Genomic DNA, 56155 nt, shown 5'->3' with positions numbered 1-56155 from the left:
GGTGAATGGCGGTGGCGAAACGGGGCTGGTCACTGAAGACGCAAACCGTTTCCCGAGCGCGGTCTTATACCGCCTGAAGGTGCTTGCCCGCAACCGTTGGGGCCGCTGGCCGGGTGCCCTTGAGGTGCGTGTCCCCTGTATAATGCCCGGCTAGCCAAACCAACTTTTGGGAAGCAAGCATGGACATGAACCAGATCGAAGCCGGCAAGGATCTCCCCAATGACGTCAACGTCGTGATCGAGATCCCCGCCCACGGGCAGCCCGTCAAATACGAGATCGACAAGGACAGCGGGGCCCTGATGGTTGATCGCTTCATGACGGTCGCGATGTTCTATCCGTGCAACTACGGGTTTGTTCCGCACACCCTGTCGGAAGACGGCGATCCGGTGGATGTGCTGGTGGTCACCCCGGTGCCGCTGATGCCGGGTTCGGTGGTGCGTTCGCGTCCGATCGGCGTGTTGCAGATGACCGACGAGGCGGGTGTGGACGCCAAGATCCTGGCCGTGCCGGTGACCAAACTGCATCCGCAGTACGAAAAGTATCAGGGACCGGAGGACGTGGGTCAGGAACTGCTGGACTCGATCAAGCATTTCTTCGAGCACTACAAGGAGCTGGAGAAGGGCAAGTGGGTCAAGGTCGAGGGCTGGGCGGACGCCGAGGCGGCCAAGGCGGAGATTGTTGCCAGCTACAAGCGTTTCCAGAAGAGCAAGATCTGACGTCGCCACCCGCAGCATGCAGCGCGAGGCCAGCGCCGGGCCGCCCCCCTGGGGCGGTCCGGTCTTTGCGTGGGCGGTGGTCAGCGGCGGTCACGGCCCCGTGACCCCCTGAAATGGCCGAACGCGACGCCTACGGCGAGGAACAGCAGGACCGCGAACGCTTTGCCGTGCGCATCCTGCTGGCGCTGGTGATCCTGGCGGTCATTCTGCTGGCACTGGGCTGGCGGCTTTCGGGCCTGCAGGTCGGTGCGCACACGCACTTCACCACACTCTCGGAGAACAACCGCCTGCGGGTGGAACCGATTGCCCCCACTCGAGGGGTGATCCGCGACCGCAATGGCGTGCTTCTGGCGGGCAATCGCGCCTCCTATCAGCTGGAGGTCACGGTCGAGCAGGCCGGCGATCTCGATTCCCTGCTCGCTCGCCTGCGCGGTTACGTGGAGCTAAGCGAGGCGGACGTCGAGCGGTTCCAGCGCGGGGTGCGTCAGCGGCGGCCGTTCCAGCCGGTGTTGCTGAAGGCCGGCCTGGACGACGAGACGGTGGCGCGGATCGCGGTTTCGCGCCACGAGCTGCCCGGGGTGGAGATCGAGGCGCGGCCGCTGCGGTTCTATCCGCTGGGGTCCAAGTTCTCGCATGCGGTCGGCTATGTCGGGCGCATCAACCAGCAGGATCTGCAGCGGGTCGATGGGCGTGCCTATGCCGGCACTTCGCATATCGGAAAGAGCGGCGTCGAGCGCTACTACGAGGATCTGCTGCACGGGCGGCCGGGCTATCGCCAGGTGGAGGTGAACGCCCAGGGGCGCGTGATCCGTGAACTCTCGGTGACCCCGCCGCAACCGGGCACGGACCTGACCCTGACCCTGGACGTCAACCTGCAGCAGGCGGCCTATCGGGCGTTGGCCGGGCGGGACGGGGCCATCGTGGCCGTGGATCCGAATAATGGCGAGGTGCTTGCGCTGGTCAGCGCCCCCGGTTTTGATCCCGAGTCGTTTGTCCACGGGATCTCGCAGGCCGACTTTGCCGCGGTGCGTGACGACTATCGCCGGCCCCTGTTCAACCGCGCCCTGAGTGGCCAGTACCCGCCGGGTTCGACGATCAAGCCGCTGGTGGGTCTGGCGGCCCTGGACGAAGAGGTGACCACCGCCGAGCGCGAGATGTTCGCCCGCGGGTATTTCCAGCTCCCGGGGCATGAGCGGCGCTATCGCGACTGGCGTCGCGAGGGGCATGGTCGCGTGGACATGTCGCGCGCCATCGCGGTGTCGTCGGACGTCTATTTCTACGACCTGGCCCACACCATGGGGATCGACCGCATGGTCCCGATTCTGGGGGCCTTCGGGATCGGGCAGCGGACCGGGATCGATTCCACCGGGGAGCGCCCGGGCATCCTGCCCAGCCGCAACTGGAAACGGGCCACGCATGACCAGGTGTGGTTTCCCGGCGAGACCCTGATCACCGCAATCGGCCAGGGCTACATGCTGTCGACCCCCCTGCAGATGGCCGACTTCACTGCGGCCCTTGCGGCCCGTGGCGAGCGTTATCAGCCGCACCTGCTGCGCGCCATGGACAACGGAGTGGGCGAACCCGAATATCGCTTGCCCATGCTGCGGGATCCGGTAACGGTCGACGAGAAACACTGGGACGCCATCCATGGCTCGCTGGTGGAGGCCGTGAACGCGCGTCATGGCACCGCCTGGGGTAGCGTCGGCAGTACCCGGCCGGAGTACACCATCGCCGGCAAGACCGGTACCTCGCAGGTGTTCAGCCTGGGCGAGGACGAGGAATACGACGAGGAGGAACTGGCACGGCGCCTGTGGGACCATGCCCTGTTCGTCGGATATGCCCCGGCCGAGGATCCGCGCATCGCGGTGGCGGTGCTGGTGGAGCACGGCGGTTCCGGTGGCCGGGTGGCGGCGCCGGTGGCCCGCGAGGTGATGGATGCCTATCTGCTGGAGGGGGCGGGCATGACGATCGATGTCCCGGAGGACGAATGATCAGCGTGACCGGCCGCGAGATGTCCGTTAGTCAGTGGGCGCTGCGCAGCCTGCGCCTGGACAGCGTGCTGCTGGTGCTGCTGTCCATCCTGCTGTTGCTGGGGCTGGCGGTACTGTTCAGCGCCACCGGCGAGAGCGTGGTCGCCCTGGAGCGACAGGTCATGCGGATCGGCCTGGGAGTGGCCGCCATGCTGCTGGTCGCCCAGGTGTCCATGCATGCCCTGCGAGCGATCTCGCCATGGCTCTTTGTAGCAGGGGTCCTGCTGTTGCTGGCGGTGATGTGGGTCGGGGATGTTGGCAAGGGCGCGCAGCGCTGGCTGGATCTCGGCTTCATGCGCTTCCAGCCTTCGGAGATCATGAAGCTCGCGGTGCCGATGATGGTGGCCTGGTACCTGTCCCAGCGGGATGGTCGTCCGCGCTTCCGAGACCTGGTGGTGACTGCGGCGCTGATCCTGGCGCCGGTCTATCTGATCATGCAGCAACCGGATCTGGGCACCTCGATGCTGGTCGGGGCCGCCGGGTTCCTGGTGATCTTTCTTGCGGGGCTGGGCTGGCGCTGGTTCGTTGGGCTAGGGTTCACGGCGGCCGCCGCCATCCCGATCCTGTGGTCGCAGATGCTGGATTATCAGCGCCAGCGGGTGCTGACGCTGTTCAACCCGGAGTCCGATCCGCTGGGCGCCGGCTATCACATCATCCAGTCGAAGATCGCCATCGGGTCCGGCGGGCTGTATGGCAAGGGCTGGCTGAACGGGACCCAGTCGCAACTGGAGTTTCTGCCCGAGCGTTCCACCGACTTCATTTTTGCGGTCTACGCCGAGGAATTCGGCTTTATAGGTGTCGCGCTGTTGCTGCTGCTGTATTTTGCGATTGTTGCGCGCGGGCTCTGGATCGCCGCGCTGGCACAGGATCGCTACGCCCGGTTGCTGGGCGGGAGTATCAGCCTGACCTTTGCGGTCTACATGGTGGTCAATATCGGCATGGTGACCGGCCTGTTGCCGGTGGTCGGCGTGCCGCTGCCCCTCGTCAGTTACGGGGGTACTTCGCTGGTGACCCTTATGGTCGCCTTCGGTATTCTCATGAGCATAGCCTCCCAGAAACGCCTGGTGAATCGATGAGCCTGAACTTGCGCCCCGTGTGGGCCCGCATTGTCCGCCCGACCCTGTTACGGACGGGGCTGGTCCTGTCCCTGGCGGCCGTGTCCCTCCCGGTCGCGGCCGAAAGCGAATTCCGTGCCGGCGATCCGCCGTATCTCGAGCGCGACGAGGTGCAGGCGTTCATCGACGAACAGGTGGAGGCCGGCCGCGACCGCGAGGCGCTGGAGGCGATGTTTGCCGCCGCCGACCCCCAGCAGCGCATCCTCGACCTGATCTCCAGCCCGGCCGAGGCGCGGCCGTGGAAGGACTATCGTCCGATCTTCATCACCGACCAGCGCATCGAGCGCGGTCACGACTTCATGGAAGAACACGGCCGCTGGCTCAAGCGCGCCGAGGATCGCTTTGGTGTGGAGCCGAAGATCATCGCCTCCATTATCGGGGTCGAGACCTACTACGGCCGCAACACCGGTGGCTTCCGCGTGTTCGATGCCCTGGTGACCCTGGGCTTCGACTACCCGCCGCGATCGGATTTCTTCCGCCGCGAGCTGGGTGAATTCCTGACCCTGGTGGACGAGGAAGGCCTGGATCCGCGCGAGACGCGCGGATCCTACGCCGGGGCCATGGGGCGCGGTCAGTTCATCTCGTCCAGCTATCGCCACTACGCAGTGGACTTCGACGGCTCCGGTCAGCGTGACCTGTTGAACTCCTGGCCGGACGCGATCGGCTCGGTGGCCAACTACTTTCGCGAGCACCACTGGAACCATGGCGAGCCGGTGGTGGCGAAGGCGCGGGTCGAGGGGGATGCCCACGAGGCCCTGATCAGCCGTAACTATCAGGCCCGCTTCGGTCTCGACGAACTGGCCGAGCACGGCATTTATCCCGACGAGGCCGTGGACGAGGATGGCGAGTATTCCTTCATTCGTCTCGAGGGCGATGACGGTTACGAGTACTACCTGGGATACCCGAACTTCTACGTGATTACCCGCTACAACCGGAGCCCGCTGTATGCGATGGCCGTGCACCAACTTGCCGAGGCACTGGCCGACTAGGCCGGCCTCCGGGCCTGCGCCCGGGGCGCTCCTGCTGGGGTTTGTCCTGCTGGCGCTGGCTGGCTGTTCCGGTACCCCGGAGCGCGACCCGCGCCCGCTGGGTGACGCCGCCTATGACAGCTATCCCGATGCGGCCGACGTGCCGCAGGATCTCGCCCTGATCCCGGAACCGGAGCCGCGCAACGAGCCGCCCAGTCGCTATGGCAACCCGTCGGAATACGAGGTGTTCGGGCAGCGTTATCGCACCCTGCGGACCAGTGACGGCTTCGAGGAAGAGGGCATTGCCTCCTGGTACGGCGCGAAATTCCACGGCCGGCGTACGTCCAGCGGCGAGCCCTATGACATGTATGCGATGACGGCGGCACACAAGTCTCTGCCGCTGCCAAGCTATGTCGAAGTCACCAACCTGGAGAACAACAAGCAGGTGGTGGTGCGGGTGAATGATCGCGGGCCATTTGTGGATGGGCGCATCATCGACCTTTCCTACGCTGCGGCCCATCGCATCGACATGACCGATGCCGGTGTGGCTCGGGTGCGTGTGCGCTCGGTGGGGCCGGGTGATACCGAGTCCGACGACCGAGTTGCGGCTGCGCCGGCCGCGGGGCCCGTCGTCGACGTGGCTGCCGTGACCTCGCCGGAACGGGTGGGCGAGCGAGCCCCCGAACCGCTACCGGAGACAGCAGACTCCGGGATGCCCGCCGCCGGGTCCAACGGCGAGGGCGCCGGGGGCGGGCGTTTTGTCCAGGTCGGGGCGTTTTCCGAGCGCCAGTCCGCGGAACAGGTGCGCGAAGATCTGCGCGCCCTGGGTTTCGACCCGGTTCGTATCTCCACCCTGGGGCGGGACGACGGTGCGGACCTCCATCGCGTGCGGATTGGCCCGTTGGCGGATGGCGATGCGGTCCGCGCGATCACGGATCGCCTGCAGGGTGCGGCGCACGTTGATTACCGCGTGGTCGAGAACGCCCAGTAAAGGCTCTGCCGCTGTTGTTTTTCCGGCCCGTCCCGGGCCCCACTCTGCTATCGTAGACCGGTCCTTAAGGAGGTCCTTCCCTGTCATGACTCTGTCCGTCCGCATTCCCTTTTTGCCGTTTCTGGTGGCCTGCCTGCTCGCGATGCTGGTGCTTGCTCCGGTGCACGCGCAGGAACAGCAACTGCCCGTGGCCGGGGATGGGGCGATCACCCCCAGCGGGATCCCGCGCCCGCCATCGGATGTGACGGCGGTGAGTTATGCGCTGATGGACTTCGACTCCGGTCTGATGCTGGCCAGTCGCGAGCCGCAAGTGGAGCGCGAACCGGCCAGCCTGACCAAGGTGATGACTGCCTACGTGGTGTTCGGCGAGATCACCGAGGGCCGCATGGCGCTGGACGATACGGTCACGGTGAGCGAGCGTGCCTGGCGCACCGGGATGACCGGGGCATCGCGGATGTTCATCGAGGTCGGCGAGGAGGTCGCGGTCGAGGACTTGTTGCGGGGCATGATCGTCCAGTCCGGGAACGATGCCTCTACCGCTCTGGCTGAGCATGTGGCCGGCTCCGAAGGGGCCTTTGTCGACATGATGAACTCCCAGGCTCGTGAACTGGGGATGCGCCAGTCCTATTTTGCCAATCCGCATGGCCTGCCTTCCGAGGAGTCGCAGTACACCACTGCGCAGGACATGGTGCTGCTGGCGCGGGCGCTCATTCGCGATTTCCCGGATCTCTATGGCTACTACAGCGAGCGGTCCTTCGAGTACAACGACATCTCCCAGAGCAACCGCAATATGCTCCTGTGGCGCGATTCCGGCTTTGATGGGCTGAAGACCGGCTGGACCTCGAGCGCCGGGTACAACCTGGTGTCGTCGGCCAAGCGCAATGATCGTCGCCTGGTGGCCGCGGTGATGGGTATCGAGGCGGCCGACCATCAGCAGGGCGGGACCCGCCGTGCGAACGAATCCCAGGCGCTGGTGAACTGGGGTATGCGTTTCACCGCGACCCGCAAGCTGTTCGAAGGGGCGCACGAACTGGGAACGCCACGGGTCTACCGCGGGGCGGATACCGAGGTCGCCGTGGGGCTGGCCGAGGACTTCTGGGTGATGGTTCCGCCGGGGCGTGAGGACGACCTGGACGCCTCGATGGAGGTGCACCAGCCGTTGGAGGCACCGCTGGCGGCGGGCGACCCGGTCGGTGAGGTGGTCGTGCGCCTGGATGGCGAAGTGATCCGTACCCAGCCACTGGTTGCGTTGCACACGGTGGAGCAAGGTGGCCTCGTGCGCCGCCTTTGGGATGGGGCAGCGCTGGGTATCCAGGCGGCCTGGCCGTTCTGACACGCAGGTTGCGCGTGAGTATTGCCTACTTCAACGGGGACTACCTGCCGCTGGACCAGGTGCGGATCTCGCCGCTGGACCGCGGTTTCCTGTTCGGGGATTCGGTCTACGAAGTGATTCCCAGCTACGCGGGCGAATTCTTCATGCTCCCCGCGCATCTCGAGCGCCTGGATCGGTCCCTCGCCGCCATCCGCATTCTCAGCCCCTTTGATGCGGGGCAGTGGACTGCGCTTCTGGAAGATCTGCTGGCGCGCAATGCCGATCCCGCTACCCCGGATTTGGGGGTGTACCTGCAAGTGACCCGCGGCGTGGCCCCGCGCGATCATGCCTTCCCGCCGGATGCCCGGCCGACGGTCCTCGCGATGGTGAGCCCGATCCGTCCTCTACCGGAGGCCGTGCGCACGGAGGGTGTGGCCGCCGTGACCGCCGAAGATCGCCGCTGGGGCCACTGCGACATCAAGGCGACCACGTTGCTGGCCAATGTCCTGAACCGCCAGGCCGCGGTCGAGCAGGGTGCGGTCGAGGCGATCCTGCTGCGTGATGGACAGCTCACCGAGGGTGCGGCCAGCAACGTCCTCGTGGTCCTCGACGGCCGTCTGGTGACGCCGCCACTTGCGCCTTCGGTGCTACCCGGGGTGACGCGGTCGCGGGTTCTCGATCTGGCGCGCGAGTTGGGCTACCCGGTGGAGGAGTGCGCGGTAAGCGAGTCGGAGCTGGCACGGGCCGAGGAGATCTGGCTGACCAGTTCGACCCGCGAGATCCTCCCGGTCACCCGCCTTAATGACCGGGTCGTGGGCGCGGGACATCCTGGTCCGGTCTGGCAGGCCCTCCATGCGGCCTATCAGGCTGCTAAGCCGGGTGCGCCCGTGAGTGAGCCAATGCAGTCCGGAGGTGCCGCATGAGTGACCGCGAGACCCTGATCGAATTTCCCTGCCGGTTCCCGGTGAAGGTGATGGGGGATGCCCATCCAGAGTTGATGGAGGCCGTAGAGGGTTGCGTGGCCGAACACCTGGATGCCGATGACGCGGTGATCGAGCAACGGGCCTCGCGCGCCGGCCGTTACGTCGGCATCACCATCACCTTTACCGCGACGAGCCAGGCACAACTGGACGCCTTCTACCGCTCCCTTGGCCGCTGCGACCGGGTGCGCATGATCCTGTGACACCGGCCCCGGTCGAGGTGCGCGAGCTGGGGCTGCACCCTTACGTCCCGGTCTGGCAGGCGATGCAGCTGCATGGGCGCGAACGCGCGGCCGAAGCCCCCGATGCCCTGTGGTGCGTGCAGCATCCCCCGGTCTTCACCCAGGGACGCAATGGCCGTCCGGAGCACCTGCTCGATCCTGGGGCCGTGCCGGTGGTGGCGATCGACCGCGGCGGGCAGGTCACCTATCACGGGCCCGGCCAACTCGTCGTTTACACCCTGCTGGATCTCAGGCGCCTCGGGATCGGCGTGCGCCGTCTGGTCGAGTGCCTGGAACAGGCCATCATCGATACGCTTGCCCAATGGGGTATCGAGGCCGAACGTCGGGCCAACGCGCCCGGGGTTTATGTCGGGCAGGCGAAGATAGCGGCCCTCGGCTTGCGCGTGCGCCACGCCCGCAGCATCCATGGCCTCGCCCTGAACGTGGCGCCGGTGCTGGCGCCGTTTGCGCGCATCAACCCCTGTGGCTATGCGGGCCTGCCGACGACCTCCATGCAGGTCCAGCTTGGTGGTCCGGTCGCAATCGACCGCGTTCGCGACGCGCTCCTGGCGAATCTCGCCATCCAGCTGTACGAGGGGGCGGATGTCGCGCTTCGGCATGAGGCGGCGTTGCCCGCCGAACTGGTGCGCGTGCAGGCGCTGGGGCGTTGCCCGGCGCCGTAACACGTCGCCTGGTCTTCCCAAGGCTGGGTTGTGGCTGGTCCCGGTTCGCCATCCGGTGTTTACGGTGGCTCCGGTCCGCCGCCTGCCACGCGCTCTCTCGCGAGCGCACCGCGAGGTACTTCTTTGCTCGTGCAAAGAAGTACCCAAGAAACACGCCCGACTGCCGCGACCCCGGCCCGCTACGCGGGCCGGGGTTTTCCTCGCTCCGAGGCTTTTCGCGGGCGGCGCTGAACTCGCTACGCTGCGCTCCGCTCAGACATCCAGCGCCCCGTGTCTAATTAGAATCGTCCCGCGAAAAGCCTCTCCACTCGGCGCGACGACAACGGGGAGGCAGGTCAAAACAACGGCTATCCCAACGTTCTTGCCAGTGGATGATGGCTAGGCTTTCGGACATCTTCGGCACGCTCGGCCTTTGGCCGTTGCGTGCCGCGCCCGCGCGGCGGGCGCCGGGGCCTTCGGACGGCATTGCCTATTGTTATGTCCGGGGGACGGAACACCTTCTGTCTTGACCTTCGCCTCCCGTATGGAGCCCCTTGCGGAAGGGTGCTCGGGCCGGGAGAAGGCGCTGGATGTCTGAGCGAAGCCGCAGGCGCAGCGAGTTCAGCGCCGCCGGCCCGAGGGCCCTGGAGCAAGGTTCCCGGGCGGAATCCGGGTGCCCTTCTTTGGGCACTTTCTTGGGCAAGCAAGAAAGTGCCTCGGGGCGCGCTGGCGAGTCAGCGCCGGGCAGTATGCGGACCGGAGCCACCGTAAACACCAGAGGATGAACCGGGGCCAGCCACGACCAGGCAGGCGGTGGCGCGAGGCCCTGTAAACAATCGGTTTTCAAGCCGCTCTAGCTACGGGCTGCGCTGGTACGACACGTGAACGTTCGGAGCAGCCAGGCCGCACCGGACGCGTTGCCGCGGCAAGGCACCCGGGACGGGTCAGGCGGTTTCGAGGCCCTGGGCCTGGAGGTCGGCGTGGTAGGACGAGCGGACCATCGGGCCGCTGGCCACCTGCTTGAAGCCCATCTCGCGGGCACGGTCGCCGAGCTCGTCGAACTCCTCGGGGGAGAGGAAGCGCGTCACCGGCAGGTGATGGCGCGACGGCTGCAGGTACTGGCCCAGGGTCAGCATGTCGCAGCCGTGGTCGCGCAGGTCCTGCAGGACCTCCAGCAGTTCTTCACGGGTCTCGCCGAGCCCCAGCATCAGGCCCGACTTTGTCGGCACGCCAGGGTGCTGTTCCCGGAACTGCCGGAGCAGCTCCAGCGACCAGGCGTAGTCGGCGCCCGGGCGGGCCTCGCGGTACAGGCGCGGGACCGTCTCCAGGTTGTGGTTGAAGACGTCTGGCGGGGCCTGCTGCATGATTTCGAGCGCGCGATCCATGCGACCGCGAAAATCCGGTACGAGGATTTCGATTTTCATGCCCGGATTCAGGGAGCGCACCTCGCGGATGCAGTCGACAAAGTGCCCGGCACCCCCGTCGCGCAGGTCGTCGCGGTCCACCGAGGTGATCACGACGTACTTGAGGCCAAGCGCCTGGATGGTCTCGGCCAGGTGACGGGGCTCGTCCGCATCCAGGGCCTCGGGGCGGCCGTGGGCGACGTCGCAGAACGGGCAGCGGCGGGTGCAGATGTCGCCCATGATCATGAAGGTGGCGGTGCCGTGGGCGAAGCATTCGCCGAGGTTCGGGCAGCTCGCCTCCTCGCAGACGGTGTGCAGTTTCTGCTCGCGCAGGATGCCCTTGATGCGCTGTACCTCGGGCCGTGCCTGGCTTTGCGCGCGGATCCACTTGGGCTTGCGCTGGGGCTTCTCGGTGGGATGGATCTTGACCGGGATGCGCGCGACCTTGTCGGCGGCGCGCTGTTTTTCACCGGGCTGGGGGCGGATTCGAGTGTCCATGGACCTTCCCTGAATTTCGTGGCGGCCGGGTTGTGCGGCCGGTGTGGGGCGATCGGGCGTGCTCAGGCAACCTCGCGGATCAGCGCCTCGACTTCCTGCCTAGCCGTCTCGCTGGCGGGCAGGTTGCCGTCCTCGTCCAGGATAAAGCCGAGGCGTTCCACTGCCCGCAGGTCGGTGAGCGGGATGCGGTCGGAGAGCAGGTCGTCTTCGGCATCCCGCGGGCATGCGGCGCGGGCGATTCGCACGATGTCGGTCAGGGCGTGAGCCTCCGGATTCTCCGGGCCGCCGGAATCGCGAATGGCCTCTATGATATCGGATGCCAGGTCCCATTGCTGGGCAACCAGTTCGCCGATCAGGCCTTCCAGCCGGAACAGTACGCGTTCCACTTCCCCGGGTGTTCGGTCCGGATGGGTGCGGGCGACCTCGGCGATGACCGGCAAGGCCCCGACTCGGTGCAGGAGGCCGGCGAGCAACGCACTCTGCGGATCGGCGGCCTCGCACTGGTCGGCCAGCACGCAACTGACCGCGGCAATGCGTGCGGAGCGCCGCCACAGGCGTTCCAGCAGTTCATGGTAGGGGTTGTCGCGATGGATGAAGACCTGGTGCATCGCCAGGGCCATCACCAACTGGCGGGTGCGTTCCAGTCCAAGCCGGGCGACGGCATCCTGAAGGCGCGAGACGACACGGCGGCTGCCCATGGCCGGGCTGTTCGCCACACTCAGCAGGCGGCCGGCCACGCTCGGATCTTCCTCGATGATGCGGGTGGCCTCGGCGATGGAGACATCCGGGTCCTTGAGGGCCCGCTGCAGGTGCAGGGCAACCTCGGGGAGCTGGGGCAGGGCCAGTTCCCCGGAGTAGGCATGGGTGTAGATGCTGCTGAACAGTTCGCCCTCGAGATCGGATAGCTCGATCTCGCTGACCTCGACGCTGTCCTGGCCGCCGCCGTCGATCAGGGTTTCATAGACCTTGCGATCAAGCATGGCGAGGGTCGAGCGAGTCGCGGCGATGGCATGGCTGTGGTAGTCGTGCGCATCGAACAGGGGGTTCAGCGCTTCGCTGCTGTCGCCTTTCAACATGACCGAATTGCGCCCGCTGGCCAGGATCATGCGGCCTTCCAGCAGGAAGATCATGCTGCGGAATTCGTCGCGTGCATGCAGCTTGAAGCCCGGATCCACCGTCATGGTCCGGGCGTGCTGCAGTAGCTTGTCGCGGGCCCGGTCGCTCAGCTCGGCAAACGGGTGCAGTTGGGGGAGGCGTTGCTCGATCACCGCGGTTCAGACGTTGAACATGGCGCGGAGTTCTGCCAGATCCTCGGCGCGCTCTTCCAGGAACGTGATCGGCTCGCCGGGTGGGGGCGGGGTGATCCCGAGGACCTCGAAGGCCGCGACATCGGTGGCCTCGGGGACGGCCTCGCCTTCGGCGCGGCGGGTGGCCCATTCCGCGACCAGGGCGATGCTGGCGTAGTCCGGTTCGCTGGCGCGATAGCCCCAGTCTCCGGCGTGTTCAGCGACCGTTACCAGGTCGCCGCCCAGATCCCAGTAGTTGATTACCAGGACGCCGGCGAGATTGCTCAGGCGCCGCACCAGCGATTGCACGCGCTCGCGGTCGGGGTGGTCCTCGCGCAGTTCCACGAACTGGATGATCGGGACCGCGCCGATCCCGGCGACCAGCCCGGCCAGCAGTGCCCGCTCGCGGTCCAGCTGCTTCAGCGAGTCCGCGATCAGGTAGCTGTAGGCCGATTGCAGGGCGCCGTGTTTCCAGCTGGACTCCATCGCGTCGCGGGTCGAGGCGTGCTTGGCCTTGAAGGCCTGACGCAGGGCCATGTTCATCGCCAGCATGCGGGTGTTGCGAAAGCCCAGGCGGTTGACCGCGTCGCGCACGGACTGGATCTGCTTGGCGGCGCGAAACAGCGGGCTGTTGGTGGCGTGCAGCAGCGCACCGGCGATCGTCCCGTCGCGCTGGATGACCTCGGTGAGCTTGTCCAGGTCGGCATCCGGATCGTTGGTCAGTTCCTGAATGCGCAGCGCGATCTCCGGCATGGTCGGCAATTCCAGCCGATTGCTGGTGATCAGGTCGTAGAGCTCGCCGAAGAAGGCACCCTCGGTGTCGTCCAGGTCGGTGTCGTGCACTACGAGCGAGGCACTGTGGGCCTTCTTCAGCGCCGCTGTGGGGATCTCCAGCAACTGACAGGTCTTCTCGGTAATGAGGAAGTCCTGCTGCCCGATGTTCTGGTCGAACATCTGCAGGGGGCTGTCGGGATCGGTCGACTCCAGGGTGATGCGGGCCGGATTGCCGCCGCTGACGCGGACCAGCTGGCCGCGTACCAGGAACAGGTAGCGATCCTCGACCTCCTGCGGGCGCAGGCGCCGCCCGGCGTCCAGTTCCCGGGCCAGGCAGGCCGAGGCCAGTTCGCTGCGGGCTTGCTCCGACAGGCTTGAGGTCAGGTCCAGGTCCTGAAGCAGGGCATCAATGCTGGTGCTATCCATGGGGCGGTTCCCGATCCGTGCTGTGCCAATCCGTTCCCGCGCTGCAGCGCCGCGTGGCGGGCCGCGGGGCGTACCCGCTGCGCGGGTTACTCGACTGGTGCCAGTGTAGCATCCGATCCGGAGGCGGGAAGCGCTGACGCCGCCCCACGGCAGGCGAAGCGCGGTCGGTCGGCGGCGTCGATCAGGTCATGGGCTTGCAGAAAGCCCCGCGCATCGGCGGCGTCCTCGCGGAACCAGGCGGCGGTATTTCCCAGGCGGAAGCTGTAGCCCCAGGCGTCCATGTCCCGCATCAGCCGGTCGCGGCCGACGCCGGGGATCTCGTCGGCCAGCAGGATCTGCAGATAACATACGCCGCACTCCTCCAGGTCGTCGCCGCCCGCATTGGTATGCAGGGCGGCGCGCCGTCCTGCGTCCATGCAGATGACATGTCCGGCCTCATGCAGGGCCGAGTGGATGGGGGTGTCGGGACGCACATGCACGTCATGGCCGACGATCCCGGCCTCGGGTTCGCCCCACCAGCTGCCGGGCAGCGGCGCCTGGGCCGGGTGCGCGACCAGGCGCAGGCCGTAGCGGGCGAACAGGGTCACGAGCGCGTCCTGCAGGGCCGGGTCGCCACAGGTCTGGATCGCGGGGTTGTTCATGTGTAGGAGTCGTCGGGCAGGGCCGTGGTGCGCTTGCGGCTGCGCCGTGGGCATTCCTCGGGGTGCTCGCGGCACCAGGCGTCGACCCGCTCGGTGAGGTCGTCCTGAAAGCACAGCAAATAGAACCGCGCCTGCTCGCGGTTGGCGATGGCGGGCCGCCCCAGGGTGTCCACCACGCCGGTGCGCAACGCCGCGATGATCGCGTTGGCGGCCTTCTTCTGCGGCCAGGCGGTAATCTGCTCCCAGGCCTCGGGAGTGAAATACAGGCGCAGGAGGTCGGGGCGGGTGGTCAGCAGCATGCGCGTGACGTTGCGCAGGGTGGTCTCGGCCTCGCCCCAGTCGTGTACCAGGCCGCCCTCCAGCAGGCGTTCGATCTCCTCGCGACCCTTGGGCGACAGCATCGGCACGCGCGCTGAACGCCTCAGGCGCTCGGGGCATCCTCGGGGGTGAAGGCGCGGATGGACAGGGCGTGGAGTTCGCCGGAGTCGATCTGCTCGCGTACGGTGGCGTAGACGGTCTGATGTTTCTTGACCGCGTTCATGCCAGCAAACTGTGGGCTGACGACCAGGGCCTCGAACTTGCCCTCGCCTCCGGTAACCTCGACCTTCTCGGCCGACGGCAGGCCGGCGCGAATGAGTTCGGCCACTTGATTGGCATCCATGATGAGTCCCCTGATTGGTGCGTATTGGTCAGCCGCGGATGATAGCCGGGCGATGGGCCCGACAGAAGTTCCCCCACGCGGGGAACTCGTTCCCGCGGCACGGGTTCGTAGGAAAACACCTGCATGGATTGTCGGGCTGGTTTGGGTTGTTCCGGGTTGGCTGCGCTAGCATCAGGTCACTAACGTTCGGCCCGCCGGGCCATGGAGGCAATCGCAATGATCTTCAAGCAACTGTTCGAGGACGAGTCGTCCACCTATACCTATCTTCTGAGCTGCCCGGATACCGGTAAGACCGCATTGATCGACCCGGTCATCGAAACCGTCGACCGCGACATGCGCGTGTTGCAGGAGATGGGCCTGAGCCTCGATTACGTCATCGAGACCCATATCCACGCCGACCACATCACCGGCGCCCGGATGCTGCGCGAAAAGACCGGCTGCAAGCTGGGCGGGCCGGCGATGGACGAACTGCCGTGTCGCGATTTCGGCCTGCGCGAGGGCGAGCCCTTCCAGGTGGGCAACCTGGTGGTCAACCCGCTCTATACCCCGGGACACACGGATGCGCACCACGCCTACCTGATGGATCACGTGGGCCTGAAAATGCTGTTCTCCGGCGACGCCCTGCTGATCGAGGCCTGTGGCCGCACCGACTTCCAGTCGGGGGATGCCAAGACGCTCTATCACTCGATTCACGAAAAGTTCTTCACCCTGCCGGACGAGACCCTGGTGTATCCCGCGCACGATTACGAAGAGCGCCAGATCACCACCATCGGCCAGGAGAAGATGCGCAACCCGCGCCTGGGCAAAGGCAAGCCGGAGGCGGAGTTCGTGAAGATCATGGACGAGATGGACCTGCCGTACCCGAAGAAGATCGACTGGGCCCTGCCGGGCAACGAGGGTTGCGGGATCTGCCCCGACAACCTGCCGGACGAGAAGAGGCGCCTCTGCGAGACCGATCAGCAGGGCTAGTTCGACCCCTTCCGGTGGCCCCGCCAGGAGCTACCGGTTCCGAATGTTCATCCGGTGGGCGGTTTTTACCGCCTGCCGGACCCCGTACACTCCCGCGATGACCGAACACACACCCGTTGACGTGCCGGGTCCGCTGGACCGCCTGCGGGCGATCATGGCGCGGCTGCGTGATCCCGAATCCGGCTGTGCCTGGGACCGGGCGCAGACGGCCGGGACTATCGTCCCGTTCACCCTGGAAGAGGCCTATGAACTGGCCGACGTGATCGCGCGCGATCAGGGCGAGGCCGCGGATACCCGCGAGTTGCGCGACGAGCTGGGGGACCTGCTGTTCCAGGTCGTGTTCCAGGCGCGCATCGCCGAGGAGGCCGGGCGCTTCGATCTGGATGATGTAGCGCGCGCGATCGGCGACAAGCTGGTGCGCCGGCATCCGCACGTGTTTGCCGATGTCGAGCATGCCTCGGATGCGGAGCGCGAGGCGGCCTGGGAGGAGGACAAGGCCCGGGAGCGTGCCGATCGTGCCCAGACCAGCGCCATGGACGACATCCCGCTGGCTCTGCCGGCCCTGTCGCGGGCGGTGAAGAGCCAGCGCCGCGCCGCCCGGCTCGGTTTTGACTGGGACGATCCGGCGCCGGTGGTCGCCAAGATCCACGAGGAGCTGGCCGAGGTGCAGGAGGCCGTGGATCAGGGCGAGGCCGAGGCGCGCATCGCCGAGGAGGTCGGCGACGTGCTGTTTGCCGTCAGTAACTGGGCGCGCCACCTGGGTGTGGATCCGGAGGGGGCGCTGCGCGGAAGTACGCGCAAGTTCGAGGCCCGCTTCCGGCATATGGAGGCCCTGGCCGCCGCGTGCGGCGAGACCCTGGGGGCGCTGGACTTCGCGGCCCAGGAGACCCTTTATCAGGAGGCGCGGCGCCGCGAGCGCCAGCCTTACGACGAATCCGAGACCAAGGACCCGAGATGAGCGACGCCGTCGAACTGCCCGACCATTTCCTGCCGGCCCGGATCGAGTCGATCGAGCAGGTTACCCCGTTGATCAAGGTGTTCACCCTGGCCGCGGACCCGCAGCGCTTTACCAGCAAGGCCGGCCAGTGGCTGGATCTGGTGATCCCGCAACCCGAGGGCAAGCCCTTCGTCGGTGGTTATTCGGTCGTGTCCGCGCCGCGCGCGGATGGCCGCTTGCAACTGGCCATCAAGTACGCTGACCACCACCACGCGACGCATCACCTGCACGCGGTCGCGCAGGAAGGCGACACCGTGTACATCACGCCGGGACAGGGCAGTTTCTTCTTCGAGCCCGGCATGGCAAGGAATGTCGTGCTGCTGGGGGCCGGCATCGGCGTGACGCCGCTGTTCGGCATCCTGCGCGCGATTCATGCCGACATGCCCGAGGTCTATGCGCATCTGGTGTACAGCGTGGCGCACCAGGACGAGGTGCTGTTCCCGCAGGAGCTGGAGGCGATGGCCAAGGCGCCGAATATCGACGTCAGCCTGACCGTGACCCGCGAGGCCGAGGACTGGCTGGGCCACACCGGACGTATCAGCCATCGGCTGCTGGAGTCGCTCGATCTGCCGCGCGATGCGCTGTTTTACTTCTGTGGCTCGCGCGAGTTCATCGAGGACATGGCCACCCTGCTGGCGGAATGGGGCATCCCCGAGGCGCAGCTGAAATACGAGAAGTGGTGGTAATGGCGGTCGCTCGGTGCTTTTCGCAGCCCGCGTCATTGCGAGGAGCCGCAGGCGACGAAGCAACCTCCTGAAGCTTGCAGAGTGGTGGTCAGCCTGTCGCGATCCAGTGGTTCCGCACGGAGGTTGCTTCGTCGCCTGCCGCTCCTTGCAATGAGGGGGGAAAGGCAGACGCGGTGCTCGAACCCAGAAGGATTACGGCCGGCGGGTGTCGCCCGGGCGCAGGGCGTTTTCGGGGGCGAGGATGGTCGGCTGGCCGTCCAGGGCCGGGTCGGTGTCCGGGTAGTCGCGGATGAAGTGCAGCCCGCGGCTTTCCTTGCGCGACAGGGCACTCTTCACGATGATCTCGGCGACCATGGCCAGGTTGCGCAGTTCCAGCAGGTCCGGGGAGATGCGGAAGTGGCTGTAATACTCGTGAATCTCTTCCTGCAGGATGCGGATGCGCCGCTCGGCGCGGTGCAGGCGTTCGCGTGCGCGCACGATCCCGACGTAGTCCCACATCAGCCGGCGCAGCTCGTCCCAGTCGTGGGCGACCACCACCTCCTCCTGTGACTCGGTCACTCGGGACTCGTCCCAGGCCGGCGGCACGGGGAGATTCTCGGGGGCGGGCAAATCGGTCTGCGACAGGATGTGGTCGGCCGCGGCACGGGCATACACCAGGCACTCCAGGAGCGAGTTGCTGGCCATACGGTTCGCGCCGTGAAGACCTGTGTAGGAGGCCTCGCCGGCGGCGTACAGCCCCGGCAGGTCGGTCTGGCCGAAGTGGTTCACCATCACGCCGCCGCAGGTGTAGTGCGCGGCCGGCACCACCGGCAGCGGCTCGCGGGTCATGTCGAAGCCGAATTCCAGGCAGCGCTCGTGAATGGTGGGGAAGTGCTCGCGGATGAACTCGGCCGGCTTGTGGCTGATGTCGAGGTTCACGTGGTCGATGCCGAGGCGCTTCATCTCGTGGTCGACGGCGCGGGCGACGATGTCGCGCGGGGCCAGTTCGGCGCGCTCGTCGAAGCGCGGCATGAAGCGTTCGCCGTTTGGCAGGAGCAGGACACCACCCTCGCCGCGGACCGCCTCGGAGATCAGGAACGACTTGGCCCGCGGATGGAACAGGCAGGTCGGGTGGAACTGCATGAACTCCATGTTGGCGATGCGGCACCCGGCGCGCCAGGCCATCGCGATGCCGTCGCCGGTGGAGCCGTCCGGATTGGAGCTATAGAGGTAGACCTTGCTGGCGCCGCCGGTTGCAAGGATCACGGTCGGGGCGAGGATGGTCTCCACCTCACGGGTCTTGGCGTCCTGCACGTAGGCGCCAACCACGCGGCGGGTGCCGTCCACTGGTTGGGTGATCAGGTCCACGGCCACGTGGCGTTCGAACACCTCGATGCTGCCCTGGCCCGAGGCGCTGCGCACCAGGGCCTCTTCGATGGCTCGCCCGGTGGCATCGGCGGCGTGCGCGACGCGCCGGGCGCTGTGCCCGCCCTCGCGGGTCAGGTGCAGCCGGCTGCGGCCCTCGAGCGGCTCGCGGGTGAACGGCACGCCGAGGTTGAGTAGCCAGTGGATCGCCTCGGGGCCCGCCGCCACGGTGCGGCGCACGGCGTCCGGGTCACACAGGCCCGCGCCCGCGTCCAGGGTGTCCTGAATGTGGGCATCGAAGGAGTCGGTGCGGTCGAGGACTGCCGAGATTCCGCCTTGGGCATAGCGGGTAGAACCCTCGTCCACCGGGCCCTTGCTGATCACGGTGACGCGACGGTGCGGGGCCAGATGCAGGGCTGCGGAGAGCCCCGCCGCGCCGCTTCCAATCACGAGGACGTCCGCCAGGCGCGGTTGTTGTACTGTCCCCATGGGTCAGGTAACGTGCTGCGCTTGTTGCCAGAGCGAATTGTGGCCCTTGCGCAACAGTGTTGTGCGCAAAGCGAACTTAATGCGAGTCAGGCGGTCCATGCAACATAGAATACCGGAGACTGGCGTGTTGGCGGGAGTCCCCGCATGAGCGAGAAGGCTTCCGACGAGGCCCTGGTCAAGCGAGTTCAGAAGGGCGACAAGGCGGCCTTCGACGTCCTGGTGCTGAAGTACCAGCACAAGATCGTCAACCTGGTTGGGCGTTATGTCCATGACCATGCAGCGGCCCTGGACGTGTCTCAGGAGGCCTTTATTAAGGCCTACAAGGGGCTGGCGAACTTTCGCGGCGAGAGTGCGTTCTATACGTGGCTCTACCGCATCGCCATCAATACGGCCAAGAATCACCTTGTCTCCCAGGGACGGCGGCGGCCCGAGGCCGAAATCGATGCGCAGGACGCGGAACAGATGGGCGGTGACTCCGCCCTGAAGGACAGTGCAACCCCGGAGGGGGAGCTGTTGTCCGAAGAGATTGAAGGGGCGGTGCGTCGCACCATCGAGGAACTGCCCGACGACCTTCGGATGGCCATCACACTGCGCGAGATCGAGGGACTGAGTTACGAGGAAATCGCGCAGACGATGGGATGCCCGATCGGCACGGTCCGGTCGCGTATCTTTCGGGCCCGCGAGGCCATCGACCGGACCTTGCGTCCTTTGTTAGACAACAACTGAACGAGTAGCGACATGACAGAGCAAGTCTCAAAGAATGAACGTCTTTCGGCCCTGGTGGACGGAGAAACGGATGACTTCGAGACGCGTCGCCTGATGGATGAACTGGTCAAGTCCGAAGAGGACCGCGGTCAGTGGGAACGCTATCACCTGATCGGCGATAGTCTGCGCGGCGGGATGCGCCGCACGGCCCCCGCGAACTTCATGGACGGTGTCCATGCGGCCCTGGCCGACGAGGCGCCGCTGTCGGCTGCCCACAAGCCGGCGCAGCCGCGCTGGCTGAAGCCGGTTGCGGGCACTGGTGTGGCCGCCGCGGTCGCGATGGTGACCCTTGTCGGGATGCAGATGCTGGGGCCCGACACGGGCACGCAGGAGGCCGCTCCGGTCGCCAGCGAGACCCGTACCCCGGCACAGGTCGCCGATGGCGTGCAGCGGGCCAGTACCTCCGACGTCGAGGCCCCGGCCGCCGGACGCGAGTCGCTGGACCCACGCTTTGCCCGCTACCTCGAAAATCACGCGGAACTGACCGGGCCGGGTTCTACCGCCCTGGGCCGGGTTCGTTACTCGGTGAGTGACGAGTAACGCGTGATGCGCCGCGGCCTACCGTTCGTCCTGGTTGCCGCCACTGCACTTTGCTGTGTTCCGTTGCCGGTTCTGGCCGGGGATCAATCCCCGGCAGACTGGCTGCAGCGGATGACCAGTAGCCTGCATTCGGAGAGTTACCAGGGAACTTTCGTGCTCCAGCGGGATGACCGACTGGACGCCATTCGTGTGGTGCACGCCGCCGAGAACGGTGGCTACCGCGAGCGCCTGGAAACCCTGACCGGAAGCCACCGCGAGATCCTGCGGTCGGTCGACCGTCTGAGCGCGTTGAAGGGAGCCCGGGCCGCAGCCGGCGAAGGTGGTGGAGGGGCCCCGCACTGGCCGGCCGGAGCGCCAGTCTTCCTGCTCGAACATCACGATCACTACGCCCTGGAAGACATGGGCGTGGACCGTGTCGCCGGACTCGAGTGCCGCATGATCCTAGCGCGTGCCCGCGATATGCTGCGTTACAGCCATCGCTACTGCCTGCACACCGCGACCGCGCTCCCCTTGCTCAGCGAACTGTACGACGGTCACGGGGCGCTGCTTGAGCGCCTGGCCTTTACCGATCTTGAGCATCTTGACGAGGTCGCGGAAACCGCCCTCGAGGCGACCCGCGAGGACGCCGAGCATGTCGAGGTGCGAGCCGACCATGGGCACAAGAAGCCCGACTGGGACGAGCAGACCGGCATGGACGGCTGGAGCTTTGCCAAACTGCCGGATGGCTTTTCCGCGATTGCCGCGTCCGAACGCCGTGTCGGAGACGACCAGGCCAGCCTGCGTCATTTCGTGTTGAGCGACGGTCTGGCCTCGGTCTCGGTCTATATCGAGAAGGCCAGCGGCGAGCAGATGTTCGAGGGCACGACACGTGCCGGGGCCACGCACGGGGCCGCGCGTTCGATCGCGGGGCACCAGGTCACTGCGGTGGGCGATGTCCCGCAGGCGACGGTGCGGGGCGTGCTGGACGCCGTGGTGCATCACCCCGGCAATTGAATCGCCACATGGGCTCGCAAGCATGAGTGAATGGATCCGCGAACAGGGAACCGTGCTCTCGGTGGAGGGCTACGCGGCGCGTGTGCGTATCGAGCGTCGTTCGACCTGCGGCAGTTGTTCGGCCCGGACGGGCTGCGGCAGCGGCGTCCTGTCCGAGGTGCTGGGCCGCAAGGCAGTGGAGGTGTCCATCGGCCATCCCGGCTCGCTGCAGCCGGGAGATACCGTGACCCTGGGTATTCGCGATCAGGCGCTGGTTTCGGGGGCCCTGGCGATGTACCTGTTGCCGCTCGCCGGCCTGGTGGCGGCGCCGGCACTGCTGATGCTGGTCGTGCCCGGACTCGGGGAGGGCTTTCATTTGCTGGCCGGGGCCCTGGGGTTCGCGGGCGGGCTGCTCGGCGTGCGCGCCTGGCTGCGCCGGCGCGCCCCGGATCTGGCGCCGGTGCTGCTGGAGCGCCATCCGGCCACGGGAACCCACCGCGCTGCGGCACCCATGGCTGCGCCCCGGCCCTGAATCTTCGCGCCGGTCGTCGGGAACTTGTGGCCGGGCCGGCTTTCTAGAGCCATGAACCTACGACTTCCCAATGCGGGCTGGATGATGATGAAACCGATGCAATGGGCACTGGTGGCCCTGACCTTTCTCGCCCTGTCGCTGCCGGCCTCGGCGCGCATGCTGCCGGACTTCGTGCCGCTGGCGGAGGAACACAGCCCGGCGGTGGTGAATATCGCGACCACCCGCGAGCGCGAGAACCCGCATCGCAGTCAGATGCCGGACTTCGAGGGCTCGCCCTTCGAGGACCTGTTCGAGCGCTTCTTTGGCGGCCCGGGTGGCGAGGGCCCGCGCGGGCCTGAGCGCTTCGAGCGCAACTCGCTGGGTTCCGGGTTTATCTATACCGAAGATGGCTACATCATCACCGCCAACCATGTGGTGGAGGGCGCCTCGGAGGTTGTCGTGCACCTGTCCGACCGGCGCGTGTTCGACGCCGAGATCGTTGGCAAGGACCCGCAGAGTGATGTGGCCCTGCTCAAGATTGACGCCGAGAACCTGCCCACCCTGAAACTGGGCTCCTCGTCCGATCTGAAGGTTGGCGAATGGGTGCTGGCGATCGGTTCACCGTTCGGCTTCGACCACTCGGTGACCGCCGGCATCGTCAGTGCCAAGGGGCGCAGCCTCCCGAGCGAGAATTACGTGCCGTTCATTCAGACCGATGTGGCCATCAACCCGGGCAACTCCGGCGGGCCGCTGCTGAACCTGGATGGCGAGGTGATTGGCGTCAACGCGCAGATCTACAGCCGGACCGGCGGTTTCATGGGGCTGTCCTTTGCCGTACCGATCGAGATGGTGGGCGACGTGGTACAGCAGTTGCGCGAGCACGGCGAGGTGACGCGTGGCTGGCTGGGTGTGCTGATCCAGGAAGTGACCCGCGAGCTGGCCGACTCCTTCGGCATGGACAAGCCGGCCGGGGCGCTGGTCTCGCGCGTGCAGCCGGACAGTCCGGCGCAGAAGGCCGGCTTTGAAACCGGGGACGTGATCCTGTCGTTCAACGGCATCGAGGTGCCGAACTCGTCCGCGCTGCCGCCGATTGTCGGGCGCACGCCGGTGGGCGCCGAGGCCGAGGTCGAGGTGCGCCGTGGTGACGAGACTCGCACCATCATCGTCGAGATCGAGCGTCTGCCGGAGGATATCTCCGCCCAGCGCGGGGGGCCGCAGCGTGAGGCCCCGGAGCGGACCGAGCCGCAAAGCCTGTTGGGGATGGTCCTGGAGCCGCTGGATGCCGAGCGTGCCGCAGAGCTGGACGTCGATGGCGGCCTGGTGGTCCGGGACGTCACCGACAATCCGGCGCGCTCGGCCGGGGTGCGCTCCGGCGACGTGATCGTCCAGTTTGGCGGCCATGCGGTCGACTCGGTGGAGACCCTGGAGAAGCGGATCGAAGAGGTGGGTGAGCGGCGCACGGTGCCGGTACTGGTGTACCGTGGTGGCAATCCGACCTATATCGCCCTGCGCGTTCCGCGGGACTGAAACCGCCTCGTGCTGCGCTCGCGCGGGTCCAACGGCGCGGGTGCTGCGGGGCAGCAATGGAGAACGGGAGGGCTGCCGGCGGGTTCGGCAGCCCTCCCAATCGTTTCTGGATGACCGAACTGACCCTTTATCATCGCGAGAGCTGCGGTCTCTGCCATGACATGCTGGCCGAGATCATGGCCCTCAAAAGCCGTTATACTTTCGCGCTTACGGTCGTCGACATCGACGAGCACCCGGACCTGCAGGCGCGTTTCAACGTCAAGGTCCCGGTGCTCGCGGTCGACGACGACATTCTCTGCTGCCATTTCCTCGACCGAAAGGCACTGCTGGACCTACTGGCCCCTGCATGACCGAAACCCGCCTTACCCGCAATTTCTCCATCATCGCGCACATCGACCATGGCAAGTCCACGCTGGCGGACCGCCTGATCCAGGGTTGCAACGGCCTGACCGAGCGCGAGATGTCGGAGCAGGTGCTGGACTCGATGGATCTGGAGCGCGAGCGCGGAATCACCATCAAGGCGCAGAGCGTGTCGCTGTTCTATGACGCCCAGGATGGTCAGCGCTACCAGCTGAACCTCATCGACACCCCGGGGCACGTGGATTTCTCCTACGAGGTGTCGCGCTCGCTGTTCGCCTGCGAGGGTGCACTGCTGGTGGTCGATGCGTCGCAGGGGGTGGAGGCGCAAAGCGTCGCGAACTGCTACACCGCGCTCGACCAGGGCCTGGAGGTCGTGCCGGTCCTGAACAAGATCGACCTGCCGGCCGCCGAGCCGGATCGGGTGGCGGCCGAGATCGAGGATGTGATCGGTATCGAGGCCACCGACGCCCTGCGAGTCTCCGCGAAGACCGGCGAGGGGATGGCCGAACTGCTGGAAGAGATCGTGCGTCGTATCCCGCCGCCGGAGGGCGATTCCGAGGCTGCACCCAAGGCGCTGGTGATCGACTCCTGGTACGACAACTACCTGGGCGTGGTCGCGCTGGTGCGGGTGAAGGCCGGGCGCTTCCGCGCCGGGCAGAAGATCAAGGCGATGTCGGTCGGGCGTGCCCACGAGGTCAGCCGGGTGGGGGTGTTCACGCCCAAGCCGGTGGATCGCACGACCCTGGAGGTTGGCGATGTCGGCTATCTGATCGCGACCATCAAGGACATCTCCGGGGCCAAGGTCGGGGATACCTTCACGGACTTCAACAACCCGGCCTCCGAACCCGTTCCGGGCTTCCAGGAGGTTCAGCCGCGGGTGTTTGCCGGGCTGTTCCCGGTCAGTGCAGAGGACTTCAACGACCTGCGCGATGCCCTGGACAAGTTGCGCCTGAACGATGCCGCGCTGTCCTTCGAGCCGGAGACCTCACAGGCGCTGGGCTTCGGCTTTCGCTGCGGCTTCCTCGGCATGCTGCACATGGAGATTGTGCAGGAGCGCCTGGAGCGTGAATACGACCTCGACCTGATCACCACCGCGCCCACCGTGGTCTACGAGGTGGAAAGAAGCGACGGCGAGGTGGTCATGGTGCACAACCCCTCGGAGCTGCCCCCGAACAACGAGATCGGCGAGATCCGCGAGCCGATCATCGAGGCCAATATCCTGGTCCCGCAGGAGTATGTCGGCGCGGTGATCACGCTGTGCGTGGAAAAGCGTGGGTCGCAGACCAAGATGCAGTACCTGGGGCGCCAGGTGCAGCTGGCCTACGAGTTGCCGATGTCCGAGGTGATGCTGGACTTCTTCGATCGGTTGAAGTCCGCGACCCGTGGCTATGCGTCGTTCGACTATCAGCCGCTGCGGTTCGAGGCGGCGCCGCTGGTACGTGTGGATATCCTGATCAACGGCGACCGGGTGGATGCGCTGTCGGCAATCGTGCATCGCGACCACGCCGAGTCGCGCGGGCGCCAGATTATCGAACGCATGGCGAAGATCATCCCGCGTCAGATGTACGAGGTGGCGATCCAGGCGGCGATCGGGTCGAAGATCATCGCGCGCTCCACGGTCAAGGCGATGCGCAAGAACGTGCTGGCCAAGTGCTACGGCGGGGATGTCTCGCGCAAGCGCAAGCTGCTGGAAAAGCAGAAGGCCGGCAAGAAACGCATGAAGTCGATCGGCCGGGTGGATGTCCCGCAGGAAGCCTTCCTCGCGGTGCTGTCGGTAGACGACGACAAGAAGTAACAACCAGGCCTGCGGCCCGGACGGGTCGCAGGGCGATCCCCGGCGGACCGGGAACAGAGGACACGGCATGGCAAATCTCGAACTGATCCTGGTGCTGGCAACCGCCGTGACCGGCCTGATCTGGCTGGGCTGGGTGATCCTGCGGCGGCGTCGGAGCCCCGAGCGCCAGCGCGAAATGCCCTGGTTCGTCGACTACTCGCGCTCGTTCTTCCCGGTCCTGCTGATCGTGCTGATCCTGCGTTCGTTCGTGGCCGAGCCCTTTCGCATCCCCTCGGGTTCGATGATGCCCACCCTGCTGGTGGGCGACTTCATCATGGTCAGCAAGTTTTCCTACGGCATTCGTCTGCCGGTGACGCGCACCAAGATTCTCGACACCGGGGAACCGGAGCGGGGCGAGGTGGTGGTGTTCAAGTACCCGCGCAACCCGGCCGAGGACTACATCAAGCGTGTGATCGGCCTGCCGGGCGACACCATCGCGTTCCGCGACCGCGTCCTGTACGTGAATGGGGAGCCGCAGTCGGCCGAGCGCGTCGGTACCTTCGAAGGCGAGGGCTCGGGGCAGGTGATGTCGGGTGCCTCGATCTTCGAGGAGACCCTGGACGGGCGCACCTATAACACCCTGATGCGCGAGCAGCAGGCCAGCCTGGATGGATCGGTCACCGTGCCCGACGGGCACTACTTCATGGTCGGTGACAACCGCGATAATTCCAACGACAGCCGGTCCTGGGGTTTTGTCGCCGAGGAGCATCTGGTTGGGCGTGCGCTCTTCATCTGGCTGCATTGGGATTACAATGAAGGCCATCGGGACTTTTCCCGGATCGGCCAGGCGATTCGCTAGTAGCCCCGCGGGGGCGGGCAAACAGGGACGGGGTTTTCATGCAACATTCCAGACACTCGATGCAGGGCGCGGGCGCGATCACCATTCTCGCGCTGATCTTCCTGGCGCTGCTGGTCGGTACCTTCGTGATCAAGATGGGCACGCAGTACACCCAGTTCCTCACCGTGCGCTCGATCATGCAGGACGTCGCCACCCAGGTCGGCGCGGCAGAGAAGAGCGAACGCGAACTGTGGCGCGAGATCAACCGCCGCTTCCAGATCAATTCCGTATACGACGGGATCGGCGAGGAGGACTTCAGCGTGACCGAGAATGGCGCCAGCCGCCAGCTGCATCTGCAGTACGAGGTGCGCCGCGAATTCCTCGGCAATGTGGACGTGGTGGCGCGCTTCTCGAACAGCGAGACGCTGGCCCCCTGATGGGGTCGGCGTCGGTTCCTTGCATGCTTTGTCGGGTGGGTTCGTGAGCCGGGATTTTCGCAGTCTGCTGCCCGCGTCCGTGCGCGACGGCGACGGGATTGACCAGGCGTTGACCCACCGCAGCGCCGGCGGGCGCAATAATGAGCGCCTGGAGTTCCTGGGTGACGCCGTCCTTGGGCTGGTGATCGCCGACGCCCTGTACGAGAAGCTCCCGGACGCCCCGGAAGGGGATCTCACCCGCCTGCGTGCGGCCCTGGTCAATCGCGAGTCGCTGGCGGATCTGGCTCGGGAGACCGGCCTCGAGGGCACGCTGAACCTGGGGCAGGGCGAACGCAAGAGTGGCGGCCAGCGCCGCGACTCCATCCTGGCCGATGCGGTGGAGGCCCTGATCGGGGTGACCTACCGCGAGGCCGGGATGGAGGCCGCGCGCGACTTTACCCTGGCGCTGTATGTCGAGCGCCTGAACGATCTCCCGTCGGCCGAATCGCTGAAGGACCCCAAGACCCGGCTGCAGGAACAACTGCAGGGCCGCAATGCGGATCTGCCGGTCTACGAGGTGCTGGAGGTGGTCGGCCCCGATCACAAGCGCCAGTTCACCGTGGCGGTCCACCTGCCCACCCAGGGCTGGGGCCAACGTGGCCAGGGCTCCTCGCGCCGTCGCGCCGAACAGGCCGCGGCCGAGGCGGCCCTGAAACGCCTGCAACAGGTACAGGAACAATGAGTGAAACCGTAGTCCCCGAACCCGCCACCACGCACTGCGGACTGGTCGCGCTGATTGGCCGACCGAACGTGGGCAAGACCACGCTGATGAACCGCCTGGTTGGGGAGAAGCTGGCGGCGACGACCCGCCGGCCGCATACCACGCGCAATCGCATCCTCGGCATCGTGACCGAGGGGCAGGACCAGGTCGTACTGATGGATACCCCGGGGATCGATACCGAGCGTACCCAGCTGGTGAACCGGGTCCTCAATCGCACGGCCAGCCAGGCGCTGGCGGATGCCGATCTGGTCTGCTTCATCGTCGAGGCTGGAGAGTTCGGCCCCGGCGACGAGCGCATCGAGGAGACCATCCGTCATTCCGGGCGTCCGGCACTCCTGGTGATCAACAAGGTGGACCAGTGTCGGGAGAAGGAAGAACTCCTGCCGTTCATCGAGGCCCGCGCCGCGGCCTTCGGCTATGTCGGCGTGGTACCGCTTTCGGCGAAGACCGGATCCAACCTGGACGGTCTGATCGCGGAGATTCGGGCGCATATCCCGGAGGGGCCGTTCCTGTACGACCCGGATCAGCTCTCGGATCGCCCGCAGCGCTTCCGTGCCGAAGAGATGATCCGCGAGTCCATGCTGGAGCATCTCGGGCAGGAAGTCCCGTACTCGGTGGCGGTACGCGTGGAGGAATGGGCGGACGAGCCGCGCACCACTCACATCGATGCCGTGATCCTGGTCGAGCGCGACAGCCAGAAGGGCATCGTGATCGGCAAGGGCGGGCAGCGACTCAAGCGTATCGGCCAGGCCGCGCGCGTCCAGTTGGAGGCGCTGCTGGAGCGCAAGGTGATGCTGCGCCTGACCGTGCGTGTCGAGGCCGACTGGACCCGCAACCCGCGCGCCCTGCGTGACCTCGGGATCGAAGAATCGCGGTGAGCGCGACCGCCGGGCTCACCCAGGGGGTGGTCCTGCACGCCCGCCCGCTACGCGAGAACAGCCGGGTGCTCGACCTGCTCACCGCCGAGGCCGGGCGCCTGTCGGCAGTGGTGCGCGGCAAGGCCGGATCGGTGCAGCCCTTCGTGCTGCTGGATCTCGCCTGGCGTGGGCGCGGCGAGCTGCCGACGCTGAATGTGGCCGAGCAGCAGCGGGTCTTCCCGCTGACCGGGCGGGCCCTGGTCTGCGGGCTGTACCTGAACGAACTGATCCTGCGCCTGTACCCACGCGACGCACCGATCCCGGAGGCCCTCCCGGCGCTGTTATCCGCTTATGCCCGGCTGGCCGCCCGCGAGCGCGCCGATACGGTCCTGCGCCGCGCGGAATGGGCCCTGCTCGCACCACTCGATTCCGGGCTCGAACACGTGGACCCGGCCGAGCTGGACCCCGATGCCTGGTACCGCTACGACCCGGAGGCGGGGGTCGAGCGTGTGGCCGCCGGTCGCAGCGAGGCGATCCCCGGTGTCGCGCTGCAGGCGCTGGCCAGCGCCTGCGACGTGCCGGATAATCAGGCCCGCGTCAGCCGCGACTTCATGCGGCGGCTGATCGACACCCATCTGGCCGGGCGGCCGCTGCGGACCCGGGGTCTGCTGTAGTGGCCCGGACCGCAGCCATACAAGGGCATCGCATCATGTCGCATCCTGCTCCGCTGAAGCTCGGGGTCAATCTCGACCATATCGCCACCATCCGCCAGGCGCGGCATACGCCGTACCCGGACCTGATGCAGGCCGTGCGCCTGGCCGAGGCCAGCGGGGCGGATTCGATCACCCTGCATCTGCGCGAGGACCGGCGCCACATTCAGGATGACGACGTGTTCGGGATGAAGCCGCGGCTGAAGGTCCCGATGAACCTGGAGATGGCAGCCACCGAGGGGATGCAGGCGATCGCCCTGAAGCTGCTCCCGGAGGCGTGCTGCATCGTGCCGGAAAAGCGCGAGGAGTTGACCACCGAGGGCGGCCTGGATGCCGTGGGCCAGCTGGAGCGGCTGCGCGAGTTTGTCGCGCCGCTGACCGCCGCCGGGATCGAGGTCTCGCTGTTCGTGGAGCCGGATGCGCGCCAGCTGGAGGCCGCCGTGGCCATCGGCGCCCCGGTGGTGGAGCTGCACACCGGCGCCTATGCGAATGCCCGCGATGTCGCCGAGCGCGAGCGGCTGCTGGACGGGATCAACGAGGCCGCTGCGGCCGGCCGGGCCATGGGGCTGGTCATCAACGCGGGGCACGGACTGGACTATGACAACGTGCGGCCGATTGCTGCCAACCCGGTGTTTCACGAGCTGAACATTGGGCATTCGATCGTGGCCCGGGCCCTGTTCACCGGCCTGCCCGAGGCGGTCAGCCATATGCGCGGTCTGATGGATGCCGCGCGCCAGGGTCTGCCGCCCGGTCAGTACCCGGTTTGAGCGCCGGATGATCCTGGGCATCGGCACCGATCTGGTGCAGGTCGCGCGCATGCAGGGCATGTGGGAGCGCCACGGTGCGCGCCTGGCGGAACGTATCCTGCACCCGCTGGAGCGCGCGGACCTGCCGCCCGAACACCCGGCCGGTTTTCTCGCCCGGCGCTTCGCCGCCAAGGAGGCCCTGTCCAAGGCGCTCGGCTGCGGCATCGGGGCGGATATGGCACTGGCCGAGGCCGGCGTGACCCATGATGCCCGTGGTCGGCCGGAGTTCGTGCTGGAGGGGCGTGCCCGCGCCACGGCCGAGCGTCTGGGCGCCGGGACCATCCATCTCAGCATCAGCGACGAGCGCGATTACGCCCAGGCGTTTGTCGTGATTGAGGCCGAGCCGGCCGGTATGCGCACCGAGTAACCCCCATTTCCCTCCGGACGTGGTTGCCCGCCCGGAGGCGCCTCCCTAGAATGTGACCCCTTATGCCCGCCGGTCTCCATGGATTCCGCGTCGGGCGCAGCCCTGAGCGAGCGACGGAGTCCACTCCATGCCCTGGAACGAACCGGGAAACAACAACCGCGACCCCTGGAGTGGGGGTGGTGGCGGCCAGCGCGGTAGCGGTGGCGGCGGAGGCGGTAACCAGCCGCCCGATCTCGAAGAAATGATGCGCAAGCTGTCGCGTCAGCTGAACGGCATCTTCGGCGGGGGCGGCAGTGGCGGCTCCGGCGGTTCCGGAAGCGGCGGCATGGGCCGCGGCACGCAGGCCCTGGTCAGCCTCGGCCTGATCATTGCCGTGGTTGTCTGGCTGGCCTCCGGATTCCATATCATCTCGGAAGGCGAGCGCGGCGTCGTGCTGCGTTTCGGCGAATTCCAGCAAGTGAAGAATCCGGGGCCGGGCTGGCACCTGCCGTACCCGATCGAGCGCGTCGAGATCGAGAATGTCGACAACGTGCGTACGCTCTCCCACCGTGCGCTGATCGTGACCGGTGACGAGAACATCATTGATGTCGACATCGCGGTGCAGTACCGCGTCCTCGATCTGGTCGACTACCTGTTCAACGTGCGCGACCCCGACACCACCGTGAACCAGGTGATGGAGTCGGCGATCCGCGAGCGTATCGGCAAGAACAACCTGGACTTCATTCTCGGCGAGGGGCGTGGCGAGATCGCATCCTCCTCGCGAGTGGTGATGCAGGAAAACCTCGATTCCTATGGCGCGGGCATTATCGTGACGGCCGTGTCCATGCAGCAGGCGCAGCCGCCGGAGCCGGTGCAGGAGGCCTTTGCCGACGCGATTCGTGCCCGCGAGGACGAGGTGCGTTTCCGCAACGAGGCCGAGGCCTACGCCAACGGTGTGATTCCGCGGGCACGCGGTCAGGCCGCCCGTATCATCGAGGAGGCCGAGGGTTACCGGGACCAGGTGATCGCGCGCGCCGAGGGTGACGCCTCGCGCTTCGATCAGTTGCTGGCCGAATACCAGCAGGCGCCGGACGTAACCCGCGACCGCCTGTACCTCGAGGCCGTCGAGGCCGTGCTGCAGGATTCCCGCAAGGTCATGCTGGATGTTGGCAGCAGTAACAACCTGATGATGCTGCCGCTGGATCAACTGTTCCAGGGGCAGCGCTCCACCACTAATTCCGGTGACACGCCAACACCGCGGCCGCTGGATACCAGCCGCAGCACGTTCGGCAACAGTGGCACGGGCACGAACCGACTGGGCGATCGCAGCCCGGCCGCCCAGCGTTCGCGGGAGGTTCGCTAATGTTACGCATCGTCGGTATTGCCGTAGTCGTGCTCGGGATCGTGGTCGCGCTGTCGACCTACACCGTCGATGAGCGTGACCGCGTGATCAAGTTCGCCCTCGGGGAGATCCGGGAGGTCGACCCGGCCCCTGGGCTGCACTTCAAGTTCCCGCTGATCCAGAACGTCGAGAAGTTCGACGCCCGGATCATGACGCTGAATATCCCGCCGGACCGGTTCCTGACCTCCGAGGCGAAGAACATCATTGTCGACTTCTACGCCAAGTGGCGGATCGACGATGTCGGTCAGTTCTACCGTGCCACCCGTGGTGACGAGCGTCTGGCCGAAGAGCGCCTGGCCCAGATCCTGCGCGACGGGATGCGTAACGAGTTTGCACGCTTCGAGTTGCAGGACGTGGTCGCTGGCGAACGCCTGACGATCATGGGTGCGGTGCGCCAGACTGCGTTGGAGACCGCGCAGGAGCTGGGGATCGACCTGGTTGATGTCCGCATCCGCCGCATGGACCTGCCGGAAGAGGTGTCCGAGTCGGTATACGAGCGCATGCGCGCCGAGCGTCAGCGGGTCGCCCAGGACTTCCGCGCCCGCGGTCAGGAAGAGGCCGAGCGCATCCGCTCGCGCGCCGACCGTGAACGCACGGTCATCCTGGCGAACGCCTATCGTGACTCGGAAGAAATCCGCGGTGCCGGTGATGCGATCGCCACCGAGACCCTCGGGCGGTCGTTTGGCGAGGATCAGGAGTTCTTCCGCTTCTATCGAAGCCTGATCGCCTACCGCAATAGCATGAGTGGCGAGAACAGCACCTTCATCCTGGAACCGAACTCCGAGTTCTTCCAGTTCTTCAACGCCCCCGGTGGCGAACGCCCGGCGCCGTTGCCGACCCGGTAAAGGCGGGGCGGAGGCGGTCCGCCGTGGCCGCCTCGAAGGTGGCCGTTTGCAACGGGCCCGGAAGATTCCGGGCCCGATTTTTGCCGGGCCGCCACTCGGGCGTGGCGGATCACAGCACAAGAGCAGGGACGAGATGACCGATATCAACCGCTGGTTGCTGCCGGACGGGCTGGAGGAGGCCCTTCCGGATGCTGCGCGCCGTCTGGAGGACCTCCGCCGGCGCGTGCTGGACCAGTTCGACACCTGGGGCTATGACCTGGTGATGCCGCCGCTCGCGGAGTATCTGGAGTCCCTGTTGACGGGTGCCGGGCACGCACTGGATTTGCAGACCTTCAAGCTGACGGATCAGCTCACTGGCCGCATGATGGGCGTGCGCGCCGACCTGACCCCGCAAGTGGCGCGGATCGATGCTCACCGTCTGCGTGTCCAGGGCCCGAATCGGCTTTGTTACGTGGGCAGTGCGCTGCGTACCCGGGCAGATGAATGGTCGGGTTCACGCAGTCCGCTCCAGGCCGGGGCCGAGCTGTTTGGTCATGACGGGATCGATAGTGATCTCGAGATTATCCGCTTGATGCTGGCGACCCTGGCTGCCTGCGGAGTGGAGCGTCCTAGCATGGATCTCGGCCACGTCGGGATCTATCGTGCCCTGGCGCAGGATGCGGGTCTGGATGCGAGCCAGGAGCAGGAATTTTTCGATCAACTCCAGCGCAAGAGCGTGCCCGAGATCGAACAGACCCTCGCGGCCTGGCAGGCCGGCGGCATGGATCCGGCGGCCTGTGCGCGGCTGCGCTCCCTGGTGGATCTGAATGGCGATGCCACGGTACTCGACGCTGCCCGTCGCGCCCTGGCCGGTGCACCCGCCGAGGTGGCGGTGGCGCTGGATCACCTGCAGGCAGTGGTCGCACGGCTTAAGGCGAGCGAGCCGGGCCTGGACCTGCACCTGGACCTGGCCGAGCTGCGCGGCTATGCCTATCACACCGGTCTGGTGTTCGCGGCCTTCGTGCCCGGGTCCGGCCAGGCGATCGCGCGCGGTGGCCGTTATAACGAGATCGGTCGCGTCTTCGGCCGCGCACGGGCGGCCACCGGTTTCAGTACCGATTTGCGCGCCTTCGTGCGCCGCGAGGCCGGGGCGCCGATGACGCCTCGTCAGACGGTGCTGGCACCGGCCACCGGCGATGTGGCGCTGGAAGCGGCCATTGCGGATCTCCGTGCCCGCGGCGTGCGCGTAGTGCGCGAGCTGGAAGGCCAGGACAACGAGGTACCCGGGGGCGCGCGGCTCGAGCAGCGCGCCGGGGAATGGACAGTAGTGGAGCATTGATGGCGATGGGACGTTTTGTAGTCGTACTGGGCAGCCAGTGGGGTGACGAGGGCAAGGGCAAGATTGTCGATCGTCTGACCGAGGATGCCGCGGCCGTCGTGCGCTTCCAGGGCGGACACAATGCCGGGCATACCCTGGTGATCGATGGCGAGAAGACCGTGCTCCACCTGATCCCGTCGGGCATCCTGCGGGAGGGCGTGGAATGCATGATCGGTAATGGCGTGGTGCTCTCGCCCGAGGCTCTGATCACCGAGATGGAAGAACTGGAGGCCAAGGGTGTGCCGGTGGCGGACCGTCTGCGCCTGTCGGATGCCTGCCAGCTGATCCTCCCCTACCATGTAGCCCTCGACCTGGCGCGCGAAAAGGCCCGTGGCAAGGCCGCGATCGGGACCACCGGGCGCGGCATTGGTCCTGCCTACGAGGACAAGGTTGCGCGCCGGGGCCTGCGCCTGGACGACCTGTTCCACCGCGAACGCCTGGCGGCCAAGCTGGGCGAGGTGATGGACTATCACAACTTCGCGCTGAAGCATTACTTCAAGGCCCCGACCATCGACCAACAAGAGGTCTTGGAGCAGTGCCTGGCGCACGCCGAGCGCCTGCAGCCGATGGTCACCGACGTGGCGGGCCGCCTGCACAAGCTGCGCGAGCAGGGCAAGGACGTCATGTTCGAGGGGGCCCAGGGCACGCTGCTGGACATCGACCACGGCACCTATCCGTTCGTGACCTCGTCGAATACCACCGCGGGTGGTGCGTCCACCGGGTCGGGTGTGGGGCCGCGCGACCTCGACTACGTGCTGGGGATCACCAAGGCCTACACGACCCGGGTGGGCGCCGGACCGTTCCCGACCGAGCTGTTCGACAACATGGGTGAACACCTGGCGCGGCAGGGCAATGAGTTCGGTTCCACCACGGGGCGCGCACGGCGCTGCGGCTGGTTCGATGCCGTCGCGCTGAAGCGGGCCGTCAAGGTGAACAGCATCAGCGGATTGTGCATGACCAAGCTGGATGTGCTGGATGGCCTGGAGAACGTGCAGATCTGCGTGGGCTACAACTGCGATGGCGAGACCCGCGAGGCGCCGCCGTCCGGCGCCGAGGCCTATGCGGCCTGCACGCCGATCTACGAGGAGATGCCGGGGTGGACGGAATCCACGGTCGGGATCCGCGAGTATGACCAGTTGCCGGCTAATGCCCGCGCCTATCTGGAGCGTCTGAGCGAGGTGGTCGGGGTGCCGGTCGACATGGTCTCCACGGGGCCCGATCGTGACGAGACCCTGGTGTTGCGCGACCCGTTCGACAGCTGACTGCGTGTCTCCCTGGGCACGTCGGGGCGCGCACCACCGTGCGGGCTCCGGCGAGCCGAGTGGCGGAGCAGGTGGGATTCGCCACGCAAAAAAGCCGCCACCCTCACGGGTGTCGCTTCGCGTATAACAGGGATTCGAATACAGCTGAAAAATGGTGCCGAGGAGAGGACTTGAACCTCCACGGGGTTACCCCCACTAGCACCTGAAGCTAGCGCGTCTACCAATTCCGCCACCTCGGCACGAGGGACGACACACAATGAGGAAACCGTGTGTCCTGCGCTTCAGGAGCGCGCAATATAGTGCGCGGCTGGGGGGCTGTCAACGCCCCGGAGCGGGAATGTTTCCCTCCGGTGTGGTCGGCAGGGGGCGCGCAAACGCGTCCCCTGCGCAACAAAATTCCGCATGCCTCATAATGGGCGCTTTGCGCGCCCAGCCGGATTCCCGGCGAGGGGCTGCCCATTGCAACATCCACAGAGTTCACTGAATGCCAAGACAACGTCGCAAGACCCCCGCCGATCCCAATTTCGAGCGCGAGGCGCAGAAATACGACAACCCCATCCCCAGTCGCGAGTTCATCCTCGGGCTTCTGCAGGAAGCCGACAATCCGTTGTCCTACGACGAGATTGCGGAACGTCTGAAGATCGACGACGAGGATCGCCTCGAGGCCCTGCGCCGCCGCCTGAAGGCGATGGAGCGCGATGGGCAGGCCCTTTGCAACCGTCGCGGTGCCTATCTGCCGGTCAACCAGGAAGACCTGATCCGCGGTCGCGTGATCGGTCACCCGGATGGTTTTGGTTTCCTGGTGCCGGACGAGCAGGATGATGACCTGTTCCTGTCGCCGAAGCAGATGCGCGGGGTATTTCATGGCGACCGGGTTCTGGCCCGGGTCATGGGCGTGGATCGTCGCGGCCGTCGCGAGGGCGGGATTGTCGAGGTCCTGGAGCACAACACCACCCAGGTGGTCGGGCGCCTGAAGATCGAGGACGGTGTCGGCATCCTGACCCCGGACAACAAGCGCATCACCCACGACATCCTGGTGCCGCCGGACGGCCTGGGCGAGGCGGAGGACGACCAGATCGTGGTCGTGCGCATCCGTGAATCCGCTTCGCGCACGGCGCGCCTGCGTGGGGACGTGCAGGAAGTGCTGGGCGAGCACATGGCGCCGGGTATGGAGATCGACATCGCGATCCGCGCCCACGCCCTGCCGCACGAGTGGCCGGACGAGGTCACAGCGGCGGCCGACGAGCTGGGCGCCGAGGTGGCCGAGGCAGACAAGAAGGATCGCCTGGACCTGCGCGAGAAGCCGTTCGTCACGATCGATGGCGATGACGCCCGCGACTTCGACGACGCCCTGTACTGCGAGCCGGAAGGCAAGGGCTGGCGGCTGTGGGTTGCGATCGCCGACGTGTCGCACTACGTCCAGCGCGACGCCGCGCTGGATCGCGAGGCGCGCACGCGCGGCACCTCGGTGTACTTCCCGAACAACGTGATCCCGATGTTGCCGGAGGCCCTGTCCAATGGTCTGTGCTCGCTGAATCCGAACGTGGACCGGTTGAGCATGATCTGCGAGATGGAGATCGGTGCGCGCGGGGCGCTGAAGAGCTATCGCTTCCACGAGGGACTGATCCGTTCGCACGCCCGCCTGATCTACGAGGACGTGGCCGCGATGCTCGACGGCGACGCGGCGCAGCGCGAGCAGAACGCGCATGTGATGCCGAACCTGGAGACCCTGCACCAGGCCTTCAAGGCCCTGCACGCGGCGCGCAATCGCCGGGGCGCGATCGATTTCGACACCACCGAAACCAAGATCGTCTTTGGCGAGGACCGCAAGATCGAGAAGATCGTGCCGACGGTGCGCAATGATGCGCATCGCCTGGTCGAGGAGTGCATGATCATGGCCAACGTGGCCGCCGCGCGCTTCCTCAAGAAGCACAAGGTGCCGGCCCTGTACCGCATCCATGATCAGCCGCCGTCGGACAAGATCGATGACCTGCGCGACTTCCTCAATGGCGCGGGTCTGAGCCTGGGCGGTGGTGACGAGCCGAGCCCCGCCGACTACACCGAAGTCCTGAAGGCAGCGCGCCAGCGCACCGACCAGCAGCTGATCCAGACCGTGCTGCTGCGTTCGCTGAGCCAGGCCGTGTATGCCCCGGAGCTCGATGGCCACTTTGGTCTGGCGCTGGACGACTACGCGCACTTCACCTCGCCGATCCGCCGCTATCCGGACCTGCTGGTGCATCGCGGTATTCGCCATGTGCTGCGCAAGGGCAGTGGCAAGGCCTTTCCGTACTCGCATGGCGACATGGAGCAGTTGGGTGAGCATTGCTCGATGGCCGAGCGACGCGCCGACGACGCGACCCGCGACGCGGTGGCCTGGCTGAAGGCCGAGTACATGCAGGACAAGGTCGGCGAGACCTTCCCCGGCGTGGTCTCCGGAGTCACCGGGTTCGGTCTGTTCGTGGAGATCAAGGACGTCTACATCGAGGGCCTGGTGCACGTGACCAGCCTCGACAACGACTTCTACCACTTTGACCCGGCACGCCACAGCCTGACCGGCGAACGCGGTGGCCGGGTGTTCCGTATCGGCGACGAGCTCCAGGTGCAGGTGGCCCGGGTGAGCCTGGATGATCGCAAGATCGATCTGGCCCTGGCCCAGGAAGCGGGCCAGCCGAGTCCCGCCGCTCCGCCGACGAAAAAGCACAGCCGTCGTAGCAAGCGCCGCAAGGATGCCGATGCGGCGCCGGTCGCGGCCGCCGCCGAACCAACCGCAGCAGCGCCCGAGCCTGAGGCAAAACCCACAGCAGCCGGGCCGGAGGCGCCCGCGGCCGACGATGATGCCCCGGCGCCGAAGAAGAAGCGCCGCCGTCGTGGTGGCCGCCGCCGTGGGGCCGCCGGTGGCGACACGAGCCCTGCTGCCGAGCCGAGCCCGGCGAAAGAACCGAGCTCGGAGAAAGAGCCGAGCCCAGGGAATGAGGCGAGCCCGGGGAATGAGGCGAGCCCGGGGAATGAAGCAAGCCCGGGGAATGAAGCAAGCCCGGGGAATGAAGCAAGCCCGGGGAATGAGGCGAGCCCAGGGAATGAAGCAAGCCCGGGGAATGAACGGACCCGGGGCAGCGGACGTGGCCGGGGCAACGCACGCCGCCCGCGGAACGCGCCGGATGAAGGCAACAGCGATGCCCCGGAACCGGGCAACGAGGCGGTTCCGCCGCCGCGCCCCGAGGCCGACAAGGACGGAAATACCATTGTCGAGCCGAGTGCGGATCGCCCGGCCAAGGCCAAGGAATCCTCTGGGTCCGGACGTGGCCGCAGCCGTCGTCGACGTCCGTCCTCGTCCTGAGGCGCCGGGTGAACCCGCGTCTGTTCCCTCGCTTGCTCGGGGGCTGCTCAGACGGTGTCCGCCGGGGCGTTGACCCGTGGCGGGATCGCCGTGGCGGAGGTCCGCGATGAGCAAGGGGGGCAAGGGTAGCCGCGCCGAGACCTTTGGTGGCATCCACGCAGTGGCCGCCGTGTTGCAGCGGGCCCCGGAGCGGGTCAAGCGACTGCAGCTGGCGCCCGACCCCATCGAACCCGCCCTGGAGCGCCTGCGAGCGCTGGCGCAGTCGCGGGGTATCTCGATCGAGCGGGTAGGCCGCGAGCGGCTCGATCAACAGCTTCCGGGGTTCCAGAACCAGGGTGTGGTCGTGCACTGCACGCCGCGCCCGCTGCTGGACGAAAAGGCCCTGATCACCCGGGTGCGCGATGGCCTGGATCTGCTGCTGGTGCTCGATGGGGTGACCGACCCGCACAATCTCGGGGCCTGCCTGCGGACCGCGGATGCGGCCGGGGCCGGGGCGGTGGTCATGCCGCGCCATCACAGCGCCGCATTGACCCCCGCCGCCATCAAGGTGGCGTCCGGGGCCGCCGAGACCGTGCCGGTGGTGACGGTCGGCAATCTCGCGCGGACGCTGGCAGCCCTGAAGGATGCCGGGATGTGGACCGTAGGCCTGGCCGGGGAGGGGGGAGAGAGCCTCTATGACCTGGACCTGCGCCCGCCGACCGCGATCGTCATGGGGGCCGAGGGCGAGGGCCTGCGGCGTCTGACCCGGGAGGCCTGTGACCACCTCGCGGCCCTGCCGATGCAGGGCGCGGTGGAAAGCCTCAACGTCTCCGTCGCCACCGGCGTCACCCTGTTCGAGGCGGTCCGTCAGCGCCGCGAAGGTCCGCCGGCTGGTTCTGCGTAGCTGGTAGCCTTCCGAGGGGCGGTGCAAACCCCTGTTTCGCCGGCTCCCTGCTTGTTGTTGGCGCCCGCTTCGGTTATCGTGTCGCGCCTTTCTGCCCTGCGGCTGCGTCCGCTGGGTCGAACCCTTGCCTCACCGCATTTGACGGGAGGCTGATACCCGCAAGGAGTTCCCGATGCGTCATTACGAAGTTGTATTCCTGGTCCACCCGGACCAGAGCGAGCAGGTCCCGGCGATGATCGAGCGCTACAAGGGCCTGGTCGAAGGTCATGAAGGCAAGATCCACCGCCTGGAAGACTGGGGCCGCCGTCAGCTGGCCTACCCGATCCAGAAGCTGGTGAAGGCCCACTACGTGCTCATGAACATCGAGGCCTCGGAAGAGGCGATGGAAGAGCTCGCCAGTGCCTTCCGGTTCAACGATGCCGTGCTGCGCCACCTGGCAATGCGCATGGAAGAGGCCGTGACCGAGATCTCCCCGCTGGCCAAGGGCCAGGAAGAGGAGAGTGGCAAGGGCCGTCGCCGCGAGCGTGACGACGAGGGCGGCGAAGGCGCCTCCGACGACTCGGCTTCCGCCGAGTAAATCCCGCCCGTTCGTTGACCGAATCATTGAAGGAGATCTGACATGGCCCGTTTTCCGCGTCGCCGCAAGTATTGCAAGTTCACCGCCGAAGGCATCGAGTACATCGATTACAAGGACCTGAATCTGTTGAAGGGTTTTGTGACCGAGACCGGCAAGATCGTACCCAGCCGTGTCACCGGCACCAGCGCGAAGTATCAGCGCCAGCTGGCCACGGCGGTGAAGCGTGCGCGCTTCCTGGCCCTGCTGCCGTACAGCGATAACCACTAAGTCCCGCACCGGTTCGCCGGGGCCGTCGCCATGCGCGTACTGGCCGAATTTGCGATGAAAAGCCGGAGCCGCGCCGTAGGCGCGGTTTCCGGCTTTGGGGTGGCGGGCCTGTTCCTGCCTCCGGTGGCGCTACTCAGCAGTGCGCTGATCGCCCTCGTGGGGCTGCGCATCGGCCTGCGCCAGGCACTCCTGGTGATGGTGCTGTCCGCAGTGGTGCTCGGGGTGGCGATGTTTGTCCTGATCCCGGAGGCCCCGCTGTTCGCGGGGGTGGTTGCCGGGGTGGTGCAGTGGGCGCCAGTGGCGCTGCTCGCCGAGCTGCTGCGGCGCACGATCTCGTGGCGCATGACGCTGCAGGTCGCCGCCGCGGTCGCCGGGATCGGCGTGCTGGCCGTGCACCTGCTGGTGCCGGATCTGGAGTCCACCTGGGCCGAGGCGGGCATGGCCCTGCTGGGGCCTCTGGTCGAGGGCAGCGAGACCGGGCCACAGGAGTTGGAGGCGGGGCTGCGCCGCGCGGCGCCGTACCTGACCGGGCTCTTGGCCGGGATCCTGCTGCTGAGCCTGACGCTGGCCGTGCTGCTGGGTCGCTACTGGCAGGCACTGCTGTACAACCCGGGGGCGTTCGGCGAGGAGTTCCGGGGGCTGCAGTTCGGGCGGATGCTGAGTGCCGTCACGCTGTTGCTGGCCGGTATCGGGCATCTGGGCCCGGTCCCGGTGGCCACGGAGTTGGCGTTCATCCTGGCGGTGCTGTTCTTCCTGCAGGGGATCGCGCTGATGCACGCGCTGACCTTCCGGCAGGGGATGAGCAGCTTCTGGCTGGTGGGGATGTACGTGCTTCTGGCCCTGGCCATGCCGCAGATGTTTCTGCTGCTGGCCACCATCGGGGTGATCGACGCCTGGGCGGATATCCGCTCGCGACTGGGCCCCGGTTCCGCGCAGGGCGGGCAGGACAGTGACAACAATCCGTGAGACCGGTCCGAGACCGGTGTAGAATGCGCCCCTTCGGGGGCTGATCAAACGTTACAGGAATACCAAAGATGGAAGTCATTCTGCTGGAAAAGATCGATAACCTGGGCACCCTGGGCGACCGCGTCAACGTGCGTCCGGGATTTGCGCGCAACTTCCTGCTGCCGCAGGGCAAGGCCAAGTTTGCCACCGCCGAGAACATCGCCGAATTCGAGGCGCGTCGCGCCGAACTGGAAAAGGCGGCGGCCGAGGCCCTGGCTGCGGCCGAGGCCCGCAAGGAAAAGCTGGACGCAACCGTGCTCGAGATCACCGCGAAGTCCGGTGGCGAAGGCAAGCTGTTCGGCTCCATCGGCCCGGCGGACATCGCCGACGCGCTGACCGCCAAGGGTACCGAAGTCGAAAAGCGCGAAGTGCGCATGCCGGAAGGTCCGCTGCGCACCACCGGTGAATTCGAGATCGGCCTGCACCTGCACTCGGACGTGGACGTCGACATCCGCGTCGTCGTGATCGGCGAAGAGTGATCCGCCGGATGTCGGGAGGGTGGCCCCACCGGGTCGCTGATACCCGGCACATGGGCGGGTTCGTCGCATGAACTCGCCCATGATCCCGAACCCGCGGGTCCCCCCGCATTCCGAGGAGGCCGAGCAGGCGGTCCTCGGAGGGCTGATGCTGGATAACGCTGCCTGGGACCGGGTGGCGGACCGCATCACTGCAGACGACTTCTACCGCCATGATCACCGCCTGATCTTCCGGGCGGTGTCCGCGTTGGCGGATCGTAATGCCCCGTTCGACATGGTCACCGTGTCGGAGCAGCTGGATCGCACGACCGAGCTGGAATCGGCCGGGGGCATGGCCTATCTCGGACGGCTGGCCGCCGAGACGCCGAGTGCGGCCAACATCGTGGCCTATGCGGATATCGTCCGTGAGCGCTCTATCCTGCGTTCGCTGATCTCGGTAGGTACCGAGATTGCCGATTCCGCCTATACCCCGGACGGCCGCGGTTCCAAGGAACTGCTGGACGTGGCGGAGCAGAAGGTCTTCCGCATCGCCGAGCAGGGTGCGCGCGGGGCTCAGGGCTTTCGCGGGATGAAGCCACTGCTGACGGCGGCGGTGGACCAGATCGAGTATCTCTACGAAAGCCAGAATCCGATCACCGGGATTGCCACCGGTTACCAGGATCTGGATGCGCTGACCTCGGGGCTGAATCCGGGCGATCTGGTGATCGTGGCCGGGCGGCCTTCGATGGGGAAGACCTCGTTCGCGATGAACATTGCCGAGTATGTGGCGATGAAGAACTCCGAGCCGGTCGCGATTTTCTCCATGGAGATGCCGGGTGAGCAGCTGGCCATTCGCCTGCTGTCCTCGATGGGGCGGATTAACCAGCAGAAGCTGCGGTCCGGACGCTTGGAGGATGGCGACTGGCCGCGCCTGACCAGCGCGGTGCAGATGCTGTCCGAGGCCCCGCTGTACATCGACGATACGCCGGCGCTCTCGCCCACCGAGCTGCGAGCACGGACCCGGCGGTTGATGCGCGAACACAAGGGCCTGGGCCTGATCGTGGTCGACTACCTGCAGCTGATGCAATCCCCCGGCAGCAGCGAGAATCGCGCCAACGAGATCTCGGATATCTCGCGTGGCTTGAAGGCCCTGGCGAAGGAGCTGAGTGTGCCGATGATCGCGTTGTCGCAGCTCAACCGTTCGCTGGAACAGCGTCCGAACAAGCGCCCGGTGATGTCCGACCTGCGCGAGTCCGGGGCCATTGAACAGGATGCGGACATCATCGCCTTCGTTTATCGCGACGAGGTCTACAACGACGAGTCGCCCGACAAGGGCACGGCGGAGATCATTATCGCCAAGCAGCGTAATGGTCCCATCGGGACCGTGCGCCTGACCTTCCACGGGCAGTTCACCCGTTTCGAGAACTACGCCCCCGACGTCTACGGCGAGATCGGCCACTAGGCACGACGTGAGACGCGCGGCCAGCATCCACCTTCATCCCGAGGCGCTCCGACACAACCTGGGTGTGGCGCGCCGCTTGGCGCCGGGCGTTCCGATGTGGTCGGTCATCAAGGCCGAGGGCTACGGCCATGGTCTGCTGTGGGCGGCCGAGGCCCTTGCGCAGACGAGCGATGGTTTGGCGGTCTCTCAGATCGGCGAGGCCCGCGCCTTGCGCGCTGCCGGCTTCGGCGGCCCACTCCTCGTGTTGCAGGGCCCGCGCGACGTCTCCGAGGCGCGTGCCTGTACCGAGTTCGACCTGCAGCCCGTGCTGCACGACGCGACGCAGCTTGACCATCTCGACGCCGCTGGCGTGGTGCTTCCCGTGGTCTGGGTCAAACTCAACACCGGCATGAATCGCCTGGGTTTCGCGCCGCAGGTGGCAAAGCGTGTCGCCACGCGTTTGCAGGCCGCTGGACACGGGTGCGGTGGCCTGCACTGGATGACGCACATGGCGTGCGCCGACGAGCCCGGGCATCCGCAGAATGCCCGCCAGCTGGAACAATTCGGCGCGACGGTTTCCGCTTTCCCGGGGCTCCGTAGCGTAGCCAATTCGGCGGCCCTGTTCGCCGGCTGGGGCAAGGGCGGAGCGTCGGCGGCGCCCGGCGACTACTGGGCACGCCCCGGCATCATGCTCTACGGCGCGCATCCGGCCTCGGTCCCCGTCGAGGACCTCCCGGAGGGCCCGGACGGTGATCTGCGCCCGGCGATGACCGTGCGCGCCCCGATCATCGCCACCCAGCCTCTCGAGCCTGGCAGTACGGTGGGCTATGGCGCGACCTGGACCGCCGCCGCGCCGGGCCGTGCCGGGATCGTGGCAATGGGATATGCCGATGGCTACCCGCGGCATGCCCCGTCGGGCACGCCGATCCTTGTGCAGGACCGGCTCTGCCCGTTGATCGGGCGTGTCTCCATGGACATGCTGGCGGTGGACCTGTCCGGGTTGCCGGAGGTGCAGGTCGGCGCCATGGCGACGTTGTGGGGCGAGGGCCTGCCGGTGGAGCGGGTCGCCCGCGCGGCGGGCACCATCAGCTACGACGTGCTCACGCGCGTGGCGGACCGGCTGCAGCCCGGAAACTGACGGAAACGCCGGGTACACTGTCCGGTCAGCAATCCGTGGCCCGAGAGACCCCAATGACCGATTTCGATCCCAGCGAATACGACCCGCAGACCGTCGCCATCCGCTATGGCTACCAGCGCACGCCCGAGGGCGAGCACTCCGAGGCGATCTTCCCGACCTCGAGCTTCGTGTTCGGCTCGGCCGCGGAGGCCGCCGCGCGCTTCGGTGGCGAGGTCCCGGGCAATATCTATTCGCGCTTCACCAACCCCACCGTGCGCACCTTCCAGGACCGCCTGGCCGCGCTGGAAGGCGGCGAGGCCTGCGTGGCGACAGCCTCCGGGATGTCCGCGATCCTGGCGACCATGATGGGCCTGCTGAAGGCGGGCGATCACGTGGTCTGTTCGCGCTCGGTGTTCGGGACCACCACCGTGCTGTTCAACAACTACCTGGCGCGTTTCGGCGTCGAGGTGACCTACGTCGAGCTGTCGAACCTCGAGTCCTGGGAACAGGCGACGCAGTCGAACACGCGGCTGTACTTCTGCGAGACGCCATCCAACCCGCTGGGCGAGGTGGTGGACATCCGTGCGCTGGCCGACATCGCCCATCGCCGCGACGTGCTGCTCGCGGTGGACAACTGCTTCTGCACGCCGATCCTGCAGCGCCCGCTGGATCTGGGAGCCGATATCATTATCCACTCGGCGACCAAGTTCCTTGATGGCCAGGGCCGCTGCCTCGGCGGTGCCGTGGTGGGCGGCGCCGAGCGGGTGGGCAAGGAGGTCTACGGCTTCCTGCGCACCGCGGGTCCGACGTTGTCGCCGTTCAACGCCTGGGTGTTCCTGAAGGGGCTGGAGACGCTGCCCCTGCGCATGCGCGCGCACAGCGATAACGCACTTAATCTGGCGCAGTGGCTCCAATCCCACCCCGCGGTCACGGCCGTGCATTACCCCGGCCTCGAAGATCACCCGCAGCACGCGATCGCGAAGCAGCAACAAAGTGGCTTCGGCGGGGTGCTCAGCTTCGAGGTCGCCGGCGGACGCGACGCCGCCTGGTCGGTGATCGACGCCACGCAGTTCCTGTCGATCACCGCGAACCTGGGGGATGCCAAGACCACCATTACCCATCCGGCCACCACCACCCACGGTCGCGTGGACCCGGAGAAGCGCGAGGCCCAGGGTATTACCGAGGCCCTGGTGCGGGTCGCGGTCGGGCTCGAGGCCGTCGCCGACATCCAGCGCGATCTGGCGCGCGGCCTCGACGCCCTGGGCTGAGACGGGTATGTCGGCTTCCAGCGGGGAGGCCCGTTCGCAGCCGCGCCGGCCGCGCCCGCGCTGGCGCGTCCTGCTGACTGTGGTCATTGCGTTCCACCTGCTGGGCTTCCTGTCCTCGCTGGATGCGCTGATGTCCACCCGCACATCGCAGGGCGCGGTGGCCTGGATCGTTTCACTCAACACCGTGCCGTATGTGGCTGTCCCGGCCTACTGGGTGTTCGGCGCCAGCGAGTTTCGCGGCTATGTCGTGGCGCGCCGCGACGAGGACTCCAGCCTGGCCCGCGCCCTGCAGCCGAAGACCGAGGAGCTGTGGTCCCACCAGTACCTCGCAGAGGAACCCAGCAAGCACCTGGACGGCGTCCAGCAGCTCGCCCGCTGGCCGTTTCTCCACGGCAACGAGGTCGAGCTGCTGGTGGACGGCGAGGCGACCTTCGACAGCATCTTCCGGGGGATCGAGCAGGCCGAACGCTACCTGCTGGTGCAGTTCTATATCGTGCGTGACGACGCGATCGGGCGCGAACTCCAGCGCCGGCTGGTGGAGCGTGCCGAGGCCGGTATCGAGGTCTATTTCCTGTATGACGAGATCGGGAGCTACCGCCTGCCCGGATCCTATCTGGATACCCTGCGCGAGGCCGGTGTGCACGTGCAGCACTTTCACTCCACCCGCGGACGCGGCAATCGCTTCCAGCTGAACTTCCGCAATCATCGCAAGATCGTGGTCGCCGATGGCGAACAGGCCTGGGTCGGCGGGCTGAACGTGGGCGACGAGTACCTGGGCCGCGATCCGGCAATCGGTGCCTGGCGCGACACCCACCTGCGTATTGCGGGGCCGTCCGCCCTCGCGTTGCAGTCGGTGTTCCTGGAGGACTGGCACTGGGCCACCGAGGCGGTCCCGGAGCTGGAATGGAAGCCGGCGACCATGGCGGAGGACGGGGTCCCGGTACTGATCCTTCCCTCCGGTCCGGCCGATGAATTCGAGACCGCCAGCCTGATGATGCAGCAGGCGATCCACGCGGCGGACCGGCGCATCTGGATCGCCAGCCCGTACTTCGTGCCCGACGAGGGCGTGCAGGGCATGCTCAAGCTGGCCGCCTTGAGCGGCGTCGACGTGCGCGTGCTGATTCCCGAGGTCACCGACAACCCGCTGACCACGCATGCGGCCTACGCCTTCCTGGGGCCGCTGCTGGACGCCGGCGTGCGCATCTATCGTTACGAGGAAGGCTTCCTGCACGGCAAGGCGTTCGTGGTGGACGACATGGGCGCGGCCGTGGGTACCGTGAACCTGGACAACCGTTCCTTCCGGCTGAACTTCGAGGTCACGGCACTGGTGCTGGACCCGGCCTTCGCGCGCGAGACGGCGCGCATGTTCGAGGCCGACTTTGCCCGTTCCCGCGAGATGACTCCGCAGGACGTGGACGACCTGCCACTCTGGCGCCGGGTGGCCGCGCGTGCCGCCTACCTGCTGGCGCCGGTGCTGTAATGTTCTTGTGCTTCCCTGCTTGATCTATCTCATGTGAACGGTCCACGACGCTGCTAGACTTGTAAAAAGAATGCTTTTTCGAGGCCTGCCCGTGTCGCGAGCCCTGTCCCATCTGCTGACTCTGCTGATTGCCGCTGCGCTGTTGCTGGCGCCGATCGCCGGTGCGGGCATGATGCATGGGGATCACGGGGCGACAATCGCCACGCCGGGCCACTGTCCGGATCAAGGCGCCACCTCGCCCTCGGAACCCCTGCCTTTGGACCCCGCCGTTCAGGCGGACTTCTCGGGCTGCGAGATGCCGTGCGCGGTTTGCGGTATCTGCGGGGCCTCCGCCTTGCCTTCCTCCGTGACCAAGCCGGTCACAGCATCGCTGTCCCGCCCCGTTCCGGGGGCCGTGGCCATGGGTCCCGGCGCCCGTTCGGGCCCGGATCTGCGTCCCCCTCTCTGAGTCCTCCCTGGCCGGGCGTCCGCCCGGCCCCGGGCGATTGCGGATCGCCCCCTCGATACGCGAAACCGCGTATCCCCGTTGAATTTAAGTCCTTGGGAGGACTCCATCATGATGAATGAACAAGGTTTTGGCTGGCTGGGCGGTATGGGTCTTGGCGGAGGCCTGATCGGCCTTCTGGTCCTGGTACTGCTGATCCTCGCGATCGCCGCGTTGATCAAGTATCTGTTCGGTGGCCGGTAAGGAGTCACGCGATGACGACGTCAGAAACGAAGCCGGCGACCGCACGCGAGGCGGTGGTCATCGTCCCCGGAATGGGATCGGACCACTGCGGGGGCATCGTGCGCGCGGCGCTGGAAAAGACCCCGGGGGTGACCTCGGTGGGAACCAATATCGCCCGGCACCGGGTGACGGTGGGGTATGACCCCGACCAGGTGGACCCGCAGGGGCTGCGCGCCGCGGTGGAGGGCGCCGGCTACGACGTCGCGCAGGTCGAGGGCGAGGCCGGGGGTTCCGGTTCGGTGCGGCTGGTGGTGCCGGGCATGGGCTCGGATCACTGCGCCGGCATCGTGCGCGCGGCGATCGAGAAGCTCGACGGGATCGAATCCATACGCACCAACATCTCCGACCATCGGGTCACAGTGGAGGTGGCGGCGGACGGGCCCGATGGCGAGGCCCTGCGCGCGGCTGTGGAGGGGGCCGGCTACGACGTGGCGGCGGTGGAGACCGACGACGCCGCCAGCGAGGCGGACGACGCGGCGATCGACGCCGCCTACGTGAAGCAGGCCTGGAACCGTCTGTGGTTCGCGATGGTGCCGACCATCGCGATCATGGTCCTGATGATGCCGCACATGTTCTGGCAGCCGATCCCCGGCTATCTGCTGATCATTGCGTTGCTGGCCTTCCCGGTGGTGTTCCTGGCGGGGGGCGCGGCCACGCATCGCTCCGCCTGGCGTTCGCTGAAAAGCGGCAATCTGAACATGGACGTGCTGATCTCCATGGGCTCGCTGCCGCCCTACCTGATCGGGCTGGTTGGTTTCGTCTATCCGATGACCTCGTTCATCGAGATGGCGGCGACCATCATGGCCTTCCATATGCTCGGGCGCTATCTGGAGTATCGCGCGAAGGGCGAGGCCTCCTCGGCGATCCGCAAGCTGCTGGACCTGGGTGCGAAGACCGCCCGGGTCGAGCGTGATGGCGAGGAGGTCGAGGTGTCGGTCAAGTCGCTCCAGGTGGGCGACGTGATGATCGTGCGCCCGGGCGAGAAGGTGCCGACCGATGGCGAGGTGGTGGCCGGCGAAAGCACCGTGGACGAGTCCATTGCCACCGGCGAGTCGGTCCCGGTGGACAAGGGCGAGGGCGACACCGTCCTCGGCGCCACCCTGAACCAACAGGGGCGATTGAAGGTGCGCGCCACCCGCGTCGGCGCCGATACCTTCCTTTCGCAGGTAATCCGACTGGTCAACGAGGCGCAGGGCTCGCGCGTGCCGGTGCAGGAACTGGCGGACCGCATCACCGCGCGCTTCGTGCCGGCGGTGCTGGTGATCGCGCTGGCGTCGTTCGCGGCCTGGCTGGCATTCTCCGGGGCGTTGCAGCCGATCCTGGTCTGGGGCGAGGGCTTCCTGCCCTGGGTCGATTCCGAGCGCCCGCCGCTGGTGCTGGCGATCCTGGCGGCGATCGCCGTGCTGGTCATTGCCTGCCCCTGTGCGCTGGGGCTGGCCACGCCCACCGCGCTGATGGTCGGGTCCGGCATGGGGGCCGAGCGGGGCGTGTTGATCCGCTCGGGCTCCGCGATCCAGACGCTCAAGGACATTGCGGTGATCGTGCTCGACAAGACCGGCACCATTACCCGGGGGAAGCCCGCGCTGACCGACGTCCTCCCGGCCGAAGGCTTTGACGAGTCCCGAGTGCTGCGGGCGGCGGCGGCCGTCGAGGCCGGTTCCGCACACCCGCTGGCCGATGCCATCGTGCAAGGGGCGCGCGACAGGGGCCTGGAGGTCGCCGAGGTCGAGCAGTTCCAGTCACACACCGCGCGCGGTGTGGAGGCCCGCCTGGACGGCGAACGGGTGCTGGTGGGCAGCCAGCGCCTGCTGGAGGAGCAGGGCCTGGATCCGTCGGCCCTGCTTGGGCCGTTGCGGGAACTGGAGGATGCCGGCAAGACCGCGATGCTGGTGGCTATCGGCGACCGGCCGGCTGGCGTTGTCGCGGTCGCCGATACGCTCAAGGAAGAGTCGCAGGCCGCGATCGAACAACTGCATGCCCTCGGCATCCGCTGCGTGATGGTCACCGGCGACAACGAGCGCACCGCGAATGCCGTGGCCGCTCAGGTAGGGATCGACGAGGTGCGCGCCGGGGTGTTGCCGGAGGGCAAGGTCGAGGCCATTCGCGAGTTGCAAAAGGAGTACGGCGAGCACGTGGCAATGGTCGGCGACGGCATCAACGACGCCCCGGCCCTGCAGCAGGCCAATGTCGGCATCGCGATCGGGGCCGGCGCCGACGTCGCGATCGAGGCCGCGGACGTGACCCTGGTGCGCGGGGAGCTGACCAAGGTCGTCGAGGCCGTCCAGCTGTCGCGGCTGACCTTCCGCAAGATCGTGCAGAACCTGTTCTGGGCCTGGGGCTACAACAGCGCCGCGATCCCGATCGCCGCGGCCGGGCTGCTGCACCCGATGATCGGTGTGGTCGCGATGACCGCCAGCTCGCTCTCGGTGATCGGCAATTCCATTCTGCTGCGCCGGAGCATGCCGGCATCCCGTACTGGAGAAAAGCAATGATGAAACGACGTCAGTTTCTGGGGCTGGCCGCGGCGCTTCCCGTCATCACCACATTCGGCGGTTGGAGCCTGTTCAACCATGCAGTGTCCGCCCCCCGTTTCGACAACGCCCTGTTTCTGCCCGGCGCGGACGGCCCGTTTGCGGTGCTCGCACCCAACAAGCCGTTCACCCTGGTCGCGGAGCAGGGGTGGCTGCCGGTGCCGGGGCGCGAGGAGACCCCGTTCCTCTGGTACCGGACGCAGATGAACGGCCATGAATACCAGAATCCGATCCTCTTGTTGCGCACCGGCGATGAACTGGACGTGACCCTGGACAACCAGCTCGACGAGGGCACGATCATCCACTGGCATGGCCTGCATGTTCCGGGCCGGGTGGACGGCCATCCGATCCATACGGTCGACCCCGGTGAGCAGTACGAATACCGCTTCAAAGTGACCAACCGTGGCGGTACCTACTGGTATCACACCCATGCCCATCACCGGACCGCGCGCCAGGCCCACCAGGGGCTGGCGAGCTTCCTGCTGGTGAGCGACGACGACAACGAGGCGCTGAACGAGGCGCTGGGGCTGGAGCTGGGCACGACCGACCTGCCGCTGGTACTGCAGGACAAGCGCTTCGACCGGCTCGGCCATCTGGTGTACCGGCCGAACCCGATGCAGGGGATGATGGGCTATCTCGGCGACGAGGTGCTGGTGAACATGACGCCGGCCGCGACGCACGAGGTGGAGCGGCGTATCCATCGCCTGCGCCTGCTGAACGGCTCCACCGCCCGGATCTACCGGCTGGCCCTGCGCGCCGAGGGTCAGGCCATTCCGTTCCGGGTCATCGGCACGGACGCGGGGCTGCTGGAGTCGCCCCGGGAGGCCCGGGAGGCCTTCCTGTCGCCGGGAGAACGCCTGGAGGTCCTGGTTGACTTCGCCGCGTTTGCCGGAGGCGACCGGGTCGAGCTGCACAGCCTGGAATTCGACCCGATGGCCGGTGGCGGCATGGGCGGCGGAATGATGGGGCGTGGCATGGGCGGCGGCATGGGTCGCATGATGGGTGGCGGCATGCACGACGGCGATCCGCTCGCATTGCTCGAGTTCGTGGTCCGCGAGGGCGAGGCGGTCACCGCCGAGGTGCCCGAGCGTTTGTCGCGGATCGAGCCCATCGACGTGACGGATGCCGGCGAACGGGATATCCGTCTGGACATGGCACCGATGCAGTGGCGCATCAACGGAGAGACGTACGCTCCTGACCGGGTGCCGATCGAGGTGGATGCCAATACGCGGGAGGTGTGGACGATCCGCAATGCGGACCGCAGCATGCCGCATCCGATGCATATCCATGGCTTCTCGTTCCAGGTGCTGTCACGTTCAGGCGGTCCGGACTTTGTGCGCCAGCAGGCCGTGAACGATGAAGGCCTGACCGTCACGGACCTGGGCTGGAAGGACACGGTCCTGCTGTGGCCGGGCGAGACGGTGCGCATCGCGATCGACTTCACCCATCACTACGATGGCGATCAGCTCTACGTGTTCCACTGTCATAATCTGGAGCACGAGGACAACGACATGATGGTGAACGTGCGCGTCCGGGCCTGACCGTGCGTAGCGACAGAGGGATGCCATGAGCGAAAGACCGCGGCCGCACCCGGCCGTCTACCGCGCGGCCGAGGCCGCCCTGCGCGATTGCGACCCGGAGGCCAAGTGCGAGCGTGTGCTGGAGTTGGCGCGCGCCTGGTGGGCGGATGAGCTGGAGGGAACGGATGCCCCCGCGCCGCAACGCATGGAGGTGCCGGGGCGGCCGGAGCGGCCGGTGCTGGTGCATCCGAAGGAGCTGCCGCGGCGTGGACTGAATACCACTGCCGGTCGGGTCGCGCTGGTGCATGCGGTGGCGCACATCGAGTTCAATGCGATCAACCTGGCGCTGGATGCCGTGTACCGCTTCCGCGACATGCCGGCGCCGTTTGTCAGCGACTGGCTGCAGGTCGCGGCAGAGGAGGCGCGGCACTTCCGGTTGCTGCGGGCGCGTCTCCTCGAGCTGGGTGCGGACTACGGGGATCTGGCGGCCCACAACGGCTTGTGGGAGGCGGCGCTGGCGACCGACCACGACGTGATGGTGCGCATGGCGCTGGTGCCGCGGGTACTGGAGGCGCGCGGGCTGGACGTAACCCCGGGCATGATCCAGCGGCTGGAAGCGGCGGGCGACACCGACACCGTGGCCCTTTTGGAGATCATCCAGCGCGAGGAGGTCGCGCACGTGGCGATCGGTACGCACTGGTTCCGCGAACTGGCCCGGGCACGCGGTCTCGATCCCGAACCGCTGTTCCTCGACCTGCTGGCCGAATACATGCCCGGCCGCGTGCGCCCACCATTCGCGCACGCGGCACGCCGCGCCGCCGGCTTCACCGAATCCGAGATGGCGCAACTGGAGGCCCAGGCCGCCCCGACCTCGCTGTAGGATGCCGATGAGCGCAGCGAATCGCATCAATACCGAGCGTTCTCTTGCGCACTAAGGCTGGCCCTGGTTCGTCCTCCGGTATTTACGGTGCCTTCGGTCCGCCGCCTGCCACGCGCTCACTCGCCAGCGCACCGCGAGGTACTTTCTTGCTTGCCCAAGAAAGTACCCAAAGAAGGGCACCCGGATTTCGCCCGGGAACCTCGCTCCGGACGCGCTGGGCCGGCGGCGCTGAACTCGCTGCGCTGCGCTTGGCTCAGACATCCAGCGCCTTCTCCCGGCCCATCACGCCCTCCGCGAGGGGCTCCATAAGGGAGAAGAAGGTCAAAACAGGCGGTATCCAGACACCAGCAACCAGCCCGCACCCCGTAGGGTGCGGTTGAGCGCAGCGAAACGCACCGTTTCCCACGCCGCGCGAAACCCGGATGCGATTCGCTGCGCTCATCACATCCTACGCCCCCCGGCGCCCGCTCTGCGGGCGCGGCACGCAACGGCCGAAGGCCGAGCGTGCGGAAGATGTATGAACACCTAGCCATCATCCACTGGCAAGCACGCGGGGATAGCCGTTGTTTGGACCTGCCTCCCCGTTGTCGTCGCGCCGAGTGGAGAGGCTTTTCGCGGGACGATTCTAAATAGACACGGGGCGCTGGATGTCTGAGCGAAGCGCAGCGTAGCGAGTTCAGCGCCGCCCGCGAAAAGCCTCGGAGCGAGGGAAACCCCGGCCCGCGCAGCGGGCCGGGGTCGCGGCAGTCGGGCGTGTTTCTTGGGTACTTCTTTGCACGAGCAAAGAAGTACCTCGCGGTGCGCTCGCGAGAGAGCGCCTGGCAGGCGGCGGACCGGAGCCACCGTAAACACCGGTTGCCGAACCAGGCCTAGCCTCGACGTAAAAGGCTATCTTCGTACGGATACGATTCGGGACCCTGTGGCCTGTCTATTAGGGCTTGGCGGGGGCGTTCGCGGGCAAGCCCGCTCCCACAACACTCGCTGTGGCGGATTCGATCAGGTGCAGAGGAGGTGTTCGGGGTAGGGCGAGCCGTCGAGTTGGCGCAGGACGGGGCCCGTCGCGTCGATCTCCAGGTATCCCGGATGTTCGTCCCAGGCGGGCAGGACGCAGCGTTGGCGTGGCTGGCCGTCGACGGTCAGCTCATGGATCGCCGGGCGGTGGGTGTGGCCGTGGATCATCAGCGGGACGTCGGCGTCACGGAAGGTGCCGGCGACCGCCTCGGCATTGACGTCCATGATCGCGGCGGCCTTCATCTGGCCGCTGTCGCGGCTGGCGGCGCGCATGGCTTCGGCCTGGCGGATGCGTTCTTCCAGCGGATGGGCGAGAAACGTCCGTTGCCATTCGCCACTGCGTACCTGCTGGCGAAACGCCATGTGTTCGGTGTCGTCGGTGCACAGGGAGTCACCGTGCAGGAGCACGGCGGGTCCGCAGGGCAGTGCCGCATGCAGGGGGTCGGGAGCCAGCTGCATCCCCGCGCGCGCGGCGTAGGCCTCGCCCACGAGAAAATCCCGATTGCCATGGATAAAGGCAACCGGGATGTCCAGGGTCTTCAGGCCTGCGGCGAGCCGTTCGGCAGCGGGAAAGCCGGCGTCGTCGCCGACCCAGTACTCGAACAGGTCGCCGAGGATGTACAGAGAGGAGGCCGCGCGCGCCGGCCCTTCGAGGAAGGCGAGCGTGGCCTCGAGCAGGGGGCCGGGTTCGCGATCCAGATGCAGGTCGGAGATGACCAGGGCCGGCGCGCGGGCACTCACGAAGAGGTTAGTCCTCGACGCGCTTGACGCTTTCCATCACGACCGGCTCCTGCGGCACGTCCTGATGCATGCCGGCGCGGCCGGTGGGAAGGGCCTCGATCTTGCGCACCACGTCCATGCCCTCGGAGACCTTGCCGAACACGGCATAGCCCCAGCCCTGCGCGTTCGGGGCCGTGTGGTTCAGGAAGTCGTTGTCGTTCACGTTGATGAAGAACTGCGCGGTGGCGGAATGCGGGTCCTGGGTACGCGCCATGGAGATCGCACCGACCTCGTTCTTCAGGCCGTTGTCCGCTTCGTTGCGGATCGGCTCGCCCGCGGACTTCTGGTTCATATCCTTGTCGAAACCGCCGCCCTGGACCATGAAGCCCGGGATCACGCGGTGAAAGATCGTGCCGTCGAAGAAGCCGTCATCCACGTAGGAGAGGAAGTTGGCGACCGTCTCCGGGGCGGCTTCGGCGTTGAGTTCCAGCACGATGCGGCCGTGGTTGGTTTCGATTGCGACCTGCGGATGGGTGTCGGCCATGAGGGCTCCTGATGTGAAGAGGGTGATCAGCAGGGTGGCCAGCACGACGCCGAGCCGGGTGCGGATGCGTTGCATTGGACTGACCTCCGGAAGATAAGACCGGCAATGGTACCCGCCACTGGCAAGGCCTGCCAGCATGCCGGAAGTGTGTGTGGGCGTGAGGGCGAGGCGCTGGTGAGCCGGTGGACGCTCCGCTACCATGCGCGCGATGACGAACTCGATAATCCGCACCCGATTCGCCCCCAGTCCCACCGGCCTGTTGCACCTGGGCAATGTACGCACGGCGCTGTTCAGCGCCCTGCGGGCCCGTTCGCGCGGAGGGCATTTCCTGCTGCGCATCGAGGACACCGACGCCGAGCGCTCGCGCCCGGAGTTCGTTGACGCGCTGCAGCGCGATCTGCGCTGGCTCGGGCTGGACTGGGACGAAGGCTTTGGTGCCGGGGGCGATGCAGGCCCCTACGCGCAGTCCGAGCGCGGCGAACTCTATGCGGGCTATTACAGCCAGCTGATCGACAAGGGGCTTGCCTATCCCTGCTTCTGTTCGCCCGCAGAGCTGGAGCGCGGGCGCAAGCGCATGCGTGCCCAGGGCAAGCCGCCGCGCTATCCCGGGACCTGCGCCCATCTGAGTGCGGAGGAGGGCGGCCGGCGCGAGGCCGAGGGGCAAAAGCCCACGCTGCGTTTTCGTGTGCCACTGGGCCGGACCATCCGCTTCGAGGACGGGGTGCGTGGGCCGGTCAGCTTCCGTACCGACGAGATCGGTGATTTCGTGATTCGCCGCTCCGATGGCACGCCGGCCTTCTTCTTCTCCAACGCGATCGATGATGCCCTGATGGGCGTGACCGACGTGGTCCGCGGCGAGGACCATATCGCCAACACGCCGCGGCAGATGCTGCTGCTGGAGGCGCTGGGCCTCGCGGCACCCGCGTATCACCACCTGCCGCTGGTGATGGGGCAGGACGGGGCGCCGCTGTCCAAGCGCAATGGTTCCGCGAGCGTCGAGGAGTTGCGGACGAAGGGCTATCTGCCGGTCGCGATCCTGAACCACCTGGCGCGTCTTGGGCATCGCTACGAGAGCGATGCCCTGCTGTCGCCCACGGAGCTGGCGGCCGGATTCAGCCCCGAGCGTATTGGTCACAGCGCGGCGCGGCATGATC

55 protein-coding genes, 1 tRNA gene and 2 pseudogenes (1 of these 58 cut by a window edge) are annotated in these 56155 nt (G+C 66.9%); 47 read left to right on the top strand and 11 right to left on the bottom strand.

Features of this window, described 5'->3' with window-relative positions:
• The first annotated feature begins 179 nt into the window (after positions 1 to 179).
• From ppa to TVD_RS14950, 10 genes and pseudogenes are all read left to right on the top strand, one after another.
• Positions 180 to 716 carry an inorganic diphosphatase gene (gene ppa, locus TVD_RS11065; protein ID WP_018144089.1) on the top strand — a complete coding sequence of 179 codons (537 nt, stop codon included), beginning with the start codon at positions 180 to 182 and terminating at the stop codon, positions 714 to 716.
• 113 nt (positions 717 to 829) lie between these two features.
• Positions 830 to 2707 (top strand): penicillin-binding protein 2, encoded by a 1878-nt coding sequence (gene mrdA / locus TVD_RS11060; RefSeq protein WP_018144088.1) that lies wholly within the window; start codon positions 830 to 832, stop codon positions 2705 to 2707.
• Positions 2704 to 3822, top strand: a complete 1119-nt coding sequence (gene rodA / locus TVD_RS11055; RefSeq protein WP_018938396.1) for a rod shape-determining protein RodA — start codon at positions 2704 to 2706, stop codon at positions 3820 to 3822. Before mrdA ends, rodA begins: the two co-directional genes overlap by 4 nt.
• Complete coding sequence (gene mltB, locus TVD_RS11050; protein ID WP_019567756.1) at positions 3819 to 4850, top strand: lytic murein transglycosylase B; 1032 nt, start codon at positions 3819 to 3821, stop codon at positions 4848 to 4850. Before rodA ends, mltB begins: the two co-directional genes overlap by 4 nt.
• Complete coding sequence (locus TVD_RS11045; protein WP_082119124.1) at positions 4807 to 5820, top strand: septal ring lytic transglycosylase RlpA family protein; 1014 nt, start codon at positions 4807 to 4809, stop codon at positions 5818 to 5820. The genes mltB and TVD_RS11045 overlap by 44 nt, the downstream gene beginning before the upstream one ends.
• 85 nt (positions 5821 to 5905) lie before the next feature.
• A complete protein-coding gene (locus tag TVD_RS11040; RefSeq protein ID WP_047251610.1) occupies positions 5906 to 7153 on the top strand; it encodes a D-alanyl-D-alanine carboxypeptidase family protein in 1248 nt (415 codons plus the stop codon).
• Positions 7154 to 7167: 14 nt separating this feature from the next.
• Positions 7168 to 8055, top strand: coding sequence for a D-amino acid aminotransferase (locus TVD_RS11035; RefSeq protein WP_047251609.1), 888 nt, complete (start codon positions 7168 to 7170; stop codon positions 8053 to 8055).
• Positions 8052 to 8315, top strand: a complete 264-nt coding sequence (locus TVD_RS11030; protein WP_018144082.1) for a YbeD family protein — start codon at positions 8052 to 8054, stop codon at positions 8313 to 8315. Before TVD_RS11035 ends, TVD_RS11030 begins: the two co-directional genes overlap by 4 nt.
• Complete coding sequence (lipB, locus tag TVD_RS11025) at positions 8312 to 9016, top strand: lipoyl(octanoyl) transferase LipB (protein WP_047251608.1); 705 nt, start codon at positions 8312 to 8314, stop codon at positions 9014 to 9016. Before TVD_RS11030 ends, lipB begins: the two co-directional genes overlap by 4 nt.
• A gap of 371 nt (positions 9017 to 9387) precedes the next feature.
• Positions 9388 to 9593 (top strand): annotated as a pseudogene (locus TVD_RS14950) (hypothetical protein).
• Between the two features lie 346 nt (positions 9594 to 9939).
• On the opposite strand, the gene lipA reads toward TVD_RS14950, so the two are convergent.
• The 6 genes from lipA to TVD_RS10995 form a co-directional block, all read right to left on the bottom strand.
• Positions 9940 to 10896 carry a lipoyl synthase gene (gene lipA, locus TVD_RS11020; RefSeq protein ID WP_018168129.1) on the bottom strand — a complete coding sequence of 319 codons (957 nt, stop codon included), beginning with the start codon at positions 10894 to 10896 and terminating at the stop codon, positions 9940 to 9942.
• 62 nt (positions 10897 to 10958) lie between these two features.
• Positions 10959 to 12164: an HDOD domain-containing protein gene (locus TVD_RS11015; RefSeq protein WP_047251607.1), complete on the bottom strand. Its 1206-nt coding sequence runs from the start codon at positions 12162 to 12164 to the stop codon at positions 10959 to 10961.
• A gap of 6 nt (positions 12165 to 12170) precedes the next feature.
• Positions 12171 to 13382, bottom strand: coding sequence for an HDOD domain-containing protein (locus TVD_RS11010; RefSeq protein ID WP_018938403.1), 1212 nt, complete (start codon positions 13380 to 13382; stop codon positions 12171 to 12173).
• Positions 13383 to 13468: 86 nt separating this feature from the next.
• Positions 13469 to 14023 carry a hypothetical protein gene (locus TVD_RS11005; RefSeq protein WP_047251606.1) on the bottom strand — a complete coding sequence of 185 codons (555 nt, stop codon included), beginning with the start codon at positions 14021 to 14023 and terminating at the stop codon, positions 13469 to 13471.
• Positions 14020 to 14424 carry a hypothetical protein gene (locus TVD_RS11000; RefSeq protein WP_047251605.1) on the bottom strand — a complete coding sequence of 135 codons (405 nt, stop codon included), beginning with the start codon at positions 14422 to 14424 and terminating at the stop codon, positions 14020 to 14022. The genes TVD_RS11005 and TVD_RS11000 overlap by 4 nt, the downstream gene beginning before the upstream one ends.
• Positions 14425 to 14444: 20 nt before the next feature.
• Positions 14445 to 14684, bottom strand: a complete 240-nt coding sequence (locus TVD_RS10995) for a BolA family protein (RefSeq protein WP_018168134.1) — start codon at positions 14682 to 14684, stop codon at positions 14445 to 14447.
• A gap of 216 nt (positions 14685 to 14900) precedes the next feature.
• Here TVD_RS10995 and TVD_RS10990 point away from each other — a divergent pair, with 216 nt between their 5' ends.
• From TVD_RS10990 to TVD_RS10980, 3 genes are read left to right on the top strand one after another with little or no spacing between them, the layout of a single operon-like run.
• Entirely contained in the window at positions 14901 to 15653 is a 753-nt protein-coding gene (locus tag TVD_RS10990; RefSeq protein ID WP_018649727.1) for an MBL fold metallo-hydrolase, read from the top strand.
• A 43-nt stretch (positions 15654 to 15696) separates the two neighbouring features.
• Positions 15697 to 16611 (top strand): nucleoside triphosphate pyrophosphohydrolase, encoded by a 915-nt coding sequence (gene mazG / locus TVD_RS10985; protein ID WP_018168136.1) that lies wholly within the window; start codon positions 15697 to 15699, stop codon positions 16609 to 16611.
• Positions 16608 to 17336: a ferredoxin--NADP reductase gene (locus TVD_RS10980; RefSeq protein ID WP_018144072.1), complete on the top strand. Its 729-nt coding sequence runs from the start codon at positions 16608 to 16610 to the stop codon at positions 17334 to 17336. The genes mazG and TVD_RS10980 overlap by 4 nt, the downstream gene beginning before the upstream one ends.
• Before the next feature lie 192 nt (positions 17337 to 17528).
• Here the strand turns inward: TVD_RS10980 and nadB are convergent, their stop codons facing one another.
• The gene (gene nadB, locus TVD_RS10975; RefSeq protein ID WP_018168137.1) at positions 17529 to 19169 is read right to left on the bottom strand and encodes an L-aspartate oxidase; all 1641 of its coding nucleotides are present in this window, start codon (positions 19167 to 19169) and stop codon (positions 17529 to 17531) included.
• Between the two features lie 144 nt (positions 19170 to 19313).
• Between nadB and rpoE the strand changes: the two genes are divergently transcribed.
• The 18 genes from rpoE (at position 19314) to TVD_RS10885 (ending at position 35238) form a co-directional block, all read left to right on the top strand.
• The gene (gene rpoE / locus TVD_RS10970; RefSeq protein ID WP_018168138.1) at positions 19314 to 19895 is read left to right on the top strand and encodes an RNA polymerase sigma factor RpoE; all 582 of its coding nucleotides are present in this window, start codon (positions 19314 to 19316) and stop codon (positions 19893 to 19895) included.
• Positions 19896 to 19907: 12 nt separating this feature from the next.
• On the top strand, positions 19908 to 20474 hold the full coding sequence (locus tag TVD_RS10965) for a sigma-E factor negative regulatory protein (protein WP_018144069.1): 567 nt from the start codon (positions 19908 to 19910) through the stop codon (positions 20472 to 20474).
• A gap of 6 nt (positions 20475 to 20480) precedes the next feature.
• Positions 20481 to 21467, top strand: coding sequence for a MucB/RseB C-terminal domain-containing protein (locus TVD_RS10960; RefSeq protein WP_026305876.1), 987 nt, complete (start codon positions 20481 to 20483; stop codon positions 21465 to 21467).
• Between the two features lie 22 nt (positions 21468 to 21489).
• The gene (locus tag TVD_RS10955; protein ID WP_018144067.1) at positions 21490 to 21978 is read left to right on the top strand and encodes a SoxR reducing system RseC family protein; all 489 of its coding nucleotides are present in this window, start codon (positions 21490 to 21492) and stop codon (positions 21976 to 21978) included.
• Between the two features lie 81 nt (positions 21979 to 22059).
• Entirely contained in the window at positions 22060 to 23484 is a 1425-nt protein-coding gene (locus TVD_RS10950; RefSeq protein WP_018144066.1) for a DegQ family serine endoprotease, read from the top strand.
• 110 nt (positions 23485 to 23594) lie between these two features.
• Positions 23595 to 23834 (top strand): glutaredoxin family protein, encoded by a 240-nt coding sequence (locus TVD_RS10945; RefSeq protein ID WP_018168141.1) that lies wholly within the window; start codon positions 23595 to 23597, stop codon positions 23832 to 23834.
• Positions 23831 to 25639 carry a translation elongation factor 4 gene (gene lepA, locus TVD_RS10940; protein ID WP_047251604.1) on the top strand — a complete coding sequence of 603 codons (1809 nt, stop codon included), beginning with the start codon at positions 23831 to 23833 and terminating at the stop codon, positions 25637 to 25639. Before TVD_RS10945 ends, lepA begins: the two co-directional genes overlap by 4 nt.
• A gap of 67 nt (positions 25640 to 25706) precedes the next feature.
• Positions 25707 to 26477, top strand: coding sequence for a signal peptidase I (gene lepB / locus TVD_RS10935; RefSeq protein ID WP_018144063.1), 771 nt, complete (start codon positions 25707 to 25709; stop codon positions 26475 to 26477).
• 59 nt (positions 26478 to 26536) lie between these two features.
• Positions 26537 to 26893 carry a DUF4845 domain-containing protein gene (locus TVD_RS10930; protein WP_047251603.1) on the top strand — a complete coding sequence of 119 codons (357 nt, stop codon included), beginning with the start codon at positions 26537 to 26539 and terminating at the stop codon, positions 26891 to 26893.
• A 43-nt stretch (positions 26894 to 26936) separates the two neighbouring features.
• Positions 26937 to 27614: a ribonuclease III gene (gene rnc, locus TVD_RS10925; protein ID WP_047251970.1), complete on the top strand. Its 678-nt coding sequence runs from the start codon at positions 26937 to 26939 to the stop codon at positions 27612 to 27614.
• Positions 27611 to 28531 (top strand): GTPase Era, encoded by a 921-nt coding sequence (gene era / locus TVD_RS10920; RefSeq protein WP_018168143.1) that lies wholly within the window; start codon positions 27611 to 27613, stop codon positions 28529 to 28531. Before rnc ends, era begins: the two co-directional genes overlap by 4 nt.
• Positions 28528 to 29184, top strand: a complete 657-nt coding sequence (gene recO / locus TVD_RS10915; RefSeq protein ID WP_018168144.1) for a DNA repair protein RecO — start codon at positions 28528 to 28530, stop codon at positions 29182 to 29184. Before era ends, recO begins: the two co-directional genes overlap by 4 nt.
• 35 nt (positions 29185 to 29219) lie before the next feature.
• Positions 29220 to 29987: a pyridoxine 5'-phosphate synthase gene (locus TVD_RS10910; RefSeq protein ID WP_047251602.1), complete on the top strand. Its 768-nt coding sequence runs from the start codon at positions 29220 to 29222 to the stop codon at positions 29985 to 29987.
• A 7-nt stretch (positions 29988 to 29994) separates the two neighbouring features.
• Positions 29995 to 30393, top strand: coding sequence for a holo-ACP synthase (acpS, locus tag TVD_RS10905; protein ID WP_047251601.1), 399 nt, complete (start codon positions 29995 to 29997; stop codon positions 30391 to 30393).
• A 127-nt stretch (positions 30394 to 30520) separates the two neighbouring features.
• Positions 30521 to 31735, top strand: coding sequence for an FtsH protease activity modulator HflK (hflK, locus tag TVD_RS10900; RefSeq protein ID WP_018144056.1), 1215 nt, complete (start codon positions 30521 to 30523; stop codon positions 31733 to 31735).
• Positions 31735 to 32619, top strand: coding sequence for a protease modulator HflC (gene hflC, locus TVD_RS10895; protein ID WP_018938413.1), 885 nt, complete (start codon positions 31735 to 31737; stop codon positions 32617 to 32619). Before hflK ends, hflC begins: the two co-directional genes overlap by 1 nt.
• 133 nt (positions 32620 to 32752) lie before the next feature.
• A complete protein-coding gene (locus tag TVD_RS10890) occupies positions 32753 to 33937 on the top strand; it encodes an ATP phosphoribosyltransferase regulatory subunit (protein ID WP_047251600.1) in 1185 nt (394 codons plus the stop codon).
• Positions 33937 to 35238: an adenylosuccinate synthase gene (locus TVD_RS10885; protein WP_018144053.1), complete on the top strand. Its 1302-nt coding sequence runs from the start codon at positions 33937 to 33939 to the stop codon at positions 35236 to 35238. The genes TVD_RS10890 and TVD_RS10885 overlap by 1 nt, the downstream gene beginning before the upstream one ends.
• A gap of 152 nt (positions 35239 to 35390) precedes the next feature.
• Here TVD_RS10885 and TVD_RS10880 read toward each other — a convergent pair.
• Positions 35391 to 35477, bottom strand: a tRNA-Leu gene (locus tag TVD_RS10880).
• A gap of 245 nt (positions 35478 to 35722) precedes the next feature.
• Between TVD_RS10880 and rnr the strand changes: the two genes are divergently transcribed.
• From rnr to TVD_RS10815, 15 genes are all read left to right on the top strand, one after another.
• The gene (gene rnr, locus TVD_RS10875; protein ID WP_047251599.1) at positions 35723 to 38575 is read left to right on the top strand and encodes a ribonuclease R; all 2853 of its coding nucleotides are present in this window, start codon (positions 35723 to 35725) and stop codon (positions 38573 to 38575) included.
• 106 nt (positions 38576 to 38681) lie between these two features.
• Positions 38682 to 39458 carry a 23S rRNA (guanosine(2251)-2'-O)-methyltransferase RlmB gene (rlmB, locus tag TVD_RS10870; RefSeq protein ID WP_018176111.1) on the top strand — a complete coding sequence of 259 codons (777 nt, stop codon included), beginning with the start codon at positions 38682 to 38684 and terminating at the stop codon, positions 39456 to 39458.
• A gap of 172 nt (positions 39459 to 39630) precedes the next feature.
• On the top strand, positions 39631 to 40035 hold the full coding sequence (gene rpsF, locus TVD_RS10865; protein WP_018168152.1) for a 30S ribosomal protein S6: 405 nt from the start codon (positions 39631 to 39633) through the stop codon (positions 40033 to 40035).
• 42 nt (positions 40036 to 40077) lie between these two features.
• Positions 40078 to 40302: a 30S ribosomal protein S18 gene (rpsR, locus tag TVD_RS10860; protein WP_018144049.1), complete on the top strand. Its 225-nt coding sequence runs from the start codon at positions 40078 to 40080 to the stop codon at positions 40300 to 40302.
• Positions 40303 to 40332: 30 nt separating this feature from the next.
• Positions 40333 to 41268 carry a YybS family protein gene (locus TVD_RS10855; protein WP_018649735.1) on the top strand — a complete coding sequence of 312 codons (936 nt, stop codon included), beginning with the start codon at positions 40333 to 40335 and terminating at the stop codon, positions 41266 to 41268.
• 68 nt (positions 41269 to 41336) lie between these two features.
• Positions 41337 to 41786 (top strand): 50S ribosomal protein L9, encoded by a 450-nt coding sequence (gene rplI / locus TVD_RS10850; RefSeq protein WP_018144047.1) that lies wholly within the window; start codon positions 41337 to 41339, stop codon positions 41784 to 41786.
• A gap of 79 nt (positions 41787 to 41865) precedes the next feature.
• Complete coding sequence (gene dnaB, locus TVD_RS10845; protein ID WP_018144046.1) at positions 41866 to 43224, top strand: replicative DNA helicase; 1359 nt, start codon at positions 41866 to 41868, stop codon at positions 43222 to 43224.
• 7 nt (positions 43225 to 43231) lie between these two features.
• Positions 43232 to 44341, top strand: a complete 1110-nt coding sequence (alr, locus tag TVD_RS10840) for an alanine racemase (RefSeq protein ID WP_047251598.1) — start codon at positions 43232 to 43234, stop codon at positions 44339 to 44341.
• A gap of 53 nt (positions 44342 to 44394) precedes the next feature.
• Positions 44395 to 45588 (top strand): O-succinylhomoserine sulfhydrylase, encoded by a 1194-nt coding sequence (locus TVD_RS10835; RefSeq protein WP_018176107.1) that lies wholly within the window; start codon positions 44395 to 44397, stop codon positions 45586 to 45588.
• A gap of 7 nt (positions 45589 to 45595) precedes the next feature.
• Positions 45596 to 47068: a cardiolipin synthase gene (gene cls, locus TVD_RS10830; RefSeq protein WP_047251597.1), complete on the top strand. Its 1473-nt coding sequence runs from the start codon at positions 45596 to 45598 to the stop codon at positions 47066 to 47068.
• 91 nt (positions 47069 to 47159) lie between these two features.
• Entirely contained in the window at positions 47160 to 47516 is a 357-nt protein-coding gene (locus TVD_RS14945) for a hypothetical protein (protein WP_240472271.1), read from the top strand.
• A gap of 108 nt (positions 47517 to 47624) precedes the next feature.
• On the top strand, positions 47625 to 47756 hold the full coding sequence (locus tag TVD_RS15000) for a hypothetical protein (RefSeq protein ID WP_017925682.1): 132 nt from the start codon (positions 47625 to 47627) through the stop codon (positions 47754 to 47756).
• Between the two features lie 11 nt (positions 47757 to 47767).
• The gene (locus tag TVD_RS10825) at positions 47768 to 50287 is read left to right on the top strand and encodes a heavy metal translocating P-type ATPase (RefSeq protein WP_047251596.1); all 2520 of its coding nucleotides are present in this window, start codon (positions 47768 to 47770) and stop codon (positions 50285 to 50287) included.
• On the top strand, positions 50284 to 51867 hold the full coding sequence (locus TVD_RS10820) for a multicopper oxidase family protein (protein WP_018649738.1): 1584 nt from the start codon (positions 50284 to 50286) through the stop codon (positions 51865 to 51867). The genes TVD_RS10825 and TVD_RS10820 overlap by 4 nt, the downstream gene beginning before the upstream one ends.
• A gap of 25 nt (positions 51868 to 51892) precedes the next feature.
• Entirely contained in the window at positions 51893 to 52726 is an 834-nt protein-coding gene (locus tag TVD_RS10815) for a ferritin-like domain-containing protein (RefSeq protein ID WP_018176103.1), read from the top strand.
• Between the two features lie 253 nt (positions 52727 to 52979).
• Here the strand turns inward: TVD_RS10815 and TVD_RS15070 are convergent.
• The 3 genes and pseudogenes from TVD_RS15070 to TVD_RS10805 form a co-directional block, all read right to left on the bottom strand.
• A pseudogene (locus tag TVD_RS15070) lies at positions 52980 to 53262 on the bottom strand (hypothetical protein).
• A gap of 460 nt (positions 53263 to 53722) precedes the next feature.
• On the bottom strand, positions 53723 to 54478 hold the full coding sequence (locus tag TVD_RS10810; protein WP_047251595.1) for a UDP-2,3-diacylglucosamine diphosphatase: 756 nt from the start codon (positions 54476 to 54478) through the stop codon (positions 53723 to 53725).
• A gap of 7 nt (positions 54479 to 54485) precedes the next feature.
• On the bottom strand, positions 54486 to 55001 hold the full coding sequence (locus TVD_RS10805) for a peptidylprolyl isomerase (protein ID WP_026182001.1): 516 nt from the start codon (positions 54999 to 55001) through the stop codon (positions 54486 to 54488).
• A gap of 199 nt (positions 55002 to 55200) precedes the next feature.
• On the opposite strand from TVD_RS10805, the gene gltX reads away from it, so the two are divergent.
• Positions 55201 to 56155 carry the 5' portion of a glutamate--tRNA ligase gene (gene gltX / locus TVD_RS10800; RefSeq protein WP_047251594.1) on the top strand. Its footprint extends 476 nt past the window's final position, so the window shows 955 of its 1431 coding nt (coding positions 1-955); it begins with the start codon at positions 55201 to 55203; its stop codon lies off the right edge, out of view.

Origin of the sequence: Thioalkalivibrio versutus, assembly GCF_001020955.1 — a bacterium.
In the GTDB taxonomy this organism is placed as follows: domain Bacteria; phylum Pseudomonadota; class Gammaproteobacteria; order Ectothiorhodospirales; family Ectothiorhodospiraceae; genus Thioalkalivibrio; species Thioalkalivibrio versutus.
This window is presented reverse-complemented; position numbering and strand designations above follow the sequence as displayed.

Excerpts from the sequence above, each read along its gene's own strand:
- ppa (WP_018144089.1), top strand. The coding sequence starts at position 180 with ATGGACATGAACCAGATCGAAGCCGGCAAGGATCTCCCCAATGACGTC.
- mrdA (WP_018144088.1), top strand. The coding sequence starts at position 830 with ATGGCCGAACGCGACGCCTACGGCGAGGAACAGCAGGACCGCGAACGC.
- rodA (WP_018938396.1), top strand. The coding sequence starts at position 2,704 with ATGATCAGCGTGACCGGCCGCGAGATGTCCGTTAGTCAGTGGGCGCTG.
- mltB (WP_019567756.1), top strand. The coding sequence starts at position 3,819 with ATGAGCCTGAACTTGCGCCCCGTGTGGGCCCGCATTGTCCGCCCGACC.
- TVD_RS11045 (WP_082119124.1), top strand. The coding sequence starts at position 4,807 with ATGCGATGGCCGTGCACCAACTTGCCGAGGCACTGGCCGACTAGGCCG.
- TVD_RS11040 (WP_047251610.1), top strand. The coding sequence starts at position 5,906 with ATGACTCTGTCCGTCCGCATTCCCTTTTTGCCGTTTCTGGTGGCCTGC.
- TVD_RS11030 (WP_018144082.1), top strand. The coding sequence starts at position 8,052 with ATGAGTGACCGCGAGACCCTGATCGAATTTCCCTGCCGGTTCCCGGTG.
- lipA (WP_018168129.1), bottom strand. The coding sequence starts at position 10,896 with ATGGACACTCGAATCCGCCCCCAGCCCGGTGAAAAACAGCGCGCCGCC.
- TVD_RS11010 (WP_018938403.1), bottom strand. The coding sequence starts at position 13,382 with ATGGATAGCACCAGCATTGATGCCCTGCTTCAGGACCTGGACCTGACC.
- TVD_RS11005 (WP_047251606.1), bottom strand. The coding sequence starts at position 14,023 with ATGAACAACCCCGCGATCCAGACCTGTGGCGACCCGGCCCTGCAGGAC.
- TVD_RS11000 (WP_047251605.1), bottom strand. The coding sequence starts at position 14,424 with ATGCTGTCGCCCAAGGGTCGCGAGGAGATCGAACGCCTGCTGGAGGGC.
- TVD_RS10995 (WP_018168134.1), bottom strand. The coding sequence starts at position 14,684 with ATGGATGCCAATCAAGTGGCCGAACTCATTCGCGCCGGCCTGCCGTCG.
- TVD_RS10990 (WP_018649727.1), top strand. The coding sequence starts at position 14,901 with ATGATCTTCAAGCAACTGTTCGAGGACGAGTCGTCCACCTATACCTAT.
- mazG (WP_018168136.1), top strand. The coding sequence starts at position 15,697 with ATGTTCATCCGGTGGGCGGTTTTTACCGCCTGCCGGACCCCGTACACT.
- TVD_RS10980 (WP_018144072.1), top strand. The coding sequence starts at position 16,608 with ATGAGCGACGCCGTCGAACTGCCCGACCATTTCCTGCCGGCCCGGATC.
- nadB (WP_018168137.1), bottom strand. The coding sequence starts at position 19,169 with ATGGGGACAGTACAACAACCGCGCCTGGCGGACGTCCTCGTGATTGGA.
- rpoE (WP_018168138.1), top strand. The coding sequence starts at position 19,314 with ATGAGCGAGAAGGCTTCCGACGAGGCCCTGGTCAAGCGAGTTCAGAAG.
- TVD_RS10965 (WP_018144069.1), top strand. The coding sequence starts at position 19,908 with ATGACAGAGCAAGTCTCAAAGAATGAACGTCTTTCGGCCCTGGTGGAC.
- TVD_RS10960 (WP_026305876.1), top strand. The coding sequence starts at position 20,481 with ATGCGCCGCGGCCTACCGTTCGTCCTGGTTGCCGCCACTGCACTTTGC.
- TVD_RS10955 (WP_018144067.1), top strand. The coding sequence starts at position 21,490 with ATGAGTGAATGGATCCGCGAACAGGGAACCGTGCTCTCGGTGGAGGGC.
- TVD_RS10950 (WP_018144066.1), top strand. The coding sequence starts at position 22,060 with ATGATGATGAAACCGATGCAATGGGCACTGGTGGCCCTGACCTTTCTC.
- TVD_RS10945 (WP_018168141.1), top strand. The coding sequence starts at position 23,595 with ATGACCGAACTGACCCTTTATCATCGCGAGAGCTGCGGTCTCTGCCAT.
- lepA (WP_047251604.1), top strand. The coding sequence starts at position 23,831 with ATGACCGAAACCCGCCTTACCCGCAATTTCTCCATCATCGCGCACATC.
- lepB (WP_018144063.1), top strand. The coding sequence starts at position 25,707 with ATGGCAAATCTCGAACTGATCCTGGTGCTGGCAACCGCCGTGACCGGC.
- TVD_RS10930 (WP_047251603.1), top strand. The coding sequence starts at position 26,537 with ATGCAGGGCGCGGGCGCGATCACCATTCTCGCGCTGATCTTCCTGGCG.
- era (WP_018168143.1), top strand. The coding sequence starts at position 27,611 with ATGAGTGAAACCGTAGTCCCCGAACCCGCCACCACGCACTGCGGACTG.
- TVD_RS10910 (WP_047251602.1), top strand. The coding sequence starts at position 29,220 with ATGTCGCATCCTGCTCCGCTGAAGCTCGGGGTCAATCTCGACCATATC.
- acpS (WP_047251601.1), top strand. The coding sequence starts at position 29,995 with ATGATCCTGGGCATCGGCACCGATCTGGTGCAGGTCGCGCGCATGCAG.
- hflK (WP_018144056.1), top strand. The coding sequence starts at position 30,521 with ATGCCCTGGAACGAACCGGGAAACAACAACCGCGACCCCTGGAGTGGG.
- hflC (WP_018938413.1), top strand. The coding sequence starts at position 31,735 with ATGTTACGCATCGTCGGTATTGCCGTAGTCGTGCTCGGGATCGTGGTC.
- TVD_RS10890 (WP_047251600.1), top strand. The coding sequence starts at position 32,753 with ATGACCGATATCAACCGCTGGTTGCTGCCGGACGGGCTGGAGGAGGCC.
- TVD_RS10885 (WP_018144053.1), top strand. The coding sequence starts at position 33,937 with ATGGCGATGGGACGTTTTGTAGTCGTACTGGGCAGCCAGTGGGGTGAC.
- rnr (WP_047251599.1), top strand. The coding sequence starts at position 35,723 with ATGCCAAGACAACGTCGCAAGACCCCCGCCGATCCCAATTTCGAGCGC.
- rlmB (WP_018176111.1), top strand. The coding sequence starts at position 38,682 with ATGAGCAAGGGGGGCAAGGGTAGCCGCGCCGAGACCTTTGGTGGCATC.
- rpsF (WP_018168152.1), top strand. The coding sequence starts at position 39,631 with ATGCGTCATTACGAAGTTGTATTCCTGGTCCACCCGGACCAGAGCGAG.
- rpsR (WP_018144049.1), top strand. The coding sequence starts at position 40,078 with ATGGCCCGTTTTCCGCGTCGCCGCAAGTATTGCAAGTTCACCGCCGAA.
- TVD_RS10855 (WP_018649735.1), top strand. The coding sequence starts at position 40,333 with ATGCGCGTACTGGCCGAATTTGCGATGAAAAGCCGGAGCCGCGCCGTA.
- rplI (WP_018144047.1), top strand. The coding sequence starts at position 41,337 with ATGGAAGTCATTCTGCTGGAAAAGATCGATAACCTGGGCACCCTGGGC.
- dnaB (WP_018144046.1), top strand. The coding sequence starts at position 41,866 with ATGATCCCGAACCCGCGGGTCCCCCCGCATTCCGAGGAGGCCGAGCAG.
- TVD_RS10835 (WP_018176107.1), top strand. The coding sequence starts at position 44,395 with ATGACCGATTTCGATCCCAGCGAATACGACCCGCAGACCGTCGCCATC.
- cls (WP_047251597.1), top strand. The coding sequence starts at position 45,596 with ATGTCGGCTTCCAGCGGGGAGGCCCGTTCGCAGCCGCGCCGGCCGCGC.
- TVD_RS15000 (WP_017925682.1), top strand. The coding sequence starts at position 47,625 with ATGATGAATGAACAAGGTTTTGGCTGGCTGGGCGGTATGGGTCTTGGC.
- TVD_RS10825 (WP_047251596.1), top strand. The coding sequence starts at position 47,768 with ATGACGACGTCAGAAACGAAGCCGGCGACCGCACGCGAGGCGGTGGTC.
- TVD_RS10820 (WP_018649738.1), top strand. The coding sequence starts at position 50,284 with ATGATGAAACGACGTCAGTTTCTGGGGCTGGCCGCGGCGCTTCCCGTC.
- TVD_RS10815 (WP_018176103.1), top strand. The coding sequence starts at position 51,893 with ATGAGCGAAAGACCGCGGCCGCACCCGGCCGTCTACCGCGCGGCCGAG.
- TVD_RS10805 (WP_026182001.1), bottom strand. The coding sequence starts at position 55,001 with ATGGCCGACACCCATCCGCAGGTCGCAATCGAAACCAACCACGGCCGC.